We start from the raw sequence: 55,243 nt of genomic DNA on the forward strand, positions 1-55,243 counted from the left end.
TTCCCAAACATTGGGTTTCCATTAACGTGGATATTATTAATATTCATACTAGATCCTTTTTTAGCATTTTCATCAAAAAAATTATATATTTCTTCCGGTGACTGGTTGTCCAATAATTCGTATCCCGCATCTTCAATAGTAATTTGATTAGGAGCGATTATTGTGCCACCGGGTGCTTTGACGGATTGTTGGATTCCACCGTAGCTGATTAGCCCAGCTTTCATCAAAAAGTGAAATATTGATAAATCTGAAGCGTTCAATGTTAGCGAACCAAGTGTTTGTTTTGTACAAATGGCTTTAAGAAGCAAATATGCATACAAGCGTTTAAATAGAATATGCCCCTTGCCACTCAATTCTGGTTTATTCCAATAAGCTAGTCCATCGCCACCATCTTTTGGAACTCCACTGAATAATTTCATATCTCTAAGATACTCAATCAATTCTCGATGTTGATTTATAAAATCTGTACCAATTACCGGTATTCTACTGTTGAATTTATCAAGAATTATGAAGCAGTCTTCTAAACTAAATTGGAAACTCATCGTCTTTAAGGACACTTCGTTGCCTTGAAATGCCTTATCGTTAAACAGGCTCTTAATCTCTATAAGATCATTCGTTGTAGGCGTGCCTTGCGCGTCGTCCCATCCACCGTACTTAATTTTGCCTTCATTATTTAGGTTAATAAGTTCGCGATGTAATGAAGCTAACGCCAAATCAGGATAATAGGTCATTAATTTTTCGTGGAGGCTTGTCAAAGAAACTCTATTGATATTATTTTGTGTGGTGTCCTCTTCAGCCAGATCAGATATACATTGATAAACTATTTTTTTATCTATCATTTTAATCCTTGAAATGTTTTTTTATTTGAACACAAAGTTCGTAGGCTATTCTATTCTTCGAAAGAGTTTATAGCAATAAAAAAAATACCCACCAGCAATTAAGCCAGTGGGTATTTTTATCTAATCATTAAATTTAATTTTCAAAATCTAACTCTATTTGCTGAGGACCCCGTTTATGCTCAAGAACTCTAAGAACTGTATATTCATTCTTTAAACCAGATTGCGTCATTTTTTGTTCTCGTTGTAACTTAACTTTCAGCCTATCAGTAGCACCGAATTGTGTTTCGTTTTTTTGAACTCGATCAATAAAGTCTTTATCTAGAATTCTGGCAAAAAATGAATTCTCACCATCAAAAAATTGCCATTTGTTGTCTTCCGAAAAAGAAACATTTTTAATTTGTAGATATACATCTGATACAGTTGTTTCTAATTCTTCTGCACTGACTTCAGGTACTGAAAATGAAATAAGCTCTTCTGAGGAAACTGAAACCAACATATTAGTGTTATCAAGGTTTGGTGTGCTGATTTCAATATGGTCTAGCCCATCAGTATCGAGTGGCTGATAAGTTTCTTTGATCGATTTTCTAAACTCAAGGTCTCTGGCAACTTTGAGTGAATCTTGTGGAATGGTGATTTTCGTGTTATCTGAAAACTCAATTTTAACCTTATTATTTTCTATATTTTCTGTTGACTTAATTTTCTTTTTATATGATTTTTTAACAAAATTAATTGATCCAAAAAAAATAGTAGCATAAGAAACCAAACTCAGAAAAGCTTCAGATTCCTTTCCACTCAACATATCGATGGCCTTAGAGATAATATCAGTTCCATTGACTAACAACAAATCGACAACAAAAGATCCTTGTTTGGTAGCTTTGATATCTAAAGAAAGCGGTTGTTCCTCTGGGCTTACTACTCTTTGCAAGTTTTGAAACGAATCGGATAGGGCCATAAGTGAGGGAGCCAAATTTTTAACTGCAATCCGCCCATCTTTAATACCGTCTCCGGCATATCTAATAGACAAATTATAAATAGCCAAGATATGAGCCTCCTTCTAAATCAATTAATTTTAGCATTTAATCAGGAATGTTTATACACAAAAAGACCTTGCTAACCATTGAAAAGCAAGGTTTTTATTTGTGTATTTAACTTTTTGGAGTTTTTGATTCGTCCTTGTTTGAATTAATACGTGAACACTGATTTTGAATATACACCCATATGTTTTGTAAAGTGGTAGTTAATATGTTCACAGACTTATCTTCACTATCATGACGAGTGTAAGCTTCAAACTGAGCAACTCGGATAGCTTCTTTTAAAATATTAATTTTTATCAGTTCTTTATACATCTCTGATAGGATGAGTGGAAAGAGTGCTAACAACACTATGACCCATGAAATAAAATCTGGTTCAAAAACTTGATGAAATATCCTTGACTTTAAAAAGAACGTAACCAATCCGGATAATCCGATTACAATTTTGGGCAAACGAAAAACATCTTCTTTGTAATTGCTGATCTCTTGTTCTAGAATATCGAAAATCTTCTCACTAGATACATTAGAAACTTTTTTATTGTTCGAACTTTCACTGGGAATACTCCCAATAATTATAGTTGCAACTTCCTCAACCAGATTCTTATGTTCGTTGAGGGAATTAAGTTTTGATAATTTAACTCCTAAAAAAGCAATAAACAAAAGATTTAGTAAGACCAAAAGCAACCTCAAGTCAAAATACTTCCGATATATCAACCAATACGTCAACAAGAGCGCAACAACATTTAAAGCAATTGATAAATAAATTCGATGATTAATCTTTTTAAATGGTTTATCGCTGACAGATTCAAGCTTTTCTAATGAACGGTTAAAGATCGTATCATTCATTTTGAGGCTATTCTTTTTTTCTACCATTATTCCTTCCTATCTTTTATCCAGACTTATTATGACAATCATATAGCAAAAAGCCCACCGGAAATAAATCCGATGGGTTTTTTATTTATTCAATTATTTAGCAGCTTGCAGTTCTTGTAAGTGAGCCTGTGCATCCGTGACTGCTTTTTGTGCAGCTACCAATGCATCAGCTTTGGCTTTTTCATCAGCCGCCTTTTGATCCGCTTGTACTTTAGCTTGCGCAGCAGTTTGTTCAGCCTGTGCCTGTTCTTTAGTGACTTGCGGATAAGTCACATCCAGCCCTGCAATAGCTTTAGAGTATTCATCTTCCACTGCATTTTGAACTGTGGTTAGATCAGCTTTCTTAAAGCCAAGTTTAGCTAAGGCTGAAATGACAAATTCTACCGCTTTGGATTTCTTAGCTTCCCCTTCTAGATAACTCACCACGCCTAGCTTTTGTGCAGCCACAACCGCATCGTGTGCTAACGGTCCTAAGATCGCGACAAACTTGTTGGCTTTTAGAATCTTGACAATATAGGCACCGATAATCGGAATCGTTGCCACTGCGATACTAATAATCAAATCTGTTAAATTAGTCATTACTTAACCCTCAACTTTTCGCCAACATAAATCACGTTGGCATTCTTTAATCCGTTTAATGACGCAAGCTTTTGATAGGTCGTGCCGTACTTTAACGCAATTGCTCCTAAGGTATCATCAGAACGAACCGTGTAGTATTGGCTATTACTTACAGCTCGTGCAGAGCCAGAAACAGTTAACCGCTGTCCTACATAGATCCAGTAAGGTGACTTAATCCCATTAATGGCAGCTAGTTTCAGATAGGTTGTTCCATATTTAGCCGCGATTCCTGAAAGCGTGTCACCAGAACGAACAACATAAACACTTGAACTGCTTGTTGCCTTAGCTTGACTAGCCGTTTGTAGAATCTCAACGTTGCTCTTGCTGATCCAACTTAAGATACCTGCCAATAAGACGTTGTTACCAGATACCTGTTGAATCGTATAGGTTGTTCCTGGTACCCAACTTGGCATGGGGACACCATTTGACCATGTTTTTGTGCCAAAGTTGACTTTGACTTTATCTCCAGCCTGGATGGCAGCCTTTTTAACCGTATTAGCTGTTTGTCCTGCTAAAACCGCGCTGGTAGTCGTAGCCGGTTTAACAATGACTTTTCCTGTGTTAGTTGTGGTAGCTTTTTGATAACCGTTATTAGTAATGCCGGTCAGATCGACAGAACCGTCTAAGCTGCCTGCAATATAGGTAGACGTAAACTGCCAGAGTGCGACCCCATTCATAGAAGGAAAGTAGTTGTAGTTAGGTACTGGTGCCACGTTATAGGAAGCATAGGAAGCTACCCAAATAATGGCACCAAACTGGTCCACCAATGCTTGGTAGTTGATATATTGCTTGAGATAATAAGCACCCGAATAAAGCACCGGTGTATAGCCAGCATCTTTAATCCGCTGCAGACCATAACGAATCGCTTGCGTATTAGCGGACTTGTCACTAGTTGCCCCTGCTTCATAATCCAAGGCCACGATACTTCCCTTTGGTGTTTGGACTAATGGCAAAAAGTGATCCATAGCAGCTTTTTGCAAAGCTAGACTTGAACCAACCTGATCCCAGATATAAGTGTGAGCACGCTTGCCAGCAGCAATGGCAGAAGCGACCTGTGTCTTATAAGTGGCCTGGTCAAGATAGCTATTGCCATAAGCCCCACCAACTTGGCTAATCATAAATTTATCTGTTGAATAGCCAAACTTGCCGTTAGCACCTTGATAGACAGACCAATCAACGCCTTGGTCTCTAGCTGAGACTGCAAAAGCAGGCAAAGAAAAAGACAGTAGTAAAACTACTGTCATTAATAGAGTTTTTAATTTAGTTTTCACTTTTTGTCCTTTCTACAAATATTTTTCAAAAACATAAATAGCAATTGGAACCAATAGGCCTGTCACTACTATCCCAATCAACCAAGTCTGAACCATTGCCAATTGGCCAATACGGTGCTCGTTTTCAGTTGACTTAGCCAATGCTTTATCGGCTTTTTCATCAGTGCTGGCTAGATTATCGAGTTTTGTTTTAATACTGGCCACATCCGTGCTAATTGAAACCAACATTTGTGGCACATTCAGGCCGTTATTTTCTGTCATCTTAATCCTTTCCTTCCTCCAGTTAGCTATCAAGTGGGAAGCTTTGACTGGCTTTCACGTTTTGATTATCTGTCCAAGTGTCTAGCCAACAAGTTGGATTATTTGGCTGCATTGTAATACCAACAAAGGCTTGATTTGAATAGCCAGCAAAATCAATCTTTCGGCCATTGTTTAGTCGGGATAAAATCGTACTCGGTATCGTAAATAATTGGTTACCGTTGGTTGCGTTCCGACAATTAATACCAAACAATTCGATATATGCCCATCCGTCCCTAATTCGATATCTTGCATAGCCGCCTGAATTAAAAACCGTTCCTCCTGTTAAGTTCAAATTTAACCATCCAGTATCATTGAGAGAAAGATTTATCTGTGTCACAGCGGCTGTGGATGCACTGCTTGTAAAACTAGCAATCGGCAGATCGTATATAAATCCGCCATTATTCAAATCGTCTTGTTGCAATGGCCCCGTGACAGCTGCCATATAAATTTGATTCACGTTTACCTGGTAGTTCTCATCCCCTGGAGTCCCATTTATGTCATTTGACTTGGTAAAATCAACGACGATACAAATATTTCCGCTTGAATTTGCTGGCAAAGTTAAGGATTCTGGCGCAGATATTTCAACTAAGCTGCCCTGAATGATGGCTTGCCCGGTATTGATGGTTGCTACTAATCCATCTACGCTGACAGAAAATTGGTTACCTCTTTTTAATACGGCGTTCGCATCTCTAATTAAGCCGCTATATAAACTTCTATCATTACTTGGAGTGACAAAATTTCTGTCCGATTGATACATTGTAATTGTCAATTCATTTCCTCCTTAATTAGTTATTTCCAAATAAATCTGTTCTACCAAAACGCAGGTTACCGAACTCTAAGCTAAGCTGCTCGCTATCACTTGAAAGCGAATAGCCAGAAAGCACCGATCGATAGGTGATTAGCTCTCTTGAATCTGAATCCTTCTTTTTTTGCCAGTAATAAATAGTACTCAATAGACCAAGCTTTAATTTACTCAACGGAAAAAAGTTATTATTAATTGGCATAGAAAACTTGATGTCATGACTATAGGTGTTTCCAGATAGCTCCGTTTGAGCAATTTGGTCATTATTGGGATTGTCTGTCGCTGTTTTATCGTAAAGATAGATATGCACTTGTGTAGGTTGCACGACTTTGTCACTTAGAGCATTCACTACTGTGCCATCTGTCTGAAGATAATACCGAGCCATGATTGTGGGAACTTCCATATTGCTGCTGGCTTTATCGACAATCCAAAGTTCGTTATTATAGCCACGCAATAAACGGCTGTCTGAGACTGTCCATCCCGTGAAGGCATAAATATTGTTCTTAAAGTTCCAGGACTCTGTGACTTGGTGAATATCAAATTCTGGATAATAAAAAGGAATGCCGTTTGACATCCCATGTTTCAGATCTTTAATTCCAATGACAACATTATGCAGCTTAAAGCCTCTAATCAGGTAATCAATAAAGTTACTTGTTTGAATACCGTTTGACGTGGTAACCGCATAAGCTGTGGTTGTCGAGGTTATCACCGAATGGCCAAAGATATTGCCTGTGTTCGAAGCTACATATTGGGCAATTAATTTTTGGATATGAATTTCAAACGATTGCCCCGACCGGCCCAAAACAGGAATCTCGCCGTTTAAGGCATTCCAGATATAACAAGCCGTTAGGGTATCGGTACCAGCATCTTCACTCATATCCACGCCAGTCAGCTGCCCATAATATAGCAAAATATTTGTATTTGCGATCTTGATAGCAATATAGTCTCCCAATTGACTAGAGCCTTGATCGTTTAAAACAAAATTCGATGTCGTATTTGCCAAGGCATCCATATGCAGATCGTAAGTCAAAACCGGATAAATACCTCGGATCGTTAAATCCGGCTTAAAGACGGTCGCTTGTAATGCAATGTTCATACAAGGAGCCTCTCTTCTTTAAAGGTCAAAGATACATCGGCTGTGTTATCAATATAGAATAAGACCGTTGAATTTCCTTGTGGGATTTGCACAAAATTCGTCTTGGTAAAATCTTGTAATTGGGAAACATCACTGTATGAACCATCAGGATTGTAAACTCGTGCATACTGATTTTCCGGATACGAACTAACAATCAGTTTTTGATTATCAGCCAATTCCAAAATAAAGCCATCAGTGGCTACTACCTGCCCTTTTTGAACAACTGACCAATGAGGATTACTACATTTTCCTTTAATTGTGATCAAGCAAGGGGAGCCATCTTGCAAGCCAAAATATCGAGAATTATTTGTTAAAGACAGTGCTTTTGAATTAGACCCTTGATTGGACTCAATGTAGACATAATATGGAGAATAAACATAAGAATATGAATTAGTTGCCATTTATTTCTCCCTTTTAAAAACCGAATTGATTGATGACCGCTTGTCCAATCAGTTGATGGCCCGCATCCCCTGGATGCGCAGCTTCTCCTGTACTGGAGACAGTCCAAGAAGACCCATCAGTTCCTGTTCTAACAGCACCGACATAAGATTTGTTTGAAGGATCGGAATTGTAAGGCGTGATATCGACAAAAGTTGCTCCAGTATCAGCGCAGGCCGCTTGAATACTTTGGATCAAATCGGGATAGCTCAAGAACCAGCCGGCAACCCAATAAATTTTTGCATTTGGAGCAACTGATTTTATATTTGTAATCAGCGTTTTAACGTCTTGAGCAAAGGTTGCGTGACGTGCATCTGAATTGATATTATCAACGAGTTGAATAACAACAACTCCGGTATCAGCAGCAAGGACTGGTTTAACAACAGAATTAAAAGCCGCGGTTCTATCTGCAGACGATGTTGCTGATTCCCAAGCATAAAAGCTGGTTCTAGGATTAATTGAAGCATTTGGATTAGCTCCGAGAATATATTGCGTAACATAATGATACCAATCGTGATTTTGGTCACTGGCAGCCATACCGATATTCCCTCGTTCCAAAGTTAGAGAATTGCCAAATATAGCTACCTTAGAAGGAACATCAGACACTGCTACTAAATTGCCGTTATCGTCAACAGAAATCCTAAATTTTCTTCCCGAAGGAGAAGAAACGATCATATTCCCCTGTTGGGCTGAAACAGAGTTAATATCTGCTGCCATGCTAGAAAGTCTTGAATTAACATCTGTTGCTAAATCAGCGGTTGGAATATCAATTAAGGTGACATTGAAAGGTACCAGATAGTTGGTGCTATACATGATATTCCCTGTATAAACAGGATCTGTTGATAGGTGGCTACTGTCTTGAATTAGCTGCGGAATATAGAGCGGATTATCTGCATTTGGTGTGTAGACACCGGCCGAGGACAAATCCATAAATATTTGCTGACCATTTCCTACTTTGGTTTTTCCATATTTAAACAGATAATCGATATCGTTATAACCTGCGTTTAGCCAGACAGAAATAGAAGAAGAATTAACAATCAATTGGTGCTGATCAATTGTTGCGATTTTAAAAATGTAATTTCCATCCGTCTTTACATAGGCACGAATATTTTTGATATAAGCACCTGAACCGGTGTAGATTGTGCCCCATGTACCAAACTGAATGCCTGCTACGGCTACACGAGTAGCAGAAGCCATTTTATCAACAGTTTGGCCGAACTGAGACGGTTCTTTGCCATAGGTTGCTTCATTTAAGGCTTTAATGGCATCGGTTGCTTTTCCACTTGCGGGAACATTCGAGATTGAAATATCATTAAATATTTTGATCATGGTTCCTGCGCTACCGCCGATTGTGATAAAGAAAGAATCGGTAATTCCTAACGCAGCGAACTCAGCTGGACTGATCTTGAATTCATAGTGCTGAGAATTTCCATTTGGATTTAACTGCCCTAAATCTTGCCCCTCAGCAATGCTACCATCTGCTTTTCCCCAATAAAATGAGAATACACCAAGTGATTGTGCTGTAAATGAGATGTAAACAGGTTTTGTGAAATCTAGTCCCTTCGTGAATCCGTGGATGCCTCTTGCTCCGGAAGAACTGTCATGGGTGTATAAAATGCTTCCATCCGACTGTATTGCAAACAAGCCAATGGCATCCCAACGGTCCCATTGCGAAGCTACAAATTTGTTCTCATTAAGGCCACCCATAGACAGAGGAGTTGACCCTGAAACAATGCCGGCAATGGAATCACTTAAGCTGCCTGTCCCATTCGTCCAATTCACATAAATATTTTCAGCCGTTAAAGAGTATGCATCGTGAATTGCAAACATCAGCATAAATTTCTTTTGAATGTTAGCATTCAAAAGAGTCGATCCATTAATTGATAAATTGTAATGTGTTTTACTAGTATTTTGTGTAAAAGCACCAATTTGAGAAATCAAATTCCCATTTGCATCAGCTAAATAAACATCTATATTTTTCTTTGCAGAGCTATCTAGGCTCGTCACAAAATCCAAATTTAAATATAGAATGTCGGAGCTAATCGGAACCTTATCAAGCAAAATAGGAAACTGAAAACCAGAATCTTGTGCAGCGGTTTGTGCAATAGTAATGCTGCTACTTGCAGAATCATACTCTAAGTCAAAATCATTCCCAATATTCCAACCAGCAACAGATGAAATATTGGCAAAAGAATCAATGACTTTACCAAATGAAACATGGTCAATTCGATTATCTGTGATATTGCCGTCCTGGTTATTGAATTGATCTAGGCTGGTAACACCATCTTCAATATTATTCAGAGCTTGGCTTGTTATTTGTTGCTGAGAATTCCATTTTGTGGGCATATAAGCCATTTTTTGCTTCCTTTCTTTAAGAATTTAAATAAGTGATATCTGTCATAGCCTGATCAGGGAATGGCATATTATCCACATAATCTCTGATTGTTCTACCATCCCAGTATCCCTTGCCATAGTTAGCAAGTTCTGGTTCTGGGACATAACTTTTATAAACCGCTGATTTGTTGTTGTACCAGTTGTTAATGAATTCTAATGTGATCTGTTCATCTAATAAACCAGCTGTGTTGATACCAGCTTCAGATTTAGGCATTTCCTTGAGGTAACAATCCCGATACCAAGTTCCAGCATCAGTATCGTATTCCAACATATATGGCTGATAAGCCAAAAATTCAGCAAAGTCAGAAAACGTTTGATAGGTTTGAGATTTAATTCTTGAAAATAAAATCGTTGCTTGCAAACTTCCTTGAGTTACTTGCGATTTAGTCCTAATAAAATAACTTTCGTACTGGCTATAGGCATTATTTAAAGCTAGCCCCAATCCTGATGGTGCGTGGGCAAAGAGCTCGTCTGAAGATAAAATGACGGAATCACCACGTGCGTTAGTTAAGATAAAATTTCTAGCCATTAGTTAACTCCTTTGGCCAAAGTTATACCAACCATGCTAGATAAATTTTTTCTCATAAATGGATTACTCTTAATCGCATCGACAAACTTTGCAGCCATGTTGTTTATTCCGGAATCGGTCATATCGTTTGTAGGATAAAGGTTGACATTAATATTCATACCCATATTGCCACCTAGCGCACTGACAATTCCTTGGCCAATAGAAGCCAAAGTTTTAGAGTTAAGCGGCAAGGCGGCTTCCGGCCCTGCTTCTCCTACACCGGCAAGTCCATTTGGTGTTGCAAATAATGTCGGTTTATTGAAAATTCCACCATTCGCATACCAAGAAACACCAATTTTTGGCAGTTTTCCTTTCAACGGATTAAAAGAACCGCTGATTGAAAAGTGAGGTAACGGAACATGTGGAATTGATATTGATGGAAAATGTAATTTAAATTTAAACATGCTTTTGATACGAGCAATAATGCTTGCAATAATACTTTGTGTTGCGCTAATCGGGCTTATAATTGCACTTTTAATTCCGTTCCAAGTGCTAGAAGCGACTGATCTAATAGAATTGAATGCTCCAGATGTAAATGACTTAATACCGTTCCAAATACTCCTCGTAGTGCCCGCAATAAGATTCCAGCTTTGTCTAACAATATTGACAACTCCCAAAATAGGGTTCGCAATCGCCAAAGCTATCTGGCCCATTCCAGAATGAAGAAAAGCAGATATTCCATTAATAGCCGAATGAAATATTCCAACTACCGCCTGCCATCCTGCTGAAAACACTGCTTTAGTGGCAACCCAAAAATTAGTAAAGAACTGTTGCAGACCAATCCAAGCAGCTTTTAGACTATTGGTAATATTTTTCCAATTTAATATGGCCAAAACAACCGCAGTAATTGCAGCAACTATACTCAAAATTACAACGATGATCGGCATACCTAAGAAACCAGCAATTGCAGTCACAATCACTCCTATTGCCGTCCCAATAGCAACTAAAATCGGCCAAATAATCGTAATTGCTTGAACAAGCGAACCTAAAATAATTAAAATCGGCCCTAAAACAGCCATGGCAGCTGCGCCAATAATAATAAATTTTTTAGTTCCATCGCTTAGATTTGAAAATCCTTTAACTAAATTAGTTAAATTTTTAACCAGCGGCGTAATATACGGAATTAAGTCTTGGCCGATTGTGATAGCTAAAACCTGCAAAGATTGCTGCAACTTTTTAACGTTGTTCGCTGATGTATTGTTCAACTGATCGGCTAGTTGCTTCGTATAACCAGTCGCATTTTGCGTTGACTTAGTCATTTTGTCCAAGGCACTTCCGCCTTGTGCAACCAATACGTTCATGCCAGATTGAGCATTGCGGCCAACAGCCATAGCAATTGCAGAAGCACGCTGTGCTTTAGTCCAGTTTTGTGTATTATTTTTAATTTTGTCGAGCATTTCAGGAAGCGTTAATGTGCCCTTCTTGAAATCACCAATATTAATACCTAGCTCTTTGAATCCTTCGGCATTCTGTTTTGTTGGTTTGATCATAGCTGTCAATACACCACGCATAGAAGTACCAGCTTGGGTTCCCTCTATACCGTTATTAGACATTAGGCCAATTGCAGAGGCCGTTTCTTCCAAGCTAACACCCGCTGCATGAGCAGTAGGACCGATATAGGTCATGGCTTCAGCCATGTCAGAAAAACCAGCTGACGTTTTGTTAGCAACAAACGTCAGAGAATCAGTCACTCGCTGGGTATTTTTCAGCATCTGATTAGTCGAGTTGGCTTTCAAACCAAACTGCTCAAGAATTGACGTTGAAGCGGTCATAACGGTATTGAAGTCATCACCAGAAGCTTTGGTTGCATTCAATATAGACGGCATAGCACCTAGCGTTTGCTGAAAAGTATAGCCACGCTTAATAATTTCTTCCATTCCTTCATTAATGGAAGTAGTTGAAACACCATATTGTTCAGCCCAGTCTTTAGAAGCGTTCCCAAGTTCTTTAATCTGTTTTGATAGATTGCTTTCACTTGTTCCGTTATTCAATAAAGCCTTAACTTGCTGCATTTGACTATCAAAATCAATTGCCTGTTTTCCAGCATAAGCAAATCCAGCCCCAACGCTCAAAGTCAAAGTACTAGTTAAGCGTTTGCCAACATCACTAATAGACGCACCCACCTGTCTAAATTTAGACATTCTATTAGTTGCATCTTGGAAGCTTTGCCGAACTCCAGCCATCGAATCTTTAACTCTTAATACGATTCCATTGAGACCAGATGTTGCTGACTGTGCTGTTTTTAATTGGCTACTATAAGTTCTTAATTTACTTTCTGTCTCAACTAATTCACGGTTAAACGCTTCATATTGCTCAACACCAATTTTTCCTGATTTGAACTGTGCTTCAACTTGTGATTGGGCTGCTTTTAAAGTATCAAGTTTATTTTTTAGGGATCCAACCGTTCTGCCTAAAACATCTGCTTTCTGAGAAACGAGAACAAAACTATCTGGGCTAAACCTTAAGTCAGTTCTTAATTTTGTTAATTCACTTTGGGCACTTTTGACAGAAGAATTAACACTTTTAAGAGCTTTATCAAGACCGGTTGTATCTCCGTTAATTTCAATTGTTATACCTTTAATAGTTCCAGCCATGATTGAAATCACAGTGCATCAATATCTGCCTGCGTTGCTTCCCTTTCTTTCGGCTCTCCCGAATTTTCTTCTGCATTTTTTGTTTCTTGGTTGGCGTATTCGGTGATGTAATCCATAACCGAGCCAACGTCCATCATTTTTAGTTCGTCAAAGGACAAGCCCGTTTTTTTCGCTATATAGAGGTAACTGTCTATATCGAATGCTTCATTAGATACGTACTTATCCTTTAGACTTTTTTTGTTGTCAAAGAAGACATCAGCAAACTTATAATTTCTTGTGAAAAATCTAAAATGGCTAATTGTGAGAATTCTTTAAGCCAGTCCTCAAGTTTGGGAATCATTCCATCAGCATTTTTCGCATAAGTCCAAAAAAGGTTATACAAAATTGGCACTGAACCCGATTTTAATAAACGAATAGCGAAGTTCATTCCGTCATCTGATTTAATTCCAGTTTCGGACAACTTTTTATTAGTTTGGCTTTCGTCATCTTTAAATAAGTCGCCAACTGCCTCTAAAATTGTTCCAATATCGGAAAAATAATCTCTTTGAAAAGCTGCTTTATAAATAATAGGTGTGACGCCACTGGACAATAAATTAATTTTCTTTCCATCAATTTCAACTGATTTCTGCATATACAATCTCCTTTTGAGCATGAAAAAAGATGCTCTTAAAACCCAACCAGTGGAGAGTGACTGATTGAGCCTTAAGAACACCCTTTCGAGTGTCTATTTATTTAATTAGCCTGCATCCGGTGTCAAGACGGCTGTTGCCCATTCGGCAATAGATTTGTCCGGATCCTCTGGTTCACGAACTTTAATTGATCCTGAATAATTAGGCAACAGGGTAATATCCAACTCTTGTGTAGAAATATCGCTCTTAGAACCTCTTGTAGATGAACCAATCGAGGGACGTGTAGCCGTAGCTTTTCTAAAAACAAATCTTTGATTTTTCGCATCACCAGCAATACGAAAGGCAATAGCAAATGGATGTGTTTGGCTATTAGAATTCTCTTCAAATCCGCCATTGGCTGAAGCTGTTTCTCCAAGAACTTGTGAATAAAAATTATCGACAATATTTGTTATAGTTAGTTTTCCTGAATATCCTTGGTTATTATCGGCTGAATAAAACTTAGTGTCATCAGCTTCAACATCAAAGGCATCCCCTACAGGATCAATACTTAAGTCAGTAGCACCTGGCTGTGCAAATGGCGTACCATATGTCAATGTCGATCCATCATCAGCCGTAATTGGGATGATTGTGACATCTTTTAGACCATATCTGACTTTATTTTGTGCAGTATCTGTCATACATTTACTCCTTTATTAATTGAATTTGATAAACTGCCATCTGCATTTGTTCACTATCAAGGTACGTATCGCCTTGGTATTCGTAAGCAACATCATTGGCATCAAAAAAAGACTCAATTTTTGATTGAGTCCTTGAATCTTTTAGTTGTGAATAAAATTCAAGTTGCACATTGGCAACTTTTAGATAATTGCGGTCATCAGCATATTGGTCGTCACTGGGTATCTGCAACAATAAACAGTAAGGAAAGCTGGGCGGATGACCGTGCCATGATAGATAAGCAATCGGCAAGCTAGTGGCGGTCTTAAAAGCACCTGCAAAATCGGCATAGTTCATGACAATACCTCTCTGGTTTTCTGAACTAATAGTTCTGCAACATGATCGTCCACAGGTTTGATATGTGGAAACGCTCGTGTCCGACCACCATTACGTGTGGCATGCCCGAATTCCAGTAAGTGAGTCAATTGATAATCTGTTCGGTTATAAATTACTCGGCCTCTTCCCTGTTTCTTTTGAGACCAGCCCTTTGTATAGCTGCCGGTTCGTTCTTTATAGCCACCCCCGTTTTTTAGTTCAGAAACACCTTCTTTAGCTGTCTCAAGTTCAGCTACCTGTAATTTTTCTTCGACTTCGCTGGTATATTCCTGCAAAGCACCAACAATGGTATCAGCTAGTCCATCAACTTTAATCGCTCCGACCATTACACACCAACTTTCTGCTGAACGTATAGGTAAGTGGTATCGCCTTGGCCAGAAGTTCGATACACAGAATAACGAGCGTCATTGTATTCAATAATTGACTCATTATTGTATTCAAAGGTATGGATTTTAAAGACATATTCAGCCTTAATGTCGTTAACACCGGCAGCATTAAATTCATCACGTCCAGCTGTGAAGACATCAGCATAAATGGGTGTCAAAGTCCCATCGACAGGCTTGTCATTGGCATCGCCATCGATAATGTGGACTTGTGTAATTAAGGTGATCACATCGCTAAATGACATCACCATCACCGATTGAATCTTTCCACTGACTGGCTACGGACAATTTACCAGCTAAATCTTCATAAGCAGCTCGGTATTTTTCAGAGTCGCTATTATCCAAACCAAAATTGGCTTTGCAATAGAGAACAACAGCTTGTTTAACCAAGGGATTAGTTACCGAACTGGAAATATCTTTTGTAATTGACTGGCTGACGTACAGGTCGTTTCTTGCCGACTCGATCAAGTCGGCAATTTCCTGATTAATGCCGTTATCATTGCTCATTACTCTTAAATTTTTCTTCACTTGATCAAAAAAAGCGTCATTCGCCATTGTTTAGCCTTTCTGACAGGCTTCTCACCCTATCTGAACGTTTAGCCGTTGTCGCTAGATGAAATTAAGCTGCTGTGTGAGTGACAAAGAAACCGGCACCCGCATCAGCCGTTGAAGCACAAGTACGCAAAGCACCCAGCATTTTCTGTTCATAATTTTCATTAGTAACCCAGTTAACGTAGGTTTCTTTACGCAAAGGCATAAGAACACCACGATAAAGGTCACCGATAAAGGCGTTTTGTCCGCCAGCGTCACCAATCAAGGTATCCGAAACTGGCAAGACTGGCAGTCCGAGAACAACTTTTCCAGATGGTGAAGTAATCGAATCTTGTAACAGATAACGGCCATTACCATCTTTCAAAGTATCCAAGAAGTTATAAAATGACTGTGAAGCAACCAACGTCTTGTTGTAAGCTGGATCCAAAGAAACGTTAATGATGGCCTTTAAATCATCAAGAGTCACAATTGGTTTAGCCGTGAACGATTTAAGCTGCGAAGCAATTAAGAAGTTCTTCGTATTCAAAGACAATTCATGCAATTGGCTATTCACTTCGCCAGTTAAATCGATAGCCGAATCATCAATAGCTTCCTCAGAGATATCCAATTCACCGCGATATGTGTCAACGCTCCAAGGAACTGGTGTATACGTGTTGGCCTTGAGCTTCGGGTTAGCAGCTAATTCCTCTGCGGTATAAAAACGGTCAGTAATTTGTCCACGTACGGGATATTTGCCAGAGGCCGCAGTAGTTGGGAAAGTATGAACATATTGAGACAAGTCAACCACCGTCATCGGTGTATCTTGTGGCTGGTAAGAGATCTCCTCTGGAATCAACATTCCTAAATCAGTAGAGACTAATTGCCCAGTATCACGAGCTTCTGGCTTCACCGTTTTGCCGTGAGAATGGATAAATGCGTTCAGAACGGAACGCATCTCCGTCTTTTTCTCATCAGCATTCTTTTTCTCAAACGCATTCACCTTGTGACCCTGAGCGCCGTTAATCTTACGTTGTTCCTCTTCTTGCTTAGCCTTCAAAGCACGGACTTCTTCGTCTGGGTCTTCCGGCTCGTCACGGTCTTCAGCATCAATTTCAGCAGAAGCCAACTTTTCCAATTTCTGAATTTTAGCTTGACGAGATTCAACATCCTTTTCAAGCTCATCAACGTTATCTTGGCCGTCTGCGATTGCAGAACGAGCTTCCTGAATCTTCGCTTTTAATTCAGATTTTTCTTGTTTAATCTGTTCTTTAATATTCATGAATTAAAATTCCTCGTTTTCTATTTCTGTCAATCGCAGAAGGCTTAAGCGTTTCTGCGAGTTGGACTTACGCACGGCATTGCGTGCTGCCAGAGCCACACTCGTATCCGGATAAGCCGGAATCGGTGTAATTGAGCCTTCAAACAACTGACCAATCTGCAAAATTCGTCTCACATCTCCGGAATCGGCATATGTCCAGTCATCGCTTGCAACCGTAAAACCAAAGGAACAGCCCTTTAAGTTGCCGTTTCGAATGTTTTCCAACGTGTCGTTTCCGAGTGTGGTTTGTGGCATTTCTGCCGAAAATAAAAGCCCTCGGTCATCGACCGAAAGGCTTAAAGTGTTTGAATCTACACGAGCCAAAATGTTACCTGGATCGTGGTTATAAAGTAATTGGACTTTACTCATGTCCACCCCATCAAAAGCATGCGGATCGACATATTCTGTAAATCCAATATCCACTGACGGTGTATTAAAACGAACTAAATAACCACTAATTTGTCGGCTATTTTCATCACCAATAACTCGAAACTCAACGGCATTGCGTGTTTCAATTTTTTTATTCAACTCATCGCTCCTTTCATCATTTCTGGATCTATTTTTGTAAGCCGGCTGTCGTAATTCGTCACAAACGAATAAGTGCTCATCATAATTCCGGCCACACTGGCACCATGAACATTCAATTTGCTCATGGCCTGTGCATCACTAACAGCGGCCATGCCATCGCTAACTTTTCCGGCAAAGAAAAACTGCCCAGATAAACCGGACAGTTTTGCTTTTGTTGGCTCTAAATAGGCAGTTGGTGGAATTAAAATCATAAAACCGTCACTAGGAATTAAGCTCATCGGATCCATGCTGACAAACTCAACTTTTTTAAGTAGCGACTTCATTAGTGGGAAAGCAAAGAGCTTATTTTTCTTGTCAACATTTAATGAGAGAATGTCGAAACTTAATTCATCGCTGCCAGACATGCTCATAGCAAAAAACTTGTTATAAAGGAATTTATAGATAAATTTTTCGCCTTCAGCATCAGAGATTGTTTGTACTTGATTAAAAGTATCTGGTGAACCGATCCAATCCTCATTTTTGAGCGCAGAAAAGTCCGATGTTGAATAGCTTTGTGCAAATTGCATGGCAGCTAGCAAATCAGGATCAACAATATTAACCGTATGGCTATTGGCTGGCTTCTTAGCTGTAAACAGCGCATAGGTACCATCGTCCCCGAAAGGCTCAACAATTTTGGAATAATTTGGATTGTTTAACGCGATGGTTTTAGCAATTGTGTTATTTAATGAACCGAATAATGGCTTTAACGGCATCACATACCTCCAGAATCATCGTTCACATCAATTGATGGAATATCACTGGACGGCATATAAATGGCATCACCACCTGTGATAGCCTTAAGCCCATCTTTTTTACGGCGCTCATTGACGGTCATCACGGTGGTATCGCTATTAGTATTAGCTGACTTAACTTCTGTCCCAGATACTTGAATTTTGCGATCGTGAGCCATTTGAATCAATTCAGGTGTCACCAAATCAGACGGACTATTCTCAAGAATTAACACGCCAAAATCAGCACTGATAACCTTCTTTTCAACTAAAGCTTGAACACGGTTTTCAGTGATTGACCCATCTAAATCAATCGCATCACGGACATTGGCTGTCACGGTAATCCCAAATTTAAAACTGACTTCTGAAATAACCGGCTGCAGGTAACGTCCAAGCGTTGAATTGTAAGATGACCGAATCTGATCAGTATTGCTGTGTTCTGATTCAGAGCCTAAATAATCAGATGGCAGCATAAAGGCTTTAGCAATCTGTACGGAGGAGAAATTAACCGAACTGAGCAGGCCTGAAATATTGGCGCTCACTTCCAACGGTTTGAAGCTGACTAATTGATCAGTGATAATAACACGTCCAGCATTTGCACCAGATTGAGCTGTTTCAAATTCTGATCGAATCTTGGCTTTTTCGTCCTTATTCACGGCCCCCTTTTCGACATGCAGTTCAGCACTTGGATTCGTCGCTTGGCTTAATGCCGAATTGGCCAAAGCGTTAGCAGAATCCTTAAGTTGAAGTTCGGTTGAAAGTGCCGATAACGGCGATAAACCGATCGTGCCACCACTCGCACCCAACCAGCGCAGGTGAACCACACTGTGCCGATCAAGTTTTGGAATATCAGACTCTTTGCTGCCATCGAAACGAACCGAATAATAAATATCCGTTCCATCTTCCGTTTGATAAGTATCAATATGGCTTGGTGGCACAAATTCTAACCATTGATTGTCTCGGATAATCGCATAAGCGTTTCCAGAAAGAAGCATTTGTGCATACATGGACCGCCAAAAAGAATACGGATCAGTTAAGGGCGTTGGGTCTTGCAATAAATGGTCAAAGCGTGGTCGGCCGGTGCTTAACTTTGCGCGAGCTAAGTCAGCACTAATAATATTGACCGCAGCCCACACATCTGAATTTTTGAGTGCTTGTTCAGCTGAATAATAAGTATCAGAAACAACTAATTGGCCATTAGCAAAATAAATACCAGAAGAGCCAGACGGTAACAAGCGGTCTCGTTTTTCAAAAAACATGTATTACTCCTTCCCGAGAAAATAACTCAGCAAAATCAAAGACAGTCCAGTTACAAGGCCGCCAATTAATGGCTGAAATAAAAAAGCAGTCACATCAATGACTGCCAAGCCAACAACCGATAAAAGGTCACTTAAGTTTTCTCTTTTAAATAATTTCAAAACGAAAAATCTCCCATCAAAAAATCGTGTTTCTGATTATCAGTCATCCGAGCAAACTCGGCTTCGGGATCATCTTTGTTTGCAAAGTCTTCGAAGTGATACATCCCCTGATAAAAGCCATCGACAATCGCATCGACCAAGTCAATCTTTAAAGTCGCTCGCTGCTTATCAATTTTGATGCCATTGTTGCCATCGGTAACAATCACAGCGTTCATCAGTGAAGCTTCCATCATCGGATCGTCTAAGTGTGTGACGCGTCCATCAACGAATGAGTCCTGCAAGAATTTCGTTGGTGCATTTAAACTAATCGCACCCTGTCTCACAGGAATCATTGGCCAATTCGTATTGTCAGCGATCGATTGAATTAAGGCGGAATTATGGAATTTATCATACAAAAAACCGAGCACATTCAAGTCATGCTCGGAAACAAAATCCATCAACCACTCATATTCCTGATCTTGACTAATCAGCCCTTTTTTGTGCTTTGTAATCGAGGCAAAGCCTAATTCCTGCATGTGACGATAATTGATACCGTCCTGGCTTTCTTTGGCTTCAATCGAACCCGCTTTATGCCAGGGAACAAATGAATGCTGATAAATAAAGAATTTCTTTGGAACATAGGGAAAGATAAACCCAAAAGCACCATCATCAGAAGTCATAGAATTATCAAAACCGATATAGACATCTCGGTGATTAAAATTGAAACTCTTAATCGTCGTAGCCTTATATTCATCTAAGTTAAAAGCCGCGTCCTGCTTGGCATTTAACCACATGTTCATGTTATAAACCATGAAATCATTCAGGGTTCCAGAATTAGCATGTAAATTTCTTTGAGAAATTAAGTTACTCAGCAAAACATCTTTGAGCTTCGGCAAACCAAGTAGCGGATTACTTTTAATCCATGTTTCAGGTTTGAATATTTCTGACTTATCATCTTGTGTCCAAACAGCTAAGAAATAATCATCATTTTTGCCATCATCATTTTTAATTGATTGAAGTACGCTATCAATATCTTCTCGCAATGGTACGTTGGGATCCTCATACGCAGTTGAAATCATCAAGAACAAGGCGTTGGGCTTTAAAATTTGTCCGTTTTGAATTTTGTCAAAATAAAAGCGGGTTTTTTGCATTCCCGCCTCATCAAATATGCCAACCGTCGCATGAAAACTATTAACGTTGCTGCCAAGAGCTGTCATCTTGCGAATGACGTTTTTCTTGCTATCAAACCGCGTCTGTTCAGTATTAACAATCAAATCATCATAAGCGACCGGATCGTCAGTTAAATATTTATCTTTGATTTGCTGAATTGTGCCAGAAACATAGTTATAAAGCTTTGTTGTTTGGTCACTCACATTACTGGCAATCAAATCATCTTGGTTATTTGACTTTGCATTTCTGATCCAAAAATCATATGCCAAAATGATTGCAGCAATGTAAGTCTTTCCGTTTGATTTTGCCATTGTCACAGCGGCCTTATGGAAACGAACCATCCCGTTTGATTTGCTCTTCCATGCCATTAAAGAACCAATTGTGAACTTTTGAAAGCCCAATAATGGAGTTGGTACACCAAGATCAGGATCGGGCACAAATTTAGCAAAGGTCATCACGCGATTAAGCTCATCCTGGTCAAAATAATAGTTATAAACCGCTAACTTTGATTTTTGTAAATCATTAAGATGCCTTTTAGTGGAGATGAGCATTGGTTCGCCAGAAAGAATTCTGTGTTCCTGCACATCCTTTGCATATTGTGTAACATCATCAATCATGCGCTGCCGTTTCCAAAGTTAGCAGTAAAATCGTTCTGCTTCTTAACCGGTGTAACGGCTCCAATCATTGAAGAACGGCTCACCGGATCAAGTCCTAAAGAACTACCAATGGCTTTAATGTTTCTTGCAGCATTATTCTTAGCGCTCACAGCCGGATTAATTTTAGGATCACCGCGTGAGTCTTCAATAATCAAACCGTTTCTTTCAATTTCGGCCATTGATTTTTTGCTGATCTCAACTTGATTGACATATTCTTCTAGCAAAGAAGCGTCTAATTGCTTAATTAGTCCTTTTTTATCTAAATCTTTGACGATAAAACGCCATAATTTTTGGCTGCTTTCGCCCAAATATTTAGGCGGAGATGATATTTTTTTGAAGTCTGAGTTATTCTTATTAGCGTTGACAGCTCGTTTTCTACGATCCGTATTCTTGGCCGTAACATTAGATAGATCGGGCTTTCTGCCACTATGTAAATTTCCTGGCATTTTATCGTTTTCTCCTTTCTTTTATATTGTGAATAATGTTATTAAGTTCCTAAAAATTGATTTTTTGGGAATTTTTTACAAAGCGCCACCTGTACGCCGTTCTCCCTTGATCGCAATCATAGGGGGGGCATAGTGCAGGCTGGGTGTTTTTTATATATAAACGAATAAATAAGATATAAATAATAAAAAAGCGCTGAAACTTTAATTTTCGGCGCTTAAATTTATTTTTTTGATGAGCTTGTCAAGCAACGGTACATCATTGATCTCAACAGCATCTGGATTAAGTGCCTTATGGTCGTCCATAAAGTAATAACTATATTCCCAATCAGTCTTGTGTTGATGACATAAACGGCAGCACGTAACAAGATTGTGTCCGTCCTTGGACAACAACGGATCATATAAAGCTGGCACAATATGATCTACGATGTTACCCACCGTGACATTGCCATGGACTAAACAATATTGGCATAGATGATTGTCACGGCTCAAGACTGCCTGTCGTAATGTTGACCACTCTTTACTGTGGTAGAACTTAATCCTTGCCGTGTGCTTGCGTTGGTCGTTATAGTGACGATCAACATACTTATCACGTTCACGTTTAGGATGAAGCGGAGCATGCAACGAACAGTAATCTGTTCCTTTGGGAACTAAGCGATGGCAGCCTTGCTCATAACACATATGCAGTTCACGCATGTTTGACTCTGCTCCTCACTTCTTTGGTCGTTACCGTTTGCTTAGATAAAGCAATGGCCACCAACGCATAAGCACTGGCCTTATCAAAGTAATTATCTTTGAGTGCTTGCTCTGCTTTGTCTGTGTATTGTTTGATTTTAGATTGTGCCATTAACATTCCTCCGAATAGATTATTAAGAATTAAAATTTAGTTGTTTCAAGAAAGGAGATAACATGCCAGAAAAAGGTCCAGAACATAGACACTTTCCAGAGCATCCCGTCAAGACGGGGCCTAAAGTCGTTCGTGTAAAGCCGTCTACTACGCAGCCAGGTTACACGCGGACAAAACCAAGAAAAGCTGGAAAGTAATCAATTGCAGGCTTCATGCCTGCTTACATAATTAATTCCTTTCACGTATTATTCGTACCAAATCATATTTATAAATGCCCATGTTGTCCCATTCCTATAAATTAAAAGGGCCCAAATTGAACCTTTTGTACATACTGCCGGAATTAATAACAAGGCCAGTCAATTGACTAGCTTGATTAATGTATTGGTTTATTTGTTGCTTTGTGTGAGATTCCTTAGGTAATAAGAAATTTCTTCTTTAGTCAGATCTGTCTGCTGTTGAATCTCTGAGAGACTGTGGCCTTTGTCCCGCAAAGACAGACATTGGCTTCGAAGCGCTCTAACAGAGGAAGACTGATGCCTCGTTGGTCTTTGACTTTCGCCCTCTCCTAAGGGCAAATCGTCCCATTCTTTAATAACTTGACGGGCTAGATCACCGTAACCGTGTTTCTCAGAAAAGATCAAGCCGTCCTTAAAAGCTGTATTAGCAGGTATACCATCCTTTTCCTGCTTATTCAGTAATACAGAAGCCAATCGAGAAAGTTCTGTCATATCTCAATCATAACAAGAAATAATCAAACTGCCTCTTAGCGGTTTAAGAATATAATTGAGCTGTTTCAAATAATTGGGAAGGAGTTTAAAGATGAACGATAAAGATCAAATCAATGTTCCACATACACACGGAATAAATGATAGGCACCCAGAAAATAAATCAACCAAGACAAGGGTTCCCGAAACATCATTTAAAGTTGATCCAAATAAAAAAGAAACCGGTCAAGATAAAAGTAATTAATCACTAGTCTTGACGAGCATATATTTCAATCGACGAGATGTGTCAAAGTAAGTCTGAATACTTGGCACACCTTTTTTATTTAGAACGTGCAGCCAATTACCATTCTTACTCAAAAACTGTTCGATATCTTTTTCTTCCTTTATGTCATATTTGTTAAATCGTTGATTGATAAGAAAATCCATTTTATTGGAATAAAAATCTGTAGCGCCGTCATAGGTTCCTGATTCAAGAACTTTGCCATCAAAATCAATAATAAAAATAAGACCGGACTGAACATCTGTAAACTTATCCCACAATGGGCGTGTATCAATGGGGACGTGCTTGCCCTTGGTCCTAATTAAATTAACAATGATTCTAATCAACTTGATTAGGAAGAAAAATATAAGTGTTCCTGCAGTAAGTGAAAGAACGAAGGTCAAAACAATGGCTTCGGCGTAAGAAGCCATTGTTCCCCCGGGAAACCAGACTGTTTTAATCAACAGGAATAGAGCAAAATTAAGCGCTCCAAAGATCCAGGACCAATATTGTTCTTCTTTTACGCCGCTTTCCCCGCCTCCAGTATCTATTATTTCAAAAAGATCCAGTATATAAAAATTAAGAAAACCAAATGCGACCGTTAAAAACGGTGCCAGGTCAAACAATAAACTCATCTTTATCTCCATAACAAAATCATAAACAAAAAGAGCAATCATTAATGACTGCTCTTATCTTTAATCTTTCGACTCTATCAATATACAAAATATTTGACCTTGATGTGACCTCACTTTGAACTCGGTTTGACCTCGATTTGATCGGTTTTTAAGTATTTGAATCATTTGAGAGATGATGAATGCTAGAAATTAATCAATCTCGTTCAATACTCGTTGATTGAGTTTGGCCTGCAAGTCTTTAACAAACTGATTATCTTGCCTATCGGTGACGTAATTAATGAACAAATGATTTTGATTATCACTGAGTCCGGCAATCTTGTCACTTTCACTAATTGGGAACTGACCGCTGGCAAAGTCTAAGCTAACTAGGCCTTCTTGACTTTGTTTTGCCTGCTTGATGATGTCATTAGCGACCTGTTGCCCTTGTGGTCCTAACTGATTCAGTTGATCTTTTATCGTTGTCATGACTTCTAGTGTAAGCCTCCTTTTATACGAACATATGTTCGTATTTGTTTTAAACTAAAAGCATGACAGCAAAAATTATTGATCAGAATGGCCATGTCCACTACGATGATCACAACCATGATAAGCTGCTGGCTTACTACAAACTTAACGACTTCTTCATCAACCATGCCATTGGCCATTGGACAAGTGACCATATTTGGATCCCCTTTTCAGATAACGATACTCAACTCTTTTACCCAGATTTCAGTAACGAAAAATGGATGCTGAAAATTCCTTATATCATTGAACAGTTCGGCTGCCAGGAACTCGTCAATAAACTGCATCAACTGCAAACAGACGGCACAGCTGAAAAGCTTGGTATCAAACCTTGGTTAGTCGCCGATATAGATAAATGGACGAAATGGTGAATGAAGCTTACTTAATTTCTAATCGTTTAATAAAAACTTACTTTCACGGGTATTTTATTTTCTGGTGGGCCACATTTGAATCATCTTGGTTTGATATCCGCTTGCTTATGGTTTATTTGGAAGATCTTTAATCTTGCGAATGGATATTTTCATTAAAACCATGAATTTGTGTCATTTGCAATTTACTCATTTTTTTTCTTACTAAAAATGCAAGCATTATAATATTGTTATGGCGGTTACATATAATGTTTTTACTGGCACATCAAATGATGGAAATGAAATAAATAAAGTTTTTAAGTGTCCATATTGTAGAGCTGATATTGCGCTTGATGAGGGATCAAGCCTTTCACAAATTCAGCTTAGACATCGCCATATAATTAGAGCAATTGGGATAGCGGGAATAGATGATAGAAAAATTATCACTCCGACACTCTCATCGCGTGATGGTGGCCCATTAGTAACATTGAGATTCATACATTGCCCAAGGTGCGATAAAATTTCTGTTGTTTCTTTTGTTCAAGGTATTGAGGACACGAATTCAGTGCCGTTGCCCATTGTGCCAAAGTCGTTAGCATACAAGCTCCCTAACTATGTTCCTGAATGTATTCGCCAAGACTACGAGGAAGCTTATTCGATAGTGGGATTCAGCCCCCGTGCTTCAGCGACACTCTCTAGACGAGCAATACAAGAAATGATTAGAGACAAATTCCCAGACAAAATTTCTTCTGAAAGAAAAAATCTCGCTCAAGAAATGGATGATATTCAATCGATTTTGTCTGCCAGAGAAAAAGATGCTCTTGTTTCCTTGAGACATTTAGGAAATATCGGCGCACATCCAGAAAATGACATCGACGTTATAGTGGATATTGACCCAAGCGACGCACAAACTGTCCTTAAACTAATTGAGTACTTTATTAAAAAATGGTACGTAGAGCCACATGAGGATGACGATTTGTTGAATGGCATCACTCAGATTGACCAGGAAAAACAATCGGAAAGACATCCTAATTCATAAACTTTCCTGCTTCATCAAGTTTCATTTTTTAGTCTCCACAATCTGTGTTTCCTTTACATTTGGTATAAATGTGAAAATCATGTTCCCCTAGATAAGCATCCGCAAACCATAACAAAGCTTTATTCAATAAATCGTTAGCACCGGTTCGACTAAAACCGTACTCAAGAGCAATATCAGTCCACTGTTTGTCACTGGGATTATCAACGTAATAGCTAACCAAAAATCGACGATACTTCCAAGGGATATTTAATAAAGCCCTGATACAATAGTTTGCTTCATCTTTAGCCATAATACGCCGTTCAACTTTAATCTCTTGTGAATTATCAATAGACACAGCTTTGGGCATGGCTGACCAGATTTGAGACTTTAAATCATCAGTTGAGCTGCCAGCCTTGGCTAATAATCGTTCAAATTTGCTAGATTCAGCACGATTGTGTTTGAAGAATGATCGAACGTTTTCGATCGTGGCATTGTAATCAACTTGATCCAATAAATCTATCTGGTCCATGGATGTCCCTTCCCCCATAAAATTGAAACGAATTGATAAGAATCAAACTGATTATTTTCAATCCACTCTTTTTTCTTTATAATGAATGAGTAGTCAAGCATTCAATATTGAGGAACACCACTGCCATGGTGTTTTTTTGTTGGCGAATTATTAATGGCATCCCCAGTTTTTGTTTCTTTTCCCTTTGCCCGTCATGGTTAACTTTTAATCTTCGTATGTACCCCAGAGACCAATCTGGGTAAAACCGCTTATTATTATTAACAAATTTATGCACTTCAGTATCAACTGAAAGGCAGCAGCTTTTAGGCTCGATCAGTGCTTTGGAGCTACATTATTTCTTCCCCTTCCAATCTTTGAAGAATTTGAAGATCATGTTCGTACCTTTCTATATCCTTTAACCTCGGGACATGCTAACTGTAATTTTTCTATCTCGGATTGAGAAAATAATGTTGCATCTTCTTTGGTGTTAGTAAGATAGAAAATTCCTCTTTTATCTTTTTTTAGGAACCAATCTTCGTGCCCCTTGTTGAACAATTGGCTCTTCAAATAATTTTTATCATCGGTCATTTTTCTGCCTCAATTAGCCAAACGGCTGTTCCTTTCATAGGTTTAATGTCTGCTCCTCAACTAACCAAATGGCTACTCCTTTAACGACCATAAAGTTAAAGGCTCTAAGTGACATTGATAGAGATGCGACTTGGTCTGGTGGGATAATTTCGTTATTTTCAAATCTATGATCAGATCCGTCATTATACTTATCAAGCCAGTACTGATCTTCTACTTGAATCCTGACTTCCTTATTCATTATTTATGCCTTCTGCATATTTATGTTCAATCCATTCTTTAGGACTAGGCAAATTATCTGAATGTTTATGCTTGTTATTTGTTACCTTCTTCAAAGTTTTAGGATCGATCACAACATAGCTGCCGTCAGAGTAAAAGCCATTCTCATCCATTTCAAAGCTGTCACAGATAACTGGCCTGCCAACATTGTCATAAATGAGTTGTCCTGTCACATAGTCTCCCTCTAAAAACCCGTTTTCAATTAATTCATGGCGTAAATCTTCATCATCAAGGATTGCGTCCATTTTTGCTGTATACAATTGAGGATTTGTCATTTCTTTCCTTTCCAATCTTTAAAGAACAAATAGATCATCCAAATCAATATTGGAATTGCTAAGACTAGGACGATCAATTCACAGATTAACGTGAACAGAAAGTAATCATTTATCCAGTTCATTTATGTGCATCCCCTGGTCGAATATCTTTTGTTGCATATCCAATCACGCTTGCTTCGACTATTTTTGAGAAATCTAAATCTTTATAATCGTCATCATCTTCAAAGAATGTTTTCAAGATATCTGCAACAAAGTATTTTGCCAAGAAATCGGACTCAGCTTGATTTAGAACTGGTACCGATGTAAATATGACTTTTCCTTCTTGCCTATCGCTCATTGTTTATCCCCTGCTAAAGTTTTTGTTGCTTTGTTTCAGCTACTGCTTTTCTGTGCCAAGCGTCGATCATGGCAAACGCCATCTCGAAGTCAAAGACTGAAACAGCCTCGTTGATACTTTTCCTAAACGTCACTTCAAAATCAATTGAAGGCGCTGCAAGCTCCTGCTTCTGAAAATAGTCACTGATACGATTTATTTCATCAATCGTCATAAGGCTTGCCTAGTTATTCACGATGAGGCCGTGATGGGTAAAGTGCAGATGAGTCGGCTTTCCAATTCTTTTCATGCCATTATTGAAATGAGCCAAAGCCAGCTTCTCTTTGAATCGATGCGGTAATCCTTTGGCGAAATAGTAATCAAGGTGAAAGGCTAAATACATGCCCTTGAAAACAACTGTGTAATACTCACCGCTGATTCGTCGCTGAAAATAAATCGTGCCGTGCTTCTTGCGTTTTCTGAGATTCATCACAAATACCCTTTCCCATGAATTTGATTTCTGGCTTCGGCTTCTTCAGCGGTAATGCCATAAATTAACAAATTGCCATACTTGCTGATAAAAGCTTGAATGCCAATCGATTCGATTTCCTGATGATGGATCCGGCACAAGGGCACGATCTGATCACCTTGTTCAAAATATTTTCTACGACCACCCATTGAACCAAGAGCTGCATGCTTGACGTGATGCCAATCAGTCGCCAATGTCTCATGACCCAGTTTTTCACAGACCTGACAGGTTTCTGGAATTGGCAGCCACATCTCCCCAGCAAAATCAGTCAAAGAATTAATGTCCATCTGTGCCTTCTTTGGCTTTCTTGCTGGCCATGGCTGCATAGCTGCGGTCATGGACGATTTGATACTTGAGAAATATTGGATTAGCTTGAGCATCGCGTGCAACCGACTCAGCGTACTTGCTGAGCTCAATGACTGTGAAAACCTCATTAGGTTTGAGTGGCGCAAACTGATCAGCTGATTTGCAGGCTGCAGCTAAATCCATGATTTTGGCTTTATCGGGATCAGCCGTAAACGTAAAACCTGAGTCCGCTTTAAATCCCGCGTAAAGCTGCTGATCTGATTTTCTTTTAACCACGTAAATTCGGTCCATTATCTGCTCCTTTCTGTGATTGCTGATACTTGGCCAAAGCCTGAATGGCTTGGCTATTATCGGTTTTTTGTTGAGAACCGTAATCAATCAATGTCTCTTTTTTCTGAATGGCTGCTTTGTTGAAATCTGAAAACTCCCAGTTAATCGTGTCGTTGAGTCGTTCATCAAAGCGATTATTGAAGATCGTTTCAGGTCTTAAGAAATGGTCATAAGCCGATTTTCCTTTCCAGTGCTGACAAGCGCGGTCAATCACGGTCTTTAGATCATCAGCTGTAAAACCTTCTTTCAACCGAGCAACAATTGGTGCCGTGTTCTTGGCAGCCTTCGGATTAAACTTGCGATCGCTTTGCTGATTGAAATAATCTAAGGCCCTTTTGGCGATTGTCAATAAAGGGCTTGATGGTGGTGTTAAGTCAGGCTTGCCTGACATATCATCACTTAGGTTATTCACTAGGTTATTAGTTAGGTTATTCTGTACGACAATTTTGTCATGCGTACGGGTGTCATTTTTGTCATGCGTACGTACGACATTTTTGTCACCCGTGGACGCTTCACGCACGTCATTTTTGTCATGCGTGATGACCGTTTCGATCGTGATATAAATCTTGCGGTCCATGTCTGAATAACCTTTATGCTTGGTTTCCCGTCTGATTAAACCGAGTTCTTCAAGATGAGCCAAACGGCGCTGAATCGTTCTCGTGTTCGTGTGATAGCGATCAGTTAGCCAGGTATCTGAAGGATGCGCATAACCGTCAATTGAGGACAAATTAATTAAGTCGCCTATCAGCAGCCGCTCTGAATCATTTGGGATCAAAGCAAAAAGAGAGTCTGGAATTGTGATGTAGTGTTCAGTCATTTGCTTCTCAGTTTCGCTAAAAATCCTTTGAACCCATGCTTCTCTAAATAGCTGCCTTGGTAATCATCAATCTGGGCATGATCGCGCGTGTTTTTGTAAAACTGCGTCAGTTTGCGAGAAGCCGTTTTAAAGATCTCTGGATCACGTGTAAAGATATAACCGCGATTACCCATATCGCTGGTCACAAAATTATGTTTTGGATCAGCAAATTTTAAGTAGCTGATATAGCGCTGAATTTTTCGCTTACTCTGGCCTTTCATTTCTAATAGTTCAGCAATCTCACTGGACCGAAACCAGCGGTCTTGATGTGCTTTCAACAAATTCAAAATACGGTAGGCTTCTGCTTTCTCGTATTTATCAATTCGTTGAAAGTCACTTGGCTTTTGAATATCCATCGTGGACTCCTTTCTTAGTTTTCAGAATCAATCTGTTTTTTAATGGCCCGAGATGTATAAGCATCATTGCCATTTAGCCAATTGATAAAGCCTTCATGGAAGGTTCCTGAAGTATTGTTTTTGTCGCGTCTTAAGCACTCCAGACCGGTGATAAGACCAATAGTTGCTAGGATGACTGAAATGCTAAATAAAGCTGTGATCATATGTGATCCTCTCTATTAAAAATTGCTACTGCAATGCTTCAGCGATTTCATCCCTTTTATTTCTTTCGATGAAATCCTGAATGTCCTTCCATTGCCATTTGATGATTTTTCCGACCCTTATATGCCTGATTTGATAGATCCAAGCCCTGAACTCTGGCGTGACTTTACGTGATTTATCTCTGTCCCAGAATTCATGGAAGGCTTGTGTTAGGTTCAGCATGTTGTAGGGTCCGTATTCATTTTTCATGCTGCTGATCATCCCCTTTTTATGTTTACTTTTGATACACTAATCTGCAACAAAAATATCTTCAGTTTTCTTACCAAGTCCTTTAGCAATCGCTAATCTAGCTCTAAGTCCCGGAGTATGTCCATGCATGATTTTGCTGAAATAATTCCGTGAGATACCAATTTCAGCAGCAAATTCTCTGTCACTTAAATTTAGTTGATTTCGAATAGTGTTATCAATGCTCTGTGGATTTTTCAGCCGATATTTAATCATTCTGCCTCCTTTGCCGTGTTGTACAAAGTAAACATTTTTTGCTTAACTTTGTATCTTTAGTATACATTCATAGTATCTTTTTGCAACAACTTATTTAACTTTTTGTTTACATTATGTTCACAAAAGAAACAACTAAACGGATAATTAAGGAATGAATGAGTTTGGAAACTTTATAAAAAACTTAAGAATCGAAAAAAAATTAACGCAAGGGCAAATTGAAAAATATTCCGGTATTTCACACGCCTATCTTTCACAACTGGAAAATGGTAAAAGACCAGTCCCTAAACCGAAGACCCTAGATAAGTTAGCCAAGGGTCTACATGTAGATTCAGCCATTCTCTATAAAGCTGCCGATATCATTCCGGATAGTGTTTTAGAAAGCTTTGATTCAAATATTGATGTGAATCATCCCCTATCATTCAAAGATGATGAAGTTCCTCAATTACCAATTTATGGTCGTATTTTCGCGGGTGCACCATCGGGAGTCGAGGAAGATATTGAAGGCTCAATCACGCCTGAAAAAAGCTTTGTTGATAAATATGGTTTAGATGAATTGATGAGCCTGCGTGTGGTTGGAGACTCAATGACAAAAGCCGGTATTGCTGAAAACGCCGTTGCCGTGATTCACAAAACATCCGACTTTGATAATGGGGATATCGTGGTGGCGATTATCAATGGCGATGCGGGCACCTTGAAAAGAGCTTATAAACGGACTGACGGAATTTACTTTGAACCAGATAGTTACAATCCCATTTATAAGCCATTTTCATATACTCAAAAGCAAATCGAAGATGAGGATCCGACCGTCATTATTGTTGGCGTTTATCTGTATTCAGTAAGTGGAATAAATTAACTGGCTCACCTGTTTTGATAAACATAATACGTGCAACGACCTTATTCACGTTAAAAGGCGTGCCAAATCGTTTGATTGTTATGAAGAGATTAAAATTAAATACCTTATCAGCTGTTTGGGGGATCATTGAAGCTGTTATTTTTGCTGTTTCATGGTTTGTGATTATTGGGGACGCCTTCGGAGATGCAGTAAATAAAACACACAATACCAGTGGAGCCGGTGGATTTTTTTACACTGTTGCCTGGATTAGTGTTGTTCTATTTATCGTTTGTGCCATTCAGTCTAAGAGGTATGGTATTTCCCTCGTTGGTCCTGTATTGGGAATTATTGGGAGTGCTTTATTTGGGGTTACTGCTGCTATGGCTTTTCCAGCCATTGTCGTACTAATCGTTGGAATTGTTTTCTTATTTTTGCAGCACCCATCAAAAAGCTACCAGCCAACCAATAGTACGATTACAAAATAAGTTCTAGTCACCCTATGGTGGCGTACATAAGGAGCCAATATGAACGACAATCAAAGAGCAAAACATTTCGCTTCTCAATTAAACAAGACCTTGCAGGAATCCGGACTTAAGACAGCTGAGGCTGCTAAAAAAATCGGCATTACTTACAAAACACTTTATAGCTGGCGAAGAGGCAAAATAGTTCCGACATTATCGAGTCTTAAGAAATTGGCCAGTGCCTTTAACAAAAGCGTGAGTTGGTTTCTTGGACGTAATTAATATCATCAATTAAGAATCGAAAGAACGAACACGTGCTGCAATCACGTAAAACTGTTAGGAGATAGATCCATGGAAAGTGAAAAAAAGCCACTTTATAGAAAATGGTGGCCTTGGTTTTCAATAATTATTCTTGTGTTCATAATATTTGGATCCTTGGGTGGCTGGTCGAACGATGCGGCGGGTTTATTGCTAAAAAAAGAACGTGTCGAAATACCAAGCCATTATGTCGAGGACTCACCTATTAGTTCACCAAAAAGTTCTGACAACAAAGCATCCAAAAAGTCATCTAGTTCTGCCGTGAAAACGAGTTCTAGTGTACCTGCCTCATCTGTCAGTGCAAAATCAACTTCCAGTACAGTACCTGCCGACTATCGATCCGCTTTAATAAAGGCACGGCAATACGCAACCGTGATGAGTATGTCAAAGCAAGGTATCTATGAGCAATTGACAGCAAAATTTGTAGAAGGCTTTTCTGCGCAGGCTGCACAATATGCGATCAATAATTTAACCGGAATTGACTGGAACAAAAATGCCTTAACAAAGGCAAGAGAATACCAAAATACTATGGCTATGTCACCGAGCGCAATACACGATCAATTAACATCCGCTGCTGGGGAAAGATTCACACAGCAAGAAGCTGACTATGCCATTGCACACTTAAACGACAAATAGACATTCATAATTACTTGCCAGTAGTGATATACACGTGCCGCGACCACGTTAATCCACCAAGGAAAATAAAAATGGGATTATTTTCAAAGTCACAGGAAAATAGTAGTCGAAATATATATGCAAGCAACGTATTGCCGAATTTACACGCCAAGGACGGCAATAAGCACATTATTATGATTACGAGTTTTAGTAAATGGATAGATCAAGTTTTCGGAGTTGAATCGAAGTATACAACTCAAATTGGCCATATCGTCGATAAGATGCAGGAAGATGGTTATAAAATAGTTGCAATCGAACATACAACACTCCAAAATCAAGGATTATTTAAATCTATGGAAGGATTTCATACTTTAATCACATACAAGTAACCAGCATTAGGAGAATATATGGCCTCAATTAAAAAGCGCGGCAAATATTGGCAAGCCAGAATTTCGTTTCAGGACCCCATTACCGGTACCTATCGAACAAAAAATCATAGTGGCTTTCTTACCAAGTCCCAAGCAGAAACGTGGGTCGGTTTATTTAGGTCTGGAAAAACCGAAGGTGCTGCACAATTGGACATCCCCTTAGCTGATTATTTTGAGCAATGGTTTAAGACGTATAAAGCGGATAAAGCCAGTCAAACTTTGCTACAATACCGCGTGACTTTAAAAATTATTCGGAGAATGCTGCCTAAAGCAACTTTGCAAACTTTTGATCGTGACCAATTTCAAGGCTTTATTAACGAATACGGGAAGGATCATGCCAGAGAAACAGTTGATAAACGCAAGATGGAATTAGCAGCAAGTTTGAGAGACGCTTTTGCTGACGGAAAAATTAAGACGGACCCAACGCAAAGATTAAATATGGTGTCCGATCCAGCTAGAACAAAAGACCCAAGTTTAAAATTTCTAGAATTAACAGATGCCCGAACGTTGATTGATTATTGTGCCGAAAATTTGACCAAGACACACTTTCTAATAATTACGGGTATTCTATCGGGAGCACGCTTTGGCGAGCTCAGAGCCCTACAAAAGGCAGATATAAACTCACAAAAACATACGGTCAGCATTAATAAAGCTGTTGATGGTATTACCGGCCAAGACAAAGCGACGAAAAATAAACAATCCAACCGCGTAATCACTATGCCGGAAAAGTGGTTTGGTCTTTATGCACATTATCAATTCAAGGGCAGCCGGCTTTTTGAGATCTCTTCAAATGGCATTAATAAAGAACTTAGCAAAGTCTGCCATGAATTGAATATCAAAGTTGTCACTTTTCACGCTTTACGTCATACTCACGCTTCTATTTTGCTGGCTCATGACGTGTCTATGCAATATGTATCGGAGAGATTAGGACACGCTAATTTGTCCATCACAGAGAAAATATATTCTCATCTATTGGCAGATAAAAGAAAGTCTGATGAGATGAAGGTTAATCAAATCTTTTAGCGTGCAAAATGTGTGCAAACGTGCAAAAAAATTCTATCATTTTCTTGCAACTTCTAGCATTTAATTAATGGACAAGAACCCTTTAATATCAAGGATTAAGCAAACAAAAACCGCCACTTCAACGATGGCGGTTTTATTGTCATAATGGCCCAGCCCGGACTCGAACCGGGAGCTTAGACTTAGGAGGTCCGTGTTTTATCCCGTTAAACTACTGAGCCAAAAAAATCAATCATCGGCGGCAAAGCGGATACCAGCGCTTTTCCTCAGGTCAAACATCAGCTGATTAATCTGAGACGCGGTTGCAAGCCAATTCTCATATTCTACAAGATTAGCTTCTGAATGTCGATCACTCAGTATCCGAGCAAAATCCCGTGCTTCTGCCAGCAGCGGATTTTGTTCTGTCCCTAATGCTAATTGTTCACGATGACCATTGCCGTCAATCAGCTCGACATGATTTAATTCAGAGGGACTATCAATCAACAAACGATCCTTTAATCCGAAGACCTCGCTTGGCGCTGAAGACGTAAAAATCTTGGAGATCAGAATGTTCACCGTAAAAGCAGCATAATCCAAACTGATGACACCAGAACCATCAATGCCGTTTTCAAGCAGACGCGCCCGATAGGCAGCCTTATCAGGATAACCGAACCAGCCAATGGCATCGTAAAGCGGATAGACCCCCAAATCGTATAGGGCACCACCGGAGAATTTCCTAGTAAAGACATTCGGCGCATGCATCGGATCAGCTAAATATTGATCATAACGACTTGAATAATTGGCATAAACCAAGTTGGCACCTTGTATTGTCTTCAAATCGGTAATCTTGTCTTTGATAATCTTGAAAATAGGATCATGGTAGTTCCGAGCCGCTTCAAAGAAACGACGCTCAGGATTTTCAGCCAGCAGCTTCATAATTTCCTGAAATTCATGTGTGTTTGAAAAACTTGGTTTCTCAACAATGATATCAAGACCATGTTTGAGAGCAGACTGTGCGTGCCGAAAATGAAATGAATTTGGGGATGCAAGATAGACTGCCTGTATACCGGAATCTAAAAATGCATCAAAATTGTCAAATGCCGCGGCTGGCTGACCAATCTGTTTAATAAAATCATCAGCCGTCTCTTTGCTGCGCGAGTAGACAGCCGATATGATAAATCCTTGTGATTCAATAGCCGCTTGAGCAAACTGTGCGGTAATCCAGTGTGTACCAACAAGACCGAGCTTTATCATTTTTCAATCTCCCTTGATAGGTTTTTTAAATCAGATAGTCTGCCGTTAAAAATCGACAAAGGCAGGCGGAAAGAACGAATACCGGAACCAACCTTCCCATTGGCATTATACTGTACAAATTGATTAACCGTATCGGTGTTGTCCAGACTGTTTTCTAGCAGCCAATACCTCATATTCAATGGCGCCAGCTGTGCTTGAATCCGATCGTAGACTGCCTTGTCGCAGCGGACAATGACAGAATTTTTTGGATAATAGGACCTCAGATCCAAAATCAGGCCACGCAGATTGGCAATTGAATTGTTGTCAGTAATATCGTCATCGGTTACAGAAATAGCGATCGGTAAGTTCCCTACTTGACGGCCTACATTCTGCACGAAATATAAATAAGCCGCATAAGCTGTCGTGAAAGAATCATAGATCAGCACCGCGCCGGCCGACAGACCTGCGTCCCGCGCCGACTTCAGAGATGACATATACAGATCATCAAAATCGCTGCCGCCAGTCGTGGCGCGAAAATAGACAAAACTTAATCCCTGCGCACGCAAATAAGAATAATCGCTATAGGGCTGATCCGAGCTCAAAGTTGTTCCTCTAGCAAACTTGCCGCTAGCCAATTTAGACCGAGTACTGCCGCCACTCTGACTATCGGAACTGCTCGAGGCGCGGCTTGATTGACGTTTAGAACTTTTTGAAACTTCACTTTTTGAAAGCGCCTGCTTGATTGGCTTAGAACTAGAAGATGATTGCACAGCAGGCCGGCTCTTTTGGCTAGGAACACTCGCAAAGACCCACAAACTGACCGTCCAAAGAAAACCTGCAATAACAAGGATGTAAAAGATGTAATCCAGCATCCCTTTCTTTTTATTTTTCCGTTTCCTCTGCACCTTTCTTATTATAACTAAGTCTTGGCGTCCGCTATAATTATGTTGATGGTTACCAGGCAGACCAGGTATCCAACCAAAACGTTGCCGTCAGGGAGAAAAATATGTTTCCAGCATTGAATAAACAAATCGACAAGTTTGCTGATCTGATTATCAAGAAAGGTGCTCATGTAGCGCCCAGGCAGACAGTCGTAGACAGTCGTTATCTACTCGAATACAGAAACTGATTATTTTGCTGAAAAATTGGTCAAGCGCGCCTATCAAGCCGGTGCTGTGCAGGTATGGCACAATGCACTAGAAACAAGGGAATTTTATTTGCATGCGAGTCCGGCAGTCATTAGTGAAACGCCCGAATACTTAAAAGTCTGGGGCGACGATCTGGTTGGTCGGAAAAACGCGACAAGAATTTCAATTATGTCTGACAACCCTGATAATTTAAGCGGTATTGACCCTCAAGTGATTGCCAATAGGCGACAAGCTTTACGGCCGGCGTTAAAAACGGTCGCTCAAAAAACGACTGCCGATGTTATTTCCTGGCTTGTCGTGGCAGCGCCTTCTATTGCTTGGGCAGAAAAAGTATTTCCGGATTTGCATGGTCAAGAAGCTGCAGAACGCCTTTGGCAGGAAATTTTAAAAACAGTCCGCATCAGTGAAGATAATGATCCAATCGCCGAATGGGATCAGCATGTCGCTGAATTAAAAGCCCATGCTGATTGGCTGACAGAACAGAATTTTAAAGAACTGCGTTACAAGTCGGCCAAAAGTGATTTTACGATTGGCTTAGCAGAGCACCATCGTTGGGAGGCTGCTAGTTCAGTCGATCAAAGTGGTAATCCTTTTATTCCTAATATGCCAACTGAAGAAGTCTTTACAGCGCCGGATAACCGCCATATTGACGGTACAATTGCTTCAACGCTGCCATTAAGCTACAGTGGCAATCTGATTCAAGATATTGTTCTGCAAGTCAAAAATGGCCAGATTGTTAAAGCACAAGCTTCAAGCGGTGAGGCCGTATTAAAAGACCTGATCGCTACAGATACCGGCTCGCATTCTTTTGGCGAAGTTAGTCTCGTTCCCTTCCACTCGCCGATTAATGATGCAGGTGTCTTGTTCTATAACACATTATTTGACGAAAATGCCTCAGACCATGTTGCTATCGGCCAGGCATACAACACTAATATTCAAAAGGGTGAAGAACTTGATGAGAGGACACTTGCATCATATGGCTGGAATCAAAGCGATGTACATGTGGATTTCATGATCGGTTCTAGCGATATGGCTATTGACGGTGTCACACAAGACGACCGTATTATTCCAGTATTCAGAAATGGTGATTGGGCATAAAAAAAGCGATTCTGAATGGAATCGCTTTTAATTTGCTTATTATCTATTTTGCAAAAGCATTAACAGCAAGCCTAGGATCAACCAAATGCCGCCAAGGATTGCTGTAATTCTTTTCATGACAGCCTCAAAGCCACGTGACTTTTGTGCCTGAAAGAGGTCGCTGGCGCCGCCTGACAAAGCATTCAATGCGTCCTGCTGTTTGCTGGGCTGCATCATAATACAAATAATCAAGATGATACCGATAATGACTAATGCTGTTAAAATCAACTGTGCCATACTCCATTCAGTATATCAGATTGATTCCGTTTGACAAAGAGCATTGTGCAGAAACAAAAAACCTCGGAAAAACCGAGGTTCTAATCAATACAATTTATGGCTCATCTTATCTATATAAAATTAGTCTAATTTTGCAAAGTGGAGCAAAGTGCGGACCATGTTGGATGTGAAACCGTATTCGTTGTCATACCATGAAACAGTCTTAACCAACTGGAAATCACCACCAGCGACGATCTGAGTCTGAGTTGGGTCAAAAACAGCACCGTGAGTATCGTTGATGATATCAGAAGAGACAATTTCATCATCGTTCCAACCAAAGCTTTCGTTGCCCTTTGTATATTCTTTAAAGGCATCGTTCACTTCTTCGACAGTAACTTTCTTTGACAAAATACTTGTCAATTCAGTCACAGAACCATCGATAACTGGAACACGCTGAGCATGACCGTTCATCTTGCCGTCAACTTCAGGAACAACCAAACCAATAGCCTTGGCAGCACCACTGCTATGAGGAATCGTGTTGGAAGCAGCTGTACGGTTAGAACGCTTCTTAGAACCGCGAGGTCCATCAAGGATCATCTGAGTAGAAGTGTAGGCATGAACAGTCGTCATTGTACCAACTTCAACACCAAACTTGTCTTGCAGCAAACGTGCCATTGGTGCCAATGACTGGGTCGTGCAAGAACCAGCAGAAACAATTGTATCGGCAGATGTCAGAATGTCTTGGTTAACACCGTAAACAACTGTTGGTACAGCGCCGGCTGGGGCAGAAATTAATACACGCTTAGCACCGGCATCGATATGAGCCTGTGCTTTTTCTTTGGAAGTGTAGAATCCAGTACACTCAAGAACATATTCAACACCATCGTTCTTAACCCAAGGAAGGTTGTGAGCATCTCTTTCAGAATAGATATGATAGTCTTTGCCGTTAACCGTCAAAGTAGCTGTCTCATCATTAGCTGAAACATCGGCGTTCAATGTGCCATGAGTGGTATCGTACTTGAGCAGATAAGCCAGCATTGAAGGCGTTGTTAAATCGTTGATCGCAACAACTTCAATATCAGAGGCTTCATCTTGTAACTCAAGGATCCGACGGAAAGCCAAACGGCCAATACGTCCGAATCCATTAATACCAATCTTTACAGTCATAGAAAATTTTCTCCTCTTATGAATATTTGGATATTGTCCGTAAATAGTATAACACGGGCTTTTGACAAAGCTTGACCATTAGCCCGTCTGACAAGCTTTTTTTGCCTTGACACAGGTTATACATTTCACAAAATCTTATTGGAAATACCACTTTGTCCAAAAGCCTGAAAACAAAAATAGATTTCCCTTCTTATCTAGTATAATAGTAATGTTCGCGCGAGTAGTGTAATGGATCATCACGTAGGATTCCGGTTCCTGAGATGAGGGTTCGATTCCCTCCTTGCGCATTTTTAGTTATCTTTATTGGCGATAATAAAAGCCTATAAACTGATTTTTTTCAGAAATTCCCCTATCAACGCTGTAGAATAGCAGCAACGTCCGATGGAATAATAAGAGAGTCGCTGTTTCCCATCAATGCAGGACCAGTGACAGCTGGCTTGATATTTAAAGCCCGCCTAATTTCATCGGTTCCTGCCTGCTGATTCGTTTTCGATACAACTTGGAAAGACACGCCATCTTCCCAATCAGAGGTGCCTTGTATTGAGTATGATTGAACGTGTTTTTTGGCAGTCGCATAATTTTTGGCGATCAAAAGGAAATCATTCAGCGCCAAATTAGTCTTCACATTTGAAGTCAGAGAATTAACAAAAGAACTGGTTAAAAAAACAGTCGGATTTTTTGCTTTGTTTAAAAGTGCCTGAATCACGAGTCTTTGTCTCTGGGTTCGACCATAATCGCCCAGCGGATCATCATAACGCATTCTCGTGAAAGCCAAAGCGGCTTGTCCATCCATACGCTGATATTCGGTCCAATTAGTACCGTCGCTGCTGTGATAGTAAGTGGATGATCCCTTGATGAAACGATAAATGTCATTACCCGTATCGTGAGCAGTATACGGATTATAAGAAAAATTCAGAGGCGATTTCACCTGGACGCCGCCTACTTGATCCACCATTTTGATTAATCCGCCCATATTAACCAGCGCCACAAAATTGATTGGCACATTTAAATAATGCGAAACATCAGACACAGTCTGCTTGAGGTTAGTAAAAGTATAGACTGAATTTATTTTTTGTGGAAAAGTATTCTCTAATCCGGGAATTGCCACCATCGTATCTCTTGGAATAGAAACGAGCGTCGTCCTTCTCTTTTGCTCATTAACTGTTACTAGCATCATAGAATCAGTTCTGCCTTTGTCGGTTCGGTTCAAATCACCAGTATCGGTGCCCAAGAGCAGGATCGAAAAGGGCTTTTTACTATTTAGAAGTTTATTGTTATGTGCAGACTGTACTTTATCTGTTAATCCAAGGCTTGTTTTTTTAAAGGATTGAGACAAGTTCAAAAAATGATATCCAAGCAGCAATAAGGCTGCTATGAAAATAAAAATGAAAATTCTTGATCTAATTTTGTGCATCGTTTTTCCTTTCCGTGAGATCTAGAATGGCTATATGTTGGCTTGCCTGCGGCATCACGCGGCCAAAATCGTTAAACTTATTTTGAGGTTTTCTTATGAATTTAAAGCAATTAAAGTATTTTGTCGTCATCTGTGAAGAAGGACAGATCACGGCCGCGGCAAAACAATTGCATATCAAGCAGCCGCTTTTGAGTTATGAAATTAAGCAATTAGAGCAGGAACTAGATACTAGTTTATTTGTCAGAGGCCCGAGAGGAATTTCTCTGACCGATGCCGGCAAGATTTTCAAACCATATGCTGAACAAATAACTGAGTTATCCAGGGTCGCTCAAGGCAAGGTACAGTACCTGCATAAAGGTATTTCCGGGTCATTATCAATTGGAAGCGTCTCATCTTCAATAAATAAGCTGCCGAATCTCAACTTGCTGCAACTTAAAAAATACTATCCCAATATCAGCATCAATATCATAGAGGGTAATACGTATAAATTACTAGGTTACCTGGAAAAGGGATTGATTGATCTAGCAATTTTGCGGACTCCTTTTTCAAGTAATGGCGTGATCGGTTATTATTTTGATAAAGAACCAATGATTGCAGCTTCGTGGGCAGACCCAGGTCAGGTGGATCGGGCAGAGACATCATCCAGTGTTGAGTTAAAAGATCTCGCCAATGTTCCCTTAATCATCTATAGAAGATTTGAAGAAGTTATAAAAGGTGCCTTTGCCGATGCCGGTTTGAAGCCGCTGATTGTGGTCCGCTGTGATGACGCCAGAACAGCATTGGATTGGGCTAAATGCGGCTTCGGTATTGCCCTAGTACCGCATTCTGCAATCCTGCAAATTCAAGAGCAGCGAGATCGGCATTTCCATATGCGGAAAATACAGGCGAAAAGCTTGGAAACACAATTAGCTGTTATGTGGCGGCGAAACGAACCCTTTAGTCCCTTGATGGAGAATTTCTTAGAACTCTTTATCGGCCGCCAGTCACATAAATCGTGACACTGGCTGCCATGATTTCGCCAATGTGCCGATAGATAATAGGTGCAAACATTTTACATTTCTGCAAAACCTAAGGCCATACCGCAAAAAAGAATAATCAATACCAAAGTCGTAATGTAGCCATACAATTTATCCCCGCCTCTAAAAAATGCATAAATTGAGGCTGCCACTCTTAAAACAGGGGTCAAAATCAATAAAAAGAGACCAAGCATAATAATGGCGTAAGGCTCTAAACTGCATAAGTCATGCACCAAACTAGTCAACGAAGTTGGCAGCGTGTTTGCTTGTTGGTTTTGCTGCAGGGAAAGTATGATAACGCCGATAGTGATGATGGTTCCCGAAAGGATAACACCTATTCTTAAAATTTTGCCAATCACAATTTCGATGCTTGTCATCTCGCTTGTTTTTGTTGTATCTTCTTCAACCATAGTTAAAATCCTCTGAACATCATCTGCAGGCCCATATATGCTAATACAGGAATGAAAATCATCCTGATAGTTCGAGCTTTCAGATACAACATAATTCTCGATCCAATAAGTGCGCCAATTAAAATACCAATTGATAACGGGCCGGCGATCTCTGGGCGAATTGATCCATTGAAGAAATAAATCATCGCACTCGCAGACGCCGTGACACCAATCATCAGATTGCTCGTTGCACTGGATGGTTTGATCGGCATTCCCATAATCGTATCCATGGCGAGCACCTTAAATGCGCCACTTCCTATCCCTAGTAAGCCGCTAGCTATACCTGCGCCATACATCATCGCAAAACCACCCGGAACATGCGAAACTTGATAATGAATCATTCGCTGAGACGGTTTATCATAATAAGTATCGTCCAATCTCAATTTACGCGAGATAGCATCTGCCTGTACCTGATCTTTCGTCTCTTTTTTTGCCCTCAATTTTTTAATCATATTGACAGCTGAAAAAACTAATAAAGCGCCAAATAAAACAAATAAAAAGCCTTTTGGAACAACGCCTGACAACAGCGCTCCTGAGATAGCGCCAATAGTTGTAGCTATCTCAAGAAACATTGCCACTCTCAAATTCAGCATTCGATCTCGCAAAAACGAAACTGCTGCTCCGGAACTTGTCGCAATAACAGCAATAATGCTTGCGCCAATGGCATATTTGATAGGTACTCCCATCATAATAGTTAATATAGGCGTTGCGATAATGCCACCTCCTAGACCTAACACGGCTCCAAAAACACCAGCAAGAAGGCCTACTAACAATAAAATTTCAATACTAGTCATTTTTCTCTCCTTAATATCGAACTCGGTAAATTGTCTTCAACTATGAAGAATTCGTGCCTTCATTGTTAATCACCTTTTGAAAATATAATTTTTCCAAAATATGCTGGTTGATGTCAGGAATCAAGTCTATGTGGATTTTTGCCAATTCAATATGCATGAAACAGCTCCTATTACGAACAGATATTCATCCACGTTACACAACGGAAGATAATGAACACGTATCACCATACGTTCGCCAATCATTCTATATCTAAAATTCATAAAATATAGGCATGTATAATATGTATTTTTTTGATATCTAGGTAGATAAACGTTCAAACTATCTTAGTTCACAAAAAAGAAGCATCTCGCTTCTTAAATAAATGTCCTGTTTTGGTCGGAGTGGCATAATTTGTCTATAGGCTGCCGGATAGACGGTCCGTAGATTGTTTTTCAAATTGGAGGGCGCCGCATGGCAAAACTTAATTATGAAGATCAAGAGAATTGGCCGTTTGAAGGCGGGAAACGGCAGTCGCCGATTGATTTGCACTTTGCTCAAGCTAAAAAAATGCCATCAGCTGCGGATTTGCAGCTGGCCTACAGTCAAGTGGCCAGCTACGCTAAAGATACGGGGCGCGGCATCGAAGTTGGATCATCTGGCCAAGCCATGATTAATCAGCGGCCATTTAGTTTACAGCAGTTTCATTTTCACGCACCCAGCGAACACTTGCTTGACGGACAGGATTTTCCGGCCGAAGTTCATTTTGTTCATGAAGCAGCAGATGGCCAGCTGGCAGTGATTGCCGTTTTCCTGACTGTTGGGCAAACATCCCCAGCAATTACCTCGATCCTGCATCAACTAGGTGCCTCAGAGAAATTTGCCTGTGATGTCGAAAAACTGCTGCCAAAAGACCGTTCTTACTTTCATTATTTAGGCTCTCTGACCACACCACCATTGACCGAAACGGTGGAATGGTATGTGATGACGCACCCTGTCGAATTATCGGCCCTGCAGCTCAAAGAATTCCACCAGCTTTATGAACATAACAACCGAAAAATCCAAGCCATGAATGACCGGCCGCTGCTTTATTTTCAAGCCAAGGAGCCATCATGAAAGTACTGGTCTTTGGCGGCAGTGGTTTTGTCGGGCAGCAATTACTGAAAACTTTTCAAGCACAAGGCTGGCAAACGATCAGTGTTTCACGGCACGGCCGACCGAAAAAAGGTCAAGCGGCCTGGGCTGATGAAGTGACTTGGATCAAATCTGATGTGACAAAAGATCAGACTTGGCAGGATGCTGCTAAAAATACCGATTGGATCATTGATGCGATTGGTATTTTGTTTGAAAAACCCAAACAAGGCATCACCTATGAGAACGCGATTGTACTGCCCTTGCAGAAGATCGCTGGGTTTTTGCTTAAACAATCAAAGCCAGCCAGACTGATATTTATTTCTGCTAACAAAGCGCCTTTTGTCCTGAAAAAATATATGCAACATAAGATCGCGGCTGAAAGATTTTTGCAGCAGCCCGATTTTGCCAAGCTACAAAGCGTGATTATTTATCCAGGGCTGGTAATTGATGCTGCTAAACCTACCACGCTGATTGCTGAATGGGGCATTCACCTGCTGTACCGTCTACCCTTTTTAAAAAAATGGATCAGCGGCTATCTGCCCATCAAACGGACAATCTTAGCCGACGAAATTACCAAAGTCATGCGGGGCGGCAAATCAATTTTGACGCAACGGCGGCCATAACATGATTAAGAGGCTGTTATTTTCGTGCTTGCAAAGAGATTAGAATCAAACCGAGAATCCCCAAGCTCAGGCCCAAAAACATAAAGGAATAAATACTCAGCCAGACAGCTGAAACGAAAATCAATAAAATACTGCTGACAAAAACACTGGTAATATAGACAACCCGCATCTTTGCCCCCAAATTAACGAAGAGACAAACGATTTGAAAGATGTTTAACAGGGCTGTCAGAAAAGCAATCACAATCGACGACTTTGCCAGTAAATTTCCCGAAGACATCAAAGCATAATTATCACTTGCCGTTACAACAAGTGGATAAATAATCAGCAGTAGGCCAATGGCCACAATCAATTTCATAAACAACAGAAAGAATTTGAATAGTGTCTTGTCATTATACATATTGGACCTGCTTTCTCAGGAAATTCAACCGGTATCTATTCTTATTATATGGGTTGCACAAAAGGACTGTCTAGCAAAAAAGCCCGATTTCTCGGGCTTTTATAATAACTATTTTACTTTTCAGATGCTGCAACTTTAGGCAGAATCAAATTCAAGAGGATACCGATCACCGTTGCCAAAGCAACACCGGAAAAATCCAATCCGTTTGATAATTGCAGATGGAAATTACCAATACCGATAACAAGAATTGGTGCCGCTACCATCAGATTGCGTTTTTTTGAATAGTCAACTTTACTATCAACAATCACCTGCAGGCCGGCTGCCGCAATCACACCATAAAGCATGAATCCAACGCCACCGATAACCGCGCCAGGAACCGTCTCAATCAAAGCGGACAATTTACCGATAAAACTCAATAGAACAGCCAGGACAGCTGCGCCACCAATGACCCACACAGAGTAGACACGGCTCATCTGCATAACGCCAATGTTTTCCCCGTATGAAGTTACTGATGGGCCGCCAACCAATGATGCTGCAATTGAAGCTGTACCATCACCAGCCAATGTATGACTGAGTCCGGGATCTTTAAAGAAATTATGGCCTGTGATTTTATTCAGCACCATGATATGGCCCAAATGCTCGGAAATAGTAACCAGAGCTAGCGGCGCCATACTTAATACAGCTGAAGGATAAAACCTGCTGCTTTCAAAAATCGAGTTGAAGTTCGGAAGTGCAAACCAAGGTGCGGTCATCACACGGCTGAAATCAACCAAGCCAAACAACACCGCAAAAATATATCCAGTTATAATCCCTAACAGAACCGGAATCATCCCCATAAAACCCTTGAAACACATGTTGTATAAAATCGTGACAGCCAGCGTTAGCAAAGCAACAATAAAAATCTTAATATCGTATTTACTTGTTGCGGAGTTGATTGTGGCATTCTGAGCAGCGGTAGATGCCAAAGATAGACCGATCACCATGACAATCGGGCCAACGACCGAAGCCGGGAAAATTCTGTCAATCCAAGCAGATCCGGCTTTAGCAACAATCAAAGCGACAATCAAGTAAACAACACCAACTGATAGGACACCTTGCCCAACAGCTGGATAGCCGAAGGCTTTCATCAAACTGCCCATTGGAATGATAAAGGCAAAACTAGAACCCATGTAGGCCGGAATTTTTCCTCTAGTTATCAGCATGTGAAGCAGTGTACCAACACCTGACGAAAAAATTGCCACACCAGGATTTAAACCAACTAGCAGCGGTACCAGTACAGTCGCCCCGAACATACTGAACAAGTGCTGCAAACTTAAACCAAATAAAGCTGGAAATGGTGGTCGTTCATACAAGTCGTAGATAGAACCATTTGCGTGTTTCTCTTCCATAATTTCTCAATTCCTCTCGTTTTTGTGCTAAATAAGAAAAAACGCAACCGTTACCCAATAAATGGGCAAGGCTGCGTTAAAGCATCTGAATCACTTGTTTTCTATTTTTTTGCACTGAGAGTAATTAAAACAGTCCAATCCCAGCTTGTCAATAGTTATTTGTCAGCAACTGTAAAACGTTCGCCGATGAAGCGCGGTTCCTCAATTTCGTTAAGAATGGCTGTCGCAATATTGCCTGTCGTCACATGGGATTTGCCATCTTCAGCATAAATTAATTCATCCCGGCCGGTCATGTAATCGGAGGCCGGCCCATCGACAAATTCCTGCTGCGGCGAGATCGCTGTCCAATTCACATTTTGAGCATCGTGCTGTAAAACATAAAGTGCATCGACACCAAATTTCGGCTCATCGATCCAGGCCTCGTTATTAGCCAGCTTAGACAAGCTGTCGTATAAAAGTTGTCCGTCTTCTCTTTTAAGTGAGGAAGCACCTAAAATAAAGATAAAACGACTGTCGATTTTGCGGCCAATCCGTAACAAATAAGTCAAAGCATCAAAATTTTCAATCGGATGAGTATGATTGGCAAAAGCATTAATCACAACATCATAGCCGTGCAAGTTTGCCGCACCAATTTGATAGAGGCTCTTTTTAATAAAATAGCCTGGGCCAAGGAGTCCCTCAGCCTTATTTAAATCCCGCACAAAAGCTGTCACCTCATGCCCGCGTGCAATTGCCTCACGATAGATTGCTCTTCCTGCCATACCAGTCGCACCAATAATTGCAATCTTCATCTCCTCGAACCTCTTTTCTTCGTTCGCGAATTAATCATCAAAAACAAAAACAAAATTTGATTTTAAAAGAAACTGATTAAGACACCCAGAGCCGCTTAGCATCGTGAAAACGCACTCATGCCAACATTTTAACTCATTGCAATTTTTTGTTTATCTAATTTGGCCTGGCGGTCGCGATCACGCTTCATAATCGGTCCTAAATACTGGCCAGTATAAGAGGCTTTAACTTGAGCAACATCATCAGGCGTGCCCGTAGCGATGACTTGACCGCCGCCTTGGCCGCCTTCAGGGCCTAAATCAATCACCCAATCGGCTGTTTTGATGACATCCAAGTTATGTTCAATGACAAGCACCGTATTTCCAGCATCAACCAAACGATGCAGTACTTCTAAGAGCCGTTTAACATCATCAGTATGCAGGCCCGTGGTCGGCTCATCTAAAATATAAAAATTACGGCCAGATTGAATACGATGAAGCTCACTGGCTAATTTCATGCGCTGAGCTTCACCACCCGAAAGAGTCGTCGCAGACTGTCCCAATTGGACATAGCCTAGGCCGACATCCTTAATTGTCTGCAGTTTACGAGCAATTTTTGGTATTGCAGAAAAGAAAGGCAGCGCTTCATCAACCGTCATATCCAACACTTGGGCAATATTTTTACCTTTGTAGGTAACTTCCAAAGTCTCGGAATTGTAACGCGTACCGCCACAGACTTCACACGTGACGTAGACATCCGGCAGAAAGTTCATTTCGATTTTGATAATGCCGTCGCCTTGACAGTTTTCACAACGGCCGCCTTTCACATTGAAAGAAAAACGTCCCTTGGCATAACCACGCATCTTCGCTTCATTAGTCTGAGCAAACAAGCCGCGAATATCATCAAAAACACCCGTATAAGTTGCTGGATTTGACCGCGGTGTCCGACCAATCGGTGATTGATCAATGTCGATCACTTTTTCAATGTGTTCAAAACCTTTAATTGACTTATAGGCGCCGGGTTTTTCTGAGTTACCGTTAATTTTTTGTTTCAGCGCGCGTTTTAGAATCGAATTGACTAGCGTGGATTTACCCGACCCAGAAACACCAGTCACAGCGATGAATTTGCCCAAGGGAAATTTAACGTTGATCTTTTTTAGGTTGTTCTCGGCTGCCCCATCTATTTCGACAAACTCGCCATTGCCTGGATGGTGTTTTTCCGGTACTGGAATAAATTTCTTCCCCGACAGGTATTGGCCTGTAATGGATTTAGCCACGCGTTCTACTTGTTTAGGCGTACCGGCGGCCATGACTTCGCCACCTTTGTCGCCGGCACCCGGGCCAATATCAATCAAATAATCAGCCGCCCGCATCGTATCTTCGTCATGTTCGACAACAACGAGTGTGTTACCAAGGTCGCGCATCTTTTTGAGCGAATTCAAAAGCATATCATTGTCTCGCTGATGCAGTCCGATAGACGGCTCATCCAGTACGTAAAGGACACCTGATAAATTCGATCCAATCTGGGTGGCCAAACGAATTCGCTGGCTCTCTCCACCTGATAAGGTCCCGGCAGAACGGGAAAGCGTCAAGTAGCCCAAGCCAACTGACACGAGAAAACCCAAACGGTCGGAAATTTCTTTGGCAATCGGTGCGGCGATTTCTTGATCGTTTTTACCTAATTTCAATGCTTTGAAAAAAGACAATTCATCGGAAACTGCCAGATCCACCACTTGCCCAATATTCAAATGATGAATTTTCACTGATAGCGCTGCCGGGTTCAAACGATAACCGCCACAAGCCGGGCAGGACATCTCCGCCATATATTGACTCATCACATCCCTTGTAAATTCAGAATTAGAGTCGTTAAAACGCCGCTGAATATTATTCAAAACGCCTTCAAATTCAGTATCAACATCACGAACTCCGCCGAAATCATTTTCATAATGGAAATGAAATGTCTTCTTGCCAGTGCCATTCAGCACCATGTCACGCTGTTTTTTTGGTAATTTGCGCCAAGGCGTGTCTTCATTAATACCATTCTGCTCGGCAAACTGTGACAACATAGACGGATAGTAATTAGAAGAAATAGGGTTCCAAGGCGCAATTGCGCCTTGCCTAATCGAAAGCGAGTCATCCGGAACCACAAGATCAATATCAACTTTGCGCAGCACACCCAACCCTTGGCAGACTGGGCAGGCACCCATTGGTGCGTTAAAAGAAAACAATCTCGGTTCCAAACGGCCGACACGAAAATCCTTTAAAGCACCCGAATAATGGTCAGAAAATTTCATCGTTGACCCGTCGACTTCTTCAACGGTTACCTTGCCATCCGCGATTCGAGTTGCGGCCTCCATAGCATCATAAAGGCGGGATCGCGAACCAGCTTTTAAGATGATGCGGTCAATCATGATCTCAATCGTATGACTGCTTTCACGATTCAAAGACAAGTTTTGTTCTTCATCCAGCTCAACAATCTCACCATCAATACGGGCACGAATATAACCCAATTTTTTGGCATTTTTCAGAGATTGTTCATGCGTACCGGGCTGATTTTCGATAATTGGCGCAAAAATCTGCAAGCGGGAGCGCTCAGGCAGTTTTAGCACTTTTTCAACCATCTGGTCGACAGTCACCATCACGATTGTGCCGTCTTTAGGTGCATCCGGCCGGCCGATTCGTGCAAACAGCAAACGCAGGTAGTCATTAATTTCCGTGACAGTTCCGACCGTCGACCGAGGATTATTATTGGTCGTCTTCTGATCAATAGAAATGGCCGGCGACAGTCCTTCAATCGAGTCGACATCGGGTTTTTCCATCTGACCTAAAAACTGCCGAGCATAGGCTGACAGACTCTGCACATAGCGGCGCTGCCCCTCAGCATACAAGGTGTCAAAAGCCAAGCTGGACTTGCCAGATCCAGATAGGCCGGTCAGGACAGTCAGGCTGTCGCGCGGAATATCAACATCAATGTTTTTTAAATTGTGGGAACGCGCCCCGCGAATCGAAATGTATTTCTTCACCATAGATAATATTTTAAGGCTTTTTGCTACAAAAAAAGCGAACATTTGTTCGCTTTAAGAAATCATTGATGATTATTCGCAGAAACTAAGCCATGATGCCGCCATCGGCAACAAATTCAGCGCCGGTCGTAAAGGCACTTTCGTCGGAGGCGAGATAAGTCGCCAGTTTGGCAATATCTTTCGGCTGTCCCAAATGGCGCATCGGGGTCATAGCAATCACGCTTGCCCGCATCTCATCAGGAATAATATCTGTATCAATCCAACCTGGGTGAATGGAATTGACACGAATCTTTTTGCCCATTTGCAGAGCTTCCAAAGCAGCAGCTTTGGTCAATAAGCGCGTACCACCTTTCGATGCAGAATAGTCAGCGGCACCAGGCAGACCTCGCAAACCTGCAACCGAAGAGACGTCAACAATTGAACCCGGCTCGGACATTTGTTTGAAAGCAAAATGAACGCCAAGAAAATTCCCGGACAAATTGATAGACTGTGTCCAGTTAAATTCGGCCAATGACATTTCTGCCAAAGGTTTCCCGACGCCGCCAACACCGGCGTTATTCACAAGAATGTCGAATTTGCCGAATTTTTCAATCGTGCTGTCGACCACTTTTTTCCAGTCAGCTTCTTTGCTGACATCCTGCTGAATAAATAAGGCATCAGGACCGAGTTTTGAAGCTGCCTGTTGGCCCTTTTCGCCATTGCGTCCTGTGATAACGACTTTTGCGCCTTCCGCAATGAAATCAGCGGCAATTGCTTCACCAATCCCACCATTGCCACCCGTGATAATTGCTACTTTGCCTTTTAAACGATCAACCATAGCTGTATCCTCCAAATTTGTGAATAAATTTACTTTACGGTCTAATTATACAGCTTTGCCTAAATCCAGCGTTTACTTTTTCTTCAGCTTGTTTTTGAACTCGATAACAGCATCCCGCAACTGAGCAGCCTCTTCAAAGTCCATACGCTTGGCAGCGGCCTTCATCTGATCAGTCAGGCTTTGAATCATTTCCCGCTGATCAGCAGCAGGCATATCAGCAAAGGCGACCTGAGTGAGATCCATCTTGGACTCATCACTTGAAGCAACTTCGTGTGAAATAGCAATGGCACCGCGAATTGGTTTTTTGATCGTCATCGGCGTAATGTGGTGTTTTTCGTTGTAAGCAATTTGGATCTTCCGGCGTCGAGCGGTTTCATCAATGGCTTTTTGCATGTTTTCTGTGATTTTGTCCGCATACATAATCACATGCCCGTTCGAATTACGCGCGGCACGCCCGATCGTCTGGATCAATGACCGCTCGTTGCGCAAAAAGCCATCTTTATCAGCATCTAAGATTGCGACAAGGCTGACTTCGGGAACATCCAAACCTTCACGCAGCAGATTAATCCCGACCAGCACATCGAATTTGCCCAAACGCAGATTACGCAATATTTCCGATCGTTCTAAGGTCTTAATATCGCTGTGCAAGTACTGAACTTTCACGCCATTTTCCTTCAAATACGAGGTTAAATCTTCGGACATGCGCTTGGTCAATGTCGTAATAAAGACACGCTCGTCTTTTTTGGCACGTTCATTGATCTCGCCAAGGAGATCATCAATCTGGCCCATGATCGGCCGCACTTCAATTTCCGGGTCCAAAAGACCAGTCGGCCGAATAATCTGTTCAGCAATATGTTCAGGAGCCACACGTGCTAGTTCATAATCACCAGGTGTTGCCGACATATAAATAATCTGGTTCACATGCTTTTCAAATTCATTTAATTTGAGCGGGCGATTATCCAAAGCCGAGGGCAGACGAAAACCATAATCTACTAAGGTCTTTTTTCGTGCCTGGTCGCCATTAAACATACCGCGAACCTGCGGCATTGTCACATGACTCTCATCAACGACTAAAAGAAAATCCTTCGGGAAGAAATCCAGCAGTGTGAAAGGTGGTTCCCCTTGTTTTCGGCCGTCCATCCAACGCGAATAGTTTTCAATGCCGTTTGTATAACCCATTTCCAGCAGCATTTCGATATCGTATTCAGTCCGCTGCTTGATACGCTGCGCTTCCAGCAATTTTCCCTGCTGTTCAAATTTTTTCACCGATTCAACCATTTCCTGGCGGATGCCATCGGTAGCCGTCTTTAAAATATCATCGTTAGTCATGAAATGTTTGGCTGGGAATATTGAAATAAAGTCATCCTCCAATAAAATCTCGCCAGTCAGCGGATTAATCTCTCGAATACGGTCAACCTCGTCCCCGAAAAATTCGACACGAATCGCTTTTTCATCTTCTGAAGCCGGGAATATTTCGACGACATCCCCGCGGACACGAAAAGTACCACGGGCAAAATCAATATCGTTTCGCACATATTGGATGTCGATTAAGTGGCGCATGAGATTATCGCGCCCATATTCATCCCCGACACGCAGGCTGATCACGTGATCTTTATACTGGCGCGGATCGCCCAAACCAAAAATCGACGAAACAGAAGCTACGACAATTGTGTCATTACGCGACAGGAGACTGCTGGTGGCACTGTTTCGCAGCTTATCAATCTCATCATTAATGCTGGCATCTTTTTCAATATAGGTATCCGAAGAAGGCACGTAGGCTTCCGGCTGGTAATAATCATAGTAAGAAACAAAATACTCGACTGCATTATCCGGGAAGAAGCTTTTCATCTCGCCATAAAGCTGGCCGGCCAGGGTCTTATTATGGGACAAGATCAAAGTCGGCTTGTTGGCAGCAGCAATCACGTTTGAAATCGTAAAAGTCTTGCCTGTGCCTGTAGCACCCAACAAAATCTGTTCTTTAATACCATTTTTAAGTCCGTCAGTCAGCTGCTTAATCGCGGTCGGCTGGTCACCAGTCGGCTGGTATTGACTATTTAATTTAAAATTTCCAGGTAAACGCGTTTCCAATTCCATAGTTCCATTATCGCATTTTTCGTTAGAGCTTTGAACTGGCGTTCCCCTACCACATATTAAATTTAACGAAATTATTTTTTCAGAACTTCAAAGGTATAGATCAGATAACGATCTTGGAAATGACTACCTGACATTGGCTGCATTGATAAAGGATATCCGTGTCCGGCCTGCGAAACGATCCCAATCGCATGACGGGTGTTATTGTGCCAAGTTATCAGATAACGGCCAGGCCGGAAACGATATTGAAGATGAACCCAAGTTTTATTCTTAGCAAAATGACCTTTTTTAAAAATGATTCTGCCTTGATAACGAATGGTTAATTCGCCGAACTGTTTTTGTTCACGCATGATACGCAGACGCGTAAAACGGCTTCCAGAAATAGTCACTGCTTGCGACACCGACTGCCCAGGACGGATTCTTTTGTCTTCCCGATCATAGCCGGCACCGTAATTAGAATAGTTGCCTAAAACCGGCAGAAAAGTTTGTTTGGCCAAACGATCATCAGGATCTCCGTCGATGACCTGCTGATTCAAATTAACCAAATCAATATCAAAGGCTGCCGCTGCTGCTCCAGCAGCAGAGACAAGAGTCAGCAAAATGAGCGTGATCAAAGTTAATCTAGATTCCGATAATTTGTTCGCTGTTGTGTTCTCTTTGGTTGGCTGGATGGCCAGCAGCAGAATCGGCAAAATGGCAATTTCACCGTAACGGCCGTTCACTTCCCAAAGCAGCGCATAAAAAGACAGCCCGGCTAAGGGCAGAATGATGTTGACAAAAGCGGCCGCAGAAGCCTGATCGTCGTATTGTGACTGAAACAGACGTTTTTTAAGTTTCCAAAAAGCCAGTGCAAAAATCGCGATATAAGATGCACGGGACAATGTCGATACTGCATTGTTGATCAGCTGGGCATGATTTTCATAAAAAGGCGGCGCGAGAATAAAACCCGTATGATAACGATCAAAAATATTTCCCGCATAAAGCAGCACAGCGAATTTTTGAATAAATTGTCTTAAAAGGCCAAGGGGGCCTTCCTGTTTGATCCGATTTAGCAGACGGCGGCCGGCGACGCGGCTGCGCTGAGACTTGTTAGGCAGGGCGGCCATTTGGTTGACATCCTGCTGATTATACTGGCCCGCAGAAACTTGATTAAGCCCCATTGACATCCAATGCGCGATGGGAAATTCGTAACGAGAACTGCTGGAAAAATGGTAACTGTTTGCCAACCTGGTATTAATTGGAAAAGAGAGCGCGATCACAGCAAAAAGGACCAAAAAAAGTTTGAGTACGGGCGCAAAGGCACGATTTCGGTAGTAAAACAAGAAAAGCATTAATAGTAAAATAGCCGGCAGAACCACGATAAAACTGGCTTTGCTGCTCATACCAAAATAAAAAATCACAGCTGACGGCAGCAGCAGTTTCCATGACAGGCGTTTCTTTTCGATCGCATACTGCAGTAAAAAAAGAGCCAGTGCCCAAGTGATCATCGCAGGCAGGTCCGTATACAGAATCCACAGATTATAGCTGTAAAGCATTGGCAGACAGAAAAAAAGCATAGCAGCTAAATTCAAATACCGAATTTTTTTCGTCGCCTGATAAACATTCAACAGACACAAAGCCAAGAATACATTCAATAACGTAAAGGAAATGACTGACTGAATCGCAAATTTATCCAATAAAATGAAATGGCCCA

General features: G+C 40.7%; 71 protein-coding genes, 2 tRNA genes and 1 pseudogene (1 of these 74 cut by a window edge). 14 read left to right on the forward strand and 60 right to left on the reverse strand.

The window, feature by feature from the left end; translation table 11 throughout:
• The 29 genes from ABF487_RS04465 to ABF487_RS04605 all read right to left on the reverse strand — a co-directional run.
• On the reverse strand, window positions 1–839 hold an 839-nt coding region (locus ABF487_RS04465; RefSeq protein WP_415634613.1), incomplete at its 3' end, for a hypothetical protein.
• Window positions 840–972: 133 nt separating this feature from the next.
• A complete protein-coding gene (locus tag ABF487_RS04470) occupies window positions 973–1,878 on the reverse strand; it encodes a hypothetical protein (RefSeq protein ID WP_415634614.1) in 906 nt (301 codons plus the stop codon).
• Window positions 1,879–1,984: 106 nt separating this feature from the next.
• A complete protein-coding gene (locus tag ABF487_RS04475) occupies window positions 1,985–2,743 on the reverse strand; it encodes a hypothetical protein (protein WP_415634615.1) in 759 nt (252 codons plus the stop codon).
• A gap of 93 nt (window positions 2,744–2,836) precedes the next feature.
• Window positions 2,837–3,322 (reverse strand): holin, encoded by a 486-nt coding sequence (locus ABF487_RS04480; protein ID WP_415634616.1) that lies wholly within the window; start codon window positions 3,320–3,322, stop codon window positions 2,837–2,839.
• Window positions 3,322–4,605: a LysM peptidoglycan-binding domain-containing protein gene (locus tag ABF487_RS04485; RefSeq protein ID WP_415634617.1), complete on the reverse strand. Its 1,284-nt coding sequence runs from the start codon at window positions 4,603–4,605 to the stop codon at window positions 3,322–3,324. Before ABF487_RS04485 ends, ABF487_RS04480 begins: the two co-directional genes overlap by 1 nt.
• A 39-nt stretch (window positions 4,606–4,644) precedes the next feature.
• The gene (locus ABF487_RS04490; RefSeq protein ID WP_415634618.1) at window positions 4,645–4,893 is read right to left on the reverse strand and encodes a hemolysin XhlA family protein; all 249 of its coding nucleotides are present in this window, start codon (window positions 4,891–4,893) and stop codon (window positions 4,645–4,647) included.
• Between the two features lie 22 nt (window positions 4,894–4,915).
• Complete coding sequence (locus ABF487_RS04495) at window positions 4,916–5,701, reverse strand: hypothetical protein (RefSeq protein WP_415634619.1); 786 nt, start codon at window positions 5,699–5,701, stop codon at window positions 4,916–4,918.
• A gap of 16 nt (window positions 5,702–5,717) precedes the next feature.
• Entirely contained in the window at window positions 5,718–6,830 is a 1,113-nt protein-coding gene (locus tag ABF487_RS04500) for a hypothetical protein (RefSeq protein ID WP_415634620.1), read from the reverse strand.
• Window positions 6,827–7,270: a hypothetical protein gene (locus ABF487_RS04505; protein WP_415634621.1), complete on the reverse strand. Its 444-nt coding sequence runs from the start codon at window positions 7,268–7,270 to the stop codon at window positions 6,827–6,829. The genes ABF487_RS04500 and ABF487_RS04505 overlap by 4 nt, the downstream gene beginning before the upstream one ends.
• 13 nt (window positions 7,271–7,283) lie before the next feature.
• Window positions 7,284–9,662 (reverse strand): SGNH/GDSL hydrolase family protein, encoded by a 2,379-nt coding sequence (locus ABF487_RS04510; RefSeq protein ID WP_415634622.1) that lies wholly within the window; start codon window positions 9,660–9,662, stop codon window positions 7,284–7,286.
• Between the two features lie 16 nt (window positions 9,663–9,678).
• Complete coding sequence (locus ABF487_RS04515; RefSeq protein ID WP_415634623.1) at window positions 9,679–10,230, reverse strand: phage distal tail protein domain-containing protein; 552 nt, start codon at window positions 10,228–10,230, stop codon at window positions 9,679–9,681.
• On the reverse strand, window positions 10,230–12,863 hold the full coding sequence (locus ABF487_RS04520; RefSeq protein ID WP_415634624.1) for a phage tail tape measure protein: 2,634 nt from the start codon (window positions 12,861–12,863) through the stop codon (window positions 10,230–10,232). Before ABF487_RS04520 ends, ABF487_RS04515 begins: the two co-directional genes overlap by 1 nt.
• Before the next feature lie 8 nt (window positions 12,864–12,871).
• Window positions 12,872–13,021: a hypothetical protein gene (locus ABF487_RS04525; RefSeq protein ID WP_415634625.1), complete on the reverse strand. Its 150-nt coding sequence runs from the start codon at window positions 13,019–13,021 to the stop codon at window positions 12,872–12,874.
• A 68-nt stretch (window positions 13,022–13,089) separates the two neighbouring features.
• Window positions 13,090–13,494, reverse strand: a complete 405-nt coding sequence (locus ABF487_RS04530) for a hypothetical protein (protein ID WP_415634626.1) — start codon at window positions 13,492–13,494, stop codon at window positions 13,090–13,092.
• A gap of 105 nt (window positions 13,495–13,599) precedes the next feature.
• Window positions 13,600–14,169: a major tail protein gene (locus ABF487_RS04535; protein WP_415634627.1), complete on the reverse strand. Its 570-nt coding sequence runs from the start codon at window positions 14,167–14,169 to the stop codon at window positions 13,600–13,602.
• Between the two features lie 4 nt (window positions 14,170–14,173).
• Entirely contained in the window at window positions 14,174–14,503 is a 330-nt protein-coding gene (locus tag ABF487_RS04540) for a hypothetical protein (RefSeq protein ID WP_415634628.1), read from the reverse strand.
• Entirely contained in the window at window positions 14,500–14,868 is a 369-nt protein-coding gene (locus tag ABF487_RS04545) for an HK97 gp10 family phage protein (RefSeq protein ID WP_415634629.1), read from the reverse strand. Before ABF487_RS04545 ends, ABF487_RS04540 begins: the two co-directional genes overlap by 4 nt.
• Window positions 14,868–15,170 (reverse strand): hypothetical protein, encoded by a 303-nt coding sequence (locus ABF487_RS04550; protein WP_415634630.1) that lies wholly within the window; start codon window positions 15,168–15,170, stop codon window positions 14,868–14,870. The genes ABF487_RS04545 and ABF487_RS04550 overlap by 1 nt, the downstream gene beginning before the upstream one ends.
• Window positions 15,160–15,480 (reverse strand): head-tail connector protein, encoded by a 321-nt coding sequence (locus tag ABF487_RS04555; RefSeq protein ID WP_415634631.1) that lies wholly within the window; start codon window positions 15,478–15,480, stop codon window positions 15,160–15,162. Before ABF487_RS04555 ends, ABF487_RS04550 begins: the two co-directional genes overlap by 11 nt.
• Window positions 15,481–15,544: 64 nt before the next feature.
• Window positions 15,545–16,735 (reverse strand): phage major capsid protein, encoded by a 1,191-nt coding sequence (locus ABF487_RS04560; RefSeq protein WP_415634632.1) that lies wholly within the window; start codon window positions 16,733–16,735, stop codon window positions 15,545–15,547.
• Window positions 16,736–16,738: 3 nt separating this feature from the next.
• Window positions 16,739–17,302 (reverse strand): HK97 family phage prohead protease, encoded by a 564-nt coding sequence (locus ABF487_RS04565; RefSeq protein ID WP_415634633.1) that lies wholly within the window; start codon window positions 17,300–17,302, stop codon window positions 16,739–16,741.
• On the reverse strand, window positions 17,299–18,054 hold the full coding sequence (locus ABF487_RS04570) for a hypothetical protein (protein WP_415634634.1): 756 nt from the start codon (window positions 18,052–18,054) through the stop codon (window positions 17,299–17,301). The genes ABF487_RS04565 and ABF487_RS04570 overlap by 4 nt, the downstream gene beginning before the upstream one ends.
• On the reverse strand, window positions 18,054–19,328 hold the full coding sequence (locus ABF487_RS04575) for a phage portal protein (RefSeq protein ID WP_415634635.1): 1,275 nt from the start codon (window positions 19,326–19,328) through the stop codon (window positions 18,054–18,056). Before ABF487_RS04575 ends, ABF487_RS04570 begins: the two co-directional genes overlap by 1 nt.
• A 3-nt stretch (window positions 19,329–19,331) precedes the next feature.
• A complete protein-coding gene (locus tag ABF487_RS04580; protein ID WP_415634636.1) occupies window positions 19,332–19,487 on the reverse strand; it encodes a hypothetical protein in 156 nt (51 codons plus the stop codon).
• Entirely contained in the window at window positions 19,484–21,253 is a 1,770-nt protein-coding gene (locus ABF487_RS04585; RefSeq protein ID WP_415634637.1) for a terminase TerL endonuclease subunit, read from the reverse strand. The genes ABF487_RS04580 and ABF487_RS04585 overlap by 4 nt, the downstream gene beginning before the upstream one ends.
• Entirely contained in the window at window positions 21,250–21,738 is a 489-nt protein-coding gene (locus ABF487_RS04590; RefSeq protein ID WP_415634638.1) for a phage terminase small subunit P27 family, read from the reverse strand. Before ABF487_RS04590 ends, ABF487_RS04585 begins: the two co-directional genes overlap by 4 nt.
• Window positions 21,739–21,939: 201 nt before the next feature.
• Window positions 21,940–22,431 carry an HNH endonuclease gene (locus tag ABF487_RS04595; protein WP_415634639.1) on the reverse strand — a complete coding sequence of 164 codons (492 nt, stop codon included), beginning with the start codon at window positions 22,429–22,431 and terminating at the stop codon, window positions 21,940–21,942.
• On the reverse strand, window positions 22,424–22,582 hold the full coding sequence (locus ABF487_RS04600) for a hypothetical protein (RefSeq protein WP_415634640.1): 159 nt from the start codon (window positions 22,580–22,582) through the stop codon (window positions 22,424–22,426). The genes ABF487_RS04595 and ABF487_RS04600 overlap by 8 nt, the downstream gene beginning before the upstream one ends.
• A gap of 386 nt (window positions 22,583–22,968) precedes the next feature.
• A complete protein-coding gene (locus ABF487_RS04605; protein WP_415634641.1) occupies window positions 22,969–23,310 on the reverse strand; it encodes a hypothetical protein in 342 nt (113 codons plus the stop codon).
• A gap of 91 nt (window positions 23,311–23,401) precedes the next feature.
• On the opposite strand from ABF487_RS04605, the gene ABF487_RS04610 reads away from it, so the two are divergent.
• Window positions 23,402–23,551, forward strand: coding sequence for a hypothetical protein (locus ABF487_RS04610; protein WP_415634642.1), 150 nt, complete (start codon window positions 23,402–23,404; stop codon window positions 23,549–23,551).
• On the opposite strand, the gene ABF487_RS04615 is transcribed toward ABF487_RS04610, so the two are convergent.
• Together ABF487_RS04615 and ABF487_RS04620 are read right to left on the reverse strand one after the other, a co-directional pair.
• Window positions 23,548–24,201, reverse strand: coding sequence for a hypothetical protein (locus tag ABF487_RS04615; protein ID WP_415634643.1), 654 nt, complete (start codon window positions 24,199–24,201; stop codon window positions 23,548–23,550). The two genes, ABF487_RS04610 and ABF487_RS04615, sit on opposite strands and share 4 nt — an antisense overlap.
• Before the next feature lie 189 nt (window positions 24,202–24,390).
• Entirely contained in the window at window positions 24,391–24,666 is a 276-nt protein-coding gene (locus tag ABF487_RS04620) for a hypothetical protein (protein WP_415634644.1), read from the reverse strand.
• A gap of 62 nt (window positions 24,667–24,728) precedes the next feature.
• Here ABF487_RS04620 and ABF487_RS04625 point away from each other — a divergent pair, with 62 nt between their 5' ends.
• Both ABF487_RS04625 and ABF487_RS04630 read left to right on the forward strand, forming a co-directional pair.
• A complete protein-coding gene (locus ABF487_RS04625; protein ID WP_415634645.1) occupies window positions 24,729–25,073 on the forward strand; it encodes a hypothetical protein in 345 nt (114 codons plus the stop codon).
• Window positions 25,074–25,302: 229 nt separating this feature from the next.
• On the forward strand, window positions 25,303–26,088 hold the full coding sequence (locus tag ABF487_RS04630; protein ID WP_415634646.1) for a DUF4145 domain-containing protein: 786 nt from the start codon (window positions 25,303–25,305) through the stop codon (window positions 26,086–26,088).
• A gap of 28 nt (window positions 26,089–26,116) precedes the next feature.
• Here ABF487_RS04630 and ABF487_RS04635 read toward each other — a convergent pair whose 3' ends face one another.
• The 14 genes from ABF487_RS04635 to ABF487_RS04700 form a co-directional block, all read right to left on the reverse strand.
• Complete coding sequence (locus tag ABF487_RS04635) at window positions 26,117–26,596, reverse strand: ArpU family phage packaging/lysis transcriptional regulator (protein WP_415634647.1); 480 nt, start codon at window positions 26,594–26,596, stop codon at window positions 26,117–26,119.
• 369 nt (window positions 26,597–26,965) lie between these two features.
• A complete protein-coding gene (locus ABF487_RS04640) occupies window positions 26,966–27,163 on the reverse strand; it encodes a hypothetical protein (protein ID WP_415634648.1) in 198 nt (65 codons plus the stop codon).
• A gap of 34 nt (window positions 27,164–27,197) precedes the next feature.
• On the reverse strand, window positions 27,198–27,401 hold the full coding sequence (locus tag ABF487_RS04645) for a hypothetical protein (protein WP_415634649.1): 204 nt from the start codon (window positions 27,399–27,401) through the stop codon (window positions 27,198–27,200).
• The gene (locus tag ABF487_RS04650; protein ID WP_415634650.1) at window positions 27,394–27,714 is read right to left on the reverse strand and encodes a hypothetical protein; all 321 of its coding nucleotides are present in this window, start codon (window positions 27,712–27,714) and stop codon (window positions 27,394–27,396) included. The genes ABF487_RS04645 and ABF487_RS04650 overlap by 8 nt, the downstream gene beginning before the upstream one ends.
• Before the next feature lie 118 nt (window positions 27,715–27,832).
• On the reverse strand, window positions 27,833–28,051 hold the full coding sequence (locus ABF487_RS04655; RefSeq protein WP_415634651.1) for a hypothetical protein: 219 nt from the start codon (window positions 28,049–28,051) through the stop codon (window positions 27,833–27,835).
• Window positions 28,052–28,064: 13 nt separating this feature from the next.
• On the reverse strand, window positions 28,065–28,262 hold the full coding sequence (locus tag ABF487_RS04660; RefSeq protein WP_415634652.1) for a hypothetical protein: 198 nt from the start codon (window positions 28,260–28,262) through the stop codon (window positions 28,065–28,067).
• Between the two features lie 9 nt (window positions 28,263–28,271).
• Complete coding sequence (locus ABF487_RS04665; protein ID WP_415634653.1) at window positions 28,272–28,517, reverse strand: hypothetical protein; 246 nt, start codon at window positions 28,515–28,517, stop codon at window positions 28,272–28,274.
• Window positions 28,517–28,843: a putative HNHc nuclease gene (locus ABF487_RS04670; protein ID WP_415634654.1), complete on the reverse strand. Its 327-nt coding sequence runs from the start codon at window positions 28,841–28,843 to the stop codon at window positions 28,517–28,519. The genes ABF487_RS04665 and ABF487_RS04670 overlap by 1 nt, the downstream gene beginning before the upstream one ends.
• Window positions 28,833–29,153 (reverse strand): hypothetical protein, encoded by a 321-nt coding sequence (locus ABF487_RS04675; protein ID WP_415634655.1) that lies wholly within the window; start codon window positions 29,151–29,153, stop codon window positions 28,833–28,835. Before ABF487_RS04675 ends, ABF487_RS04670 begins: the two co-directional genes overlap by 11 nt.
• On the reverse strand, window positions 29,131–30,009 hold the full coding sequence (locus tag ABF487_RS04680) for a conserved phage C-terminal domain-containing protein (protein ID WP_415634656.1): 879 nt from the start codon (window positions 30,007–30,009) through the stop codon (window positions 29,131–29,133). The genes ABF487_RS04675 and ABF487_RS04680 overlap by 23 nt, the downstream gene beginning before the upstream one ends.
• The gene (locus ABF487_RS04685) at window positions 30,006–30,404 is read right to left on the reverse strand and encodes a hypothetical protein (RefSeq protein WP_415634657.1); all 399 of its coding nucleotides are present in this window, start codon (window positions 30,402–30,404) and stop codon (window positions 30,006–30,008) included. The genes ABF487_RS04680 and ABF487_RS04685 overlap by 4 nt, the downstream gene beginning before the upstream one ends.
• 14 nt (window positions 30,405–30,418) lie before the next feature.
• Window positions 30,419–30,607, reverse strand: coding sequence for a hypothetical protein (locus tag ABF487_RS04690; RefSeq protein WP_415634658.1), 189 nt, complete (start codon window positions 30,605–30,607; stop codon window positions 30,419–30,421).
• A gap of 25 nt (window positions 30,608–30,632) precedes the next feature.
• Window positions 30,633–30,854 (reverse strand): hypothetical protein, encoded by a 222-nt coding sequence (locus tag ABF487_RS04695; RefSeq protein ID WP_415634659.1) that lies wholly within the window; start codon window positions 30,852–30,854, stop codon window positions 30,633–30,635.
• 39 nt (window positions 30,855–30,893) lie between these two features.
• On the reverse strand, window positions 30,894–31,106 hold the full coding sequence (locus ABF487_RS04700; protein ID WP_415634660.1) for a helix-turn-helix domain-containing protein: 213 nt from the start codon (window positions 31,104–31,106) through the stop codon (window positions 30,894–30,896).
• A 151-nt stretch (window positions 31,107–31,257) separates the two neighbouring features.
• Here ABF487_RS04700 and ABF487_RS04705 point away from each other — a divergent pair, with 151 nt between their 5' ends.
• The 6 genes from ABF487_RS04705 to ABF487_RS04730 all read left to right on the forward strand — a co-directional run bounded on the left by ABF487_RS04705 (window position 31,258) and on the right by ABF487_RS04730 (window position 34,783).
• On the forward strand, window positions 31,258–31,959 hold the full coding sequence (locus tag ABF487_RS04705; protein WP_415634661.1) for a LexA family protein: 702 nt from the start codon (window positions 31,258–31,260) through the stop codon (window positions 31,957–31,959).
• Window positions 31,960–32,039: 80 nt separating this feature from the next.
• Window positions 32,040–32,423 (forward strand): transporter, encoded by a 384-nt coding sequence (locus ABF487_RS04710; RefSeq protein WP_415634662.1) that lies wholly within the window; start codon window positions 32,040–32,042, stop codon window positions 32,421–32,423.
• Window positions 32,424–32,462: 39 nt separating this feature from the next.
• A complete protein-coding gene (locus ABF487_RS04715) occupies window positions 32,463–32,681 on the forward strand; it encodes a helix-turn-helix transcriptional regulator (protein ID WP_415634663.1) in 219 nt (72 codons plus the stop codon).
• Window positions 32,682–32,750: 69 nt separating this feature from the next.
• The gene (locus tag ABF487_RS04720; RefSeq protein ID WP_415634664.1) at window positions 32,751–33,353 is read left to right on the forward strand and encodes an Ltp family lipoprotein; all 603 of its coding nucleotides are present in this window, start codon (window positions 32,751–32,753) and stop codon (window positions 33,351–33,353) included.
• 71 nt (window positions 33,354–33,424) lie between these two features.
• On the forward strand, window positions 33,425–33,721 hold the full coding sequence (locus ABF487_RS04725) for a hypothetical protein (protein ID WP_415634665.1): 297 nt from the start codon (window positions 33,425–33,427) through the stop codon (window positions 33,719–33,721).
• Window positions 33,722–33,739: 18 nt separating this feature from the next.
• Entirely contained in the window at window positions 33,740–34,783 is a 1,044-nt protein-coding gene (locus tag ABF487_RS04730; RefSeq protein WP_415634666.1) for a site-specific integrase, read from the forward strand.
• A gap of 145 nt (window positions 34,784–34,928) precedes the next feature.
• On the opposite strand, the gene ABF487_RS04735 is transcribed toward ABF487_RS04730, so the two are convergent.
• From ABF487_RS04735 to ABF487_RS04745, 3 genes are all read right to left on the reverse strand, one after another.
• A tRNA-Arg gene (locus ABF487_RS04735) sits at window positions 34,929–35,001 on the reverse strand.
• Between the two features lie 7 nt (window positions 35,002–35,008).
• Window positions 35,009–36,013 (reverse strand): Gfo/Idh/MocA family protein, encoded by a 1,005-nt coding sequence (locus ABF487_RS04740; RefSeq protein WP_415634667.1) that lies wholly within the window; start codon window positions 36,011–36,013, stop codon window positions 35,009–35,011.
• A complete protein-coding gene (locus ABF487_RS04745; RefSeq protein ID WP_415632678.1) occupies window positions 36,010–36,897 on the reverse strand; it encodes a GH25 family lysozyme in 888 nt (295 codons plus the stop codon). The genes ABF487_RS04740 and ABF487_RS04745 overlap by 4 nt, the downstream gene beginning before the upstream one ends.
• A gap of 101 nt (window positions 36,898–36,998) precedes the next feature.
• On the opposite strand from ABF487_RS04745, the pseudogene ABF487_RS04750 reads away from it, so the two are divergent.
• Window positions 36,999–38,238: pseudogene (locus tag ABF487_RS04750) on the forward strand (aminopeptidase).
• 39 nt (window positions 38,239–38,277) lie between these two features.
• On the opposite strand, the gene secG reads toward ABF487_RS04750, so the two are convergent.
• Entirely contained in the window at window positions 38,278–38,514 is a 237-nt protein-coding gene (gene secG, locus ABF487_RS04755; protein WP_415634668.1) for a preprotein translocase subunit SecG, read from the reverse strand.
• A 120-nt stretch (window positions 38,515–38,634) separates the two neighbouring features.
• Complete coding sequence (gap, locus tag ABF487_RS04760; RefSeq protein WP_415624893.1) at window positions 38,635–39,660, reverse strand: type I glyceraldehyde-3-phosphate dehydrogenase; 1,026 nt, start codon at window positions 39,658–39,660, stop codon at window positions 38,635–38,637.
• A gap of 214 nt (window positions 39,661–39,874) precedes the next feature.
• Here gap and ABF487_RS04765 point away from each other — a divergent pair.
• Window positions 39,875–39,947: transfer RNA gene (locus ABF487_RS04765), tRNA-Arg, on the forward strand.
• A 65-nt stretch (window positions 39,948–40,012) separates the two neighbouring features.
• Here the strand turns inward: ABF487_RS04765 and ABF487_RS04770 are convergent.
• Window positions 40,013–41,074: an LCP family protein gene (locus ABF487_RS04770; RefSeq protein ID WP_415634669.1), complete on the reverse strand. Its 1,062-nt coding sequence runs from the start codon at window positions 41,072–41,074 to the stop codon at window positions 40,013–40,015.
• A gap of 95 nt (window positions 41,075–41,169) precedes the next feature.
• Between ABF487_RS04770 and ABF487_RS04775 the strand changes: the two genes are divergently transcribed.
• The gene (locus ABF487_RS04775) at window positions 41,170–42,072 is read left to right on the forward strand and encodes a LysR family transcriptional regulator (RefSeq protein ID WP_415634670.1); all 903 of its coding nucleotides are present in this window, start codon (window positions 41,170–41,172) and stop codon (window positions 42,070–42,072) included.
• Between the two features lie 53 nt (window positions 42,073–42,125).
• Here ABF487_RS04775 and ABF487_RS04780 read toward each other — a convergent pair whose 3' ends face one another.
• Window positions 42,126–42,500 (reverse strand): DUF1634 domain-containing protein, encoded by a 375-nt coding sequence (locus ABF487_RS04780; protein WP_415624953.1) that lies wholly within the window; start codon window positions 42,498–42,500, stop codon window positions 42,126–42,128.
• A 2-nt stretch (window positions 42,501–42,502) separates the two neighbouring features.
• Window positions 42,503–43,333 carry a sulfite exporter TauE/SafE family protein gene (locus tag ABF487_RS04785; RefSeq protein ID WP_415624954.1) on the reverse strand — a complete coding sequence of 277 codons (831 nt, stop codon included), beginning with the start codon at window positions 43,331–43,333 and terminating at the stop codon, window positions 42,503–42,505.
• Window positions 43,334–43,784: 451 nt separating this feature from the next.
• Between ABF487_RS04785 and ABF487_RS04790 the strand changes: the two genes are divergently transcribed.
• Complete coding sequence (locus ABF487_RS04790; protein WP_415632612.1) at window positions 43,785–44,426, forward strand: carbonic anhydrase family protein; 642 nt, start codon at window positions 43,785–43,787, stop codon at window positions 44,424–44,426.
• Window positions 44,423–45,067, forward strand: coding sequence for an NAD-dependent epimerase/dehydratase family protein (locus ABF487_RS04795; protein ID WP_415634671.1), 645 nt, complete (start codon window positions 44,423–44,425; stop codon window positions 45,065–45,067). The genes ABF487_RS04790 and ABF487_RS04795 overlap by 4 nt, the downstream gene beginning before the upstream one ends.
• A gap of 16 nt (window positions 45,068–45,083) precedes the next feature.
• Here ABF487_RS04795 and ABF487_RS04800 read toward each other — a convergent pair whose 3' ends face one another.
• The 7 genes from ABF487_RS04800 to ABF487_RS04830 all read right to left on the reverse strand — a co-directional run.
• Window positions 45,084–45,464 (reverse strand): hypothetical protein, encoded by a 381-nt coding sequence (locus ABF487_RS04800; RefSeq protein ID WP_263779898.1) that lies wholly within the window; start codon window positions 45,462–45,464, stop codon window positions 45,084–45,086.
• 113 nt (window positions 45,465–45,577) lie between these two features.
• A complete protein-coding gene (locus ABF487_RS04805) occupies window positions 45,578–46,852 on the reverse strand; it encodes a solute carrier family 23 protein (RefSeq protein WP_263779897.1) in 1,275 nt (424 codons plus the stop codon).
• Between the two features lie 155 nt (window positions 46,853–47,007).
• Window positions 47,008–47,643 (reverse strand): NAD(P)H-binding protein, encoded by a 636-nt coding sequence (locus tag ABF487_RS04810; protein ID WP_263779896.1) that lies wholly within the window; start codon window positions 47,641–47,643, stop codon window positions 47,008–47,010.
• A gap of 128 nt (window positions 47,644–47,771) precedes the next feature.
• Window positions 47,772–50,645 (reverse strand): excinuclease ABC subunit UvrA, encoded by a 2,874-nt coding sequence (gene uvrA, locus ABF487_RS04815; protein ID WP_263779895.1) that lies wholly within the window; start codon window positions 50,643–50,645, stop codon window positions 47,772–47,774.
• Between the two features lie 82 nt (window positions 50,646–50,727).
• Complete coding sequence (locus ABF487_RS04820) at window positions 50,728–51,459, reverse strand: glucose 1-dehydrogenase (RefSeq protein WP_007745549.1); 732 nt, start codon at window positions 51,457–51,459, stop codon at window positions 50,728–50,730.
• Window positions 51,460–51,531: 72 nt separating this feature from the next.
• Complete coding sequence (gene uvrB / locus ABF487_RS04825; protein WP_007745547.1) at window positions 51,532–53,553, reverse strand: excinuclease ABC subunit UvrB; 2,022 nt, start codon at window positions 53,551–53,553, stop codon at window positions 51,532–51,534.
• Window positions 53,554–53,624: 71 nt separating this feature from the next.
• Window positions 53,625–55,243: the 3' portion of a hypothetical protein gene (locus tag ABF487_RS04830; RefSeq protein WP_415634672.1), read on the reverse strand. 427 nt of this gene lie beyond the right edge of the window; 1,619 of the gene's 2,046 nt are visible here — the last part of the coding sequence; its start codon lies off the right edge, out of view; the stop codon is at window positions 53,625–53,627.

It is taken from the genome of Oenococcus sp. (assembly GCF_047725585.1).
Taxonomy (GTDB): domain Bacteria; phylum Bacillota; class Bacilli; order Lactobacillales; family Lactobacillaceae; genus Oenococcus; species Oenococcus kitaharae_A.

Bases quoted from the DNA above. Each gene is read 5' to 3' on its own strand.
- ABF487_RS04535 (WP_415634627.1), bottom strand. From the start codon at position 14,169: ATGACAGATACTGCACAAAATAAAGTCAGATATGGTCTAAAAGATGTC.
- ABF487_RS04720 (WP_415634664.1), top strand. From the start codon at position 32,751: ATGGAAAGTGAAAAAAAGCCACTTTATAGAAAATGGTGGCCTTGGTTT.
- secG (WP_415634668.1), bottom strand. From the start codon at position 38,514: ATGGCACAGTTGATTTTAACAGCATTAGTCATTATCGGTATCATCTTG.
- ABF487_RS04520 (WP_415634624.1), bottom strand. From the start codon at position 12,863: ATGGCTGGAACTATTAAAGGTATAACAATTGAAATTAACGGAGATACA.
- ABF487_RS04670 (WP_415634654.1), bottom strand. From the start codon at position 28,843: ATGGACATTAATTCTTTGACTGATTTTGCTGGGGAGATGTGGCTGCCA.
- ABF487_RS04770 (WP_415634669.1), bottom strand. From the start codon at position 41,074: ATGCACAAAATTAGATCAAGAATTTTCATTTTTATTTTCATAGCAGCC.
- ABF487_RS04730 (WP_415634666.1), top strand. From the start codon at position 33,740: ATGGCCTCAATTAAAAAGCGCGGCAAATATTGGCAAGCCAGAATTTCG.
- ABF487_RS04630 (WP_415634646.1), top strand. From the start codon at position 25,303: ATGGCGGTTACATATAATGTTTTTACTGGCACATCAAATGATGGAAAT.
- ABF487_RS04780 (WP_415624953.1), bottom strand. From the start codon at position 42,500: ATGGTTGAAGAAGATACAACAAAAACAAGCGAGATGACAAGCATCGAA.
- ABF487_RS04550 (WP_415634630.1), bottom strand. From the start codon at position 15,170: ATGTCATTTAGCGATGTGATCACCTTAATTACACAAGTCCACATTATC.
- ABF487_RS04570 (WP_415634634.1), bottom strand. From the start codon at position 18,054: ATGCCGTTAAAGCCATTATTCGGTTCATTAAATAACACAATTGCTAAA.
- ABF487_RS04505 (WP_415634621.1), bottom strand. From the start codon at position 7,270: ATGGCAACTAATTCATATTCTTATGTTTATTCTCCATATTATGTCTAC.
- ABF487_RS04725 (WP_415634665.1), top strand. From the start codon at position 33,425: ATGGGATTATTTTCAAAGTCACAGGAAAATAGTAGTCGAAATATATAT.
- ABF487_RS04675 (WP_415634655.1), bottom strand. From the start codon at position 29,153: ATGGACCGAATTTACGTGGTTAAAAGAAAATCAGATCAGCAGCTTTAC.
- ABF487_RS04640 (WP_415634648.1), bottom strand. From the start codon at position 27,163: ATGACCGATGATAAAAATTATTTGAAGAGCCAATTGTTCAACAAGGGG.
- ABF487_RS04685 (WP_415634657.1), bottom strand. From the start codon at position 30,404: ATGGATATTCAAAAGCCAAGTGACTTTCAACGAATTGATAAATACGAG.
- ABF487_RS04585 (WP_415634637.1), bottom strand. From the start codon at position 21,253: ATGATTGATGATGTTACACAATATGCAAAGGATGTGCAGGAACACAGA.
- ABF487_RS04710 (WP_415634662.1), top strand. From the start codon at position 32,040: ATGAAGAGATTAAAATTAAATACCTTATCAGCTGTTTGGGGGATCATT.
- ABF487_RS04555 (WP_415634631.1), bottom strand. From the start codon at position 15,480: ATGGCGAATGACGCTTTTTTTGATCAAGTGAAGAAAAATTTAAGAGTA.
- ABF487_RS04665 (WP_415634653.1), bottom strand. From the start codon at position 28,517: ATGAATCTCAGAAAACGCAAGAAGCACGGCACGATTTATTTTCAGCGA.
- ABF487_RS04800 (WP_263779898.1), bottom strand. From the start codon at position 45,464: ATGTATAATGACAAGACACTATTCAAATTCTTTCTGTTGTTTATGAAA.
- ABF487_RS04560 (WP_415634632.1), bottom strand. From the start codon at position 16,735: ATGAATATTAAAGAACAGATTAAACAAGAAAAATCTGAATTAAAAGCG.
- ABF487_RS04705 (WP_415634661.1), top strand. From the start codon at position 31,258: ATGAATGAGTTTGGAAACTTTATAAAAAACTTAAGAATCGAAAAAAAA.
- uvrA (WP_263779895.1), bottom strand. From the start codon at position 50,645: ATGGTGAAGAAATACATTTCGATTCGCGGGGCGCGTTCCCACAATTTA.
- ABF487_RS04655 (WP_415634651.1), bottom strand. From the start codon at position 28,051: ATGAGCGATAGGCAAGAAGGAAAAGTCATATTTACATCGGTACCAGTT.
- ABF487_RS04540 (WP_415634628.1), bottom strand. From the start codon at position 14,503: ATGAACTATGCCGATTTTGCAGGTGCTTTTAAGACCGCCACTAGCTTG.
- ABF487_RS04595 (WP_415634639.1), bottom strand. From the start codon at position 22,431: ATGCGTGAACTGCATATGTGTTATGAGCAAGGCTGCCATCGCTTAGTT.
- ABF487_RS04590 (WP_415634638.1), bottom strand. From the start codon at position 21,738: ATGCCAGGAAATTTACATAGTGGCAGAAAGCCCGATCTATCTAATGTT.
- ABF487_RS04635 (WP_415634647.1), bottom strand. From the start codon at position 26,596: ATGGACCAGATAGATTTATTGGATCAAGTTGATTACAATGCCACGATC.
- ABF487_RS04775 (WP_415634670.1), top strand. From the start codon at position 41,170: ATGAATTTAAAGCAATTAAAGTATTTTGTCGTCATCTGTGAAGAAGGA.
- ABF487_RS04485 (WP_415634617.1), bottom strand. From the start codon at position 4,605: ATGACAGTAGTTTTACTACTGTCTTTTTCTTTGCCTGCTTTTGCAGTC.
- ABF487_RS04660 (WP_415634652.1), bottom strand. From the start codon at position 28,262: ATGACGATTGATGAAATAAATCGTATCAGTGACTATTTTCAGAAGCAG.
- ABF487_RS04500 (WP_415634620.1), bottom strand. From the start codon at position 6,830: ATGAACATTGCATTACAAGCGACCGTCTTTAAGCCGGATTTAACGATC.
- ABF487_RS04620 (WP_415634644.1), bottom strand. From the start codon at position 24,666: ATGACAACGATAAAAGATCAACTGAATCAGTTAGGACCACAAGGGCAA.
- ABF487_RS04600 (WP_415634640.1), bottom strand. From the start codon at position 22,582: ATGGCACAATCTAAAATCAAACAATACACAGACAAAGCAGAGCAAGCA.
- ABF487_RS04530 (WP_415634626.1), bottom strand. From the start codon at position 13,494: ATGCAGAAATCAGTTGAAATTGATGGAAAGAAAATTAATTTATTGTCC.
- ABF487_RS04545 (WP_415634629.1), bottom strand. From the start codon at position 14,868: ATGGTCGGAGCGATTAAAGTTGATGGACTAGCTGATACCATTGTTGGT.
- ABF487_RS04785 (WP_415624954.1), bottom strand. From the start codon at position 43,333: ATGACTAGTATTGAAATTTTATTGTTAGTAGGCCTTCTTGCTGGTGTT.
- ABF487_RS04515 (WP_415634623.1), bottom strand. From the start codon at position 10,230: ATGGCTAGAAATTTTATCTTAACTAACGCACGTGGTGATTCCGTCATT.
- ABF487_RS04575 (WP_415634635.1), bottom strand. From the start codon at position 19,328: ATGTTTTTTGAAAAACGAGACCGCTTGTTACCGTCTGGCTCTTCTGGT.
- ABF487_RS04650 (WP_415634650.1), bottom strand. From the start codon at position 27,714: ATGACAAATCCTCAATTGTATACAGCAAAAATGGACGCAATCCTTGAT.
- ABF487_RS04740 (WP_415634667.1), bottom strand. From the start codon at position 36,013: ATGATAAAGCTCGGTCTTGTTGGTACACACTGGATTACCGCACAGTTT.
- ABF487_RS04610 (WP_415634642.1), top strand. From the start codon at position 23,402: ATGAACGATAAAGATCAAATCAATGTTCCACATACACACGGAATAAAT.
- ABF487_RS04615 (WP_415634643.1), bottom strand. From the start codon at position 24,201: ATGAGTTTATTGTTTGACCTGGCACCGTTTTTAACGGTCGCATTTGGT.
- ABF487_RS04680 (WP_415634656.1), bottom strand. From the start codon at position 30,009: ATGACTGAACACTACATCACAATTCCAGACTCTCTTTTTGCTTTGATC.
- ABF487_RS04820 (WP_007745549.1), bottom strand. From the start codon at position 51,459: ATGGTTGATCGTTTAAAAGGCAAAGTAGCAATTATCACGGGTGGCAAT.
- ABF487_RS04715 (WP_415634663.1), top strand. From the start codon at position 32,463: ATGAACGACAATCAAAGAGCAAAACATTTCGCTTCTCAATTAAACAAG.
- ABF487_RS04475 (WP_415634615.1), bottom strand. From the start codon at position 2,743: ATGGTAGAAAAAAAGAATAGCCTCAAAATGAATGATACGATCTTTAAC.
- ABF487_RS04805 (WP_263779897.1), bottom strand. From the start codon at position 46,852: ATGGAAGAGAAACACGCAAATGGTTCTATCTACGACTTGTATGAACGA.
- ABF487_RS04700 (WP_415634660.1), bottom strand. From the start codon at position 31,106: ATGATTAAATATCGGCTGAAAAATCCACAGAGCATTGATAACACTATT.
- ABF487_RS04490 (WP_415634618.1), bottom strand. From the start codon at position 4,893: ATGACAGAAAATAACGGCCTGAATGTGCCACAAATGTTGGTTTCAATT.
- gap (WP_415624893.1), bottom strand. From the start codon at position 39,660: ATGACTGTAAAGATTGGTATTAATGGATTCGGACGTATTGGCCGTTTG.
- uvrB (WP_007745547.1), bottom strand. From the start codon at position 53,553: ATGGAATTGGAAACGCGTTTACCTGGAAATTTTAAATTAAATAGTCAA.
- ABF487_RS04690 (WP_415634658.1), bottom strand. From the start codon at position 30,607: ATGATCACAGCTTTATTTAGCATTTCAGTCATCCTAGCAACTATTGGT.
- ABF487_RS04645 (WP_415634649.1), bottom strand. From the start codon at position 27,401: ATGAATAAGGAAGTCAGGATTCAAGTAGAAGATCAGTACTGGCTTGAT.
- ABF487_RS04810 (WP_263779896.1), bottom strand. From the start codon at position 47,643: ATGAAGATTGCAATTATTGGTGCGACTGGTATGGCAGGAAGAGCAATC.
- ABF487_RS04480 (WP_415634616.1), bottom strand. From the start codon at position 3,322: ATGACTAATTTAACAGATTTGATTATTAGTATCGCAGTGGCAACGATT.
- ABF487_RS04510 (WP_415634622.1), bottom strand. From the start codon at position 9,662: ATGGCTTATATGCCCACAAAATGGAATTCTCAGCAACAAATAACAAGC.
- ABF487_RS04695 (WP_415634659.1), bottom strand. From the start codon at position 30,854: ATGAAAAATGAATACGGACCCTACAACATGCTGAACCTAACACAAGCC.
- ABF487_RS04605 (WP_415634641.1), bottom strand. From the start codon at position 23,310: ATGACAGAACTTTCTCGATTGGCTTCTGTATTACTGAATAAGCAGGAA.
- ABF487_RS04625 (WP_415634645.1), top strand. From the start codon at position 24,729: ATGACAGCAAAAATTATTGATCAGAATGGCCATGTCCACTACGATGAT.
- ABF487_RS04795 (WP_415634671.1), top strand. From the start codon at position 44,423: ATGAAAGTACTGGTCTTTGGCGGCAGTGGTTTTGTCGGGCAGCAATTA.
- ABF487_RS04790 (WP_415632612.1), top strand. From the start codon at position 43,785: ATGGCAAAACTTAATTATGAAGATCAAGAGAATTGGCCGTTTGAAGGC.